The sequence below is a fragment of the Phenylobacterium parvum genome (assembly GCF_003150835.1).
In the GTDB taxonomy this organism is placed as follows: domain Bacteria; phylum Pseudomonadota; class Alphaproteobacteria; order Caulobacterales; family Caulobacteraceae; genus Phenylobacterium; species Phenylobacterium parvum.
Window position 1 is genome coordinate 994,036 of record NZ_CP029479.1, and the last position, 55,714, is coordinate 1,049,749.

At 68.9% G+C, this 55,714-nt stretch carries 50 protein-coding genes, 2 tRNA genes and 1 pseudogene (2 of these 53 running past the window's edge); 21 read left to right on the top strand and 32 right to left on the bottom strand.

Features of this window, described 5'->3' with window-relative positions:
- Nucleotides 1-54 carry the 5' end (the start) of a spinster family MFS transporter gene (locus tag HYN04_RS04790; RefSeq protein WP_110449706.1) on the bottom strand. 1,446 nt of this gene lie to the left of the window's left edge, so the window shows 54 of its 1,500 coding nt (coding positions 1-54); its start codon is at nt 52-54; the stop codon falls past the left edge of the window.
- Nucleotides 55-165: 111 nt separating this feature from the next.
- Here HYN04_RS04790 and HYN04_RS04795 point away from each other — a divergent pair, with 111 nt between their 5' ends.
- The 4 genes from HYN04_RS04795 to gatA all read left to right on the top strand — a co-directional run bounded on the left by HYN04_RS04795 (nt 166) and on the right by gatA (nt 4,102).
- Complete coding sequence (locus HYN04_RS04795) at nt 166-984, top strand: TrmH family RNA methyltransferase (protein WP_110449707.1); 819 nt, start codon at nt 166-168, stop codon at nt 982-984.
- A 7-nt stretch (nt 985-991) separates the two neighbouring features.
- On the top strand, nt 992-2,197 hold the full coding sequence (locus tag HYN04_RS04800) for an MgtC/SapB family protein (RefSeq protein WP_241962712.1): 1,206 nt from the start codon (nt 992-994) through the stop codon (nt 2,195-2,197).
- 145 nt (nt 2,198-2,342) lie between these two features.
- Entirely contained in the window at nt 2,343-2,630 is a 288-nt protein-coding gene (gatC, locus tag HYN04_RS04805; RefSeq protein ID WP_110449709.1) for an Asp-tRNA(Asn)/Glu-tRNA(Gln) amidotransferase subunit GatC, read from the top strand.
- Entirely contained in the window at nt 2,630-4,102 is a 1,473-nt protein-coding gene (gene gatA / locus HYN04_RS04810) for an Asp-tRNA(Asn)/Glu-tRNA(Gln) amidotransferase subunit GatA (RefSeq protein WP_110449710.1), read from the top strand. Before gatC ends, gatA begins: the two co-directional genes overlap by 1 nt.
- Before the next feature lie 11 nt (nt 4,103-4,113).
- On the opposite strand, the gene HYN04_RS04815 is transcribed toward gatA, so the two are convergent.
- A complete protein-coding gene (locus HYN04_RS04815) occupies nt 4,114-4,443 on the bottom strand; it encodes a hypothetical protein (protein ID WP_199285994.1) in 330 nt (109 codons plus the stop codon).
- 115 nt (nt 4,444-4,558) lie between these two features.
- Here HYN04_RS04815 and gatB point away from each other — a divergent pair, with 115 nt between their 5' ends.
- Nucleotides 4,559-6,019: an Asp-tRNA(Asn)/Glu-tRNA(Gln) amidotransferase subunit GatB gene (gatB, locus tag HYN04_RS04820; protein WP_110449711.1), complete on the top strand. Its 1,461-nt coding sequence runs from the start codon at nt 4,559-4,561 to the stop codon at nt 6,017-6,019.
- A 25-nt stretch (nt 6,020-6,044) separates the two neighbouring features.
- Nucleotides 6,045-6,905, top strand: coding sequence for a crotonase/enoyl-CoA hydratase family protein (locus HYN04_RS04825; RefSeq protein WP_110449712.1), 861 nt, complete (start codon nt 6,045-6,047; stop codon nt 6,903-6,905).
- A 7-nt stretch (nt 6,906-6,912) separates the two neighbouring features.
- Here the strand turns inward: HYN04_RS04825 and HYN04_RS04830 are convergent, their stop codons facing one another.
- Nucleotides 6,913-8,991, bottom strand: coding sequence for an alpha/beta hydrolase family protein (locus HYN04_RS04830; protein ID WP_110449713.1), 2,079 nt, complete (start codon nt 8,989-8,991; stop codon nt 6,913-6,915).
- Between the two features lie 111 nt (nt 8,992-9,102).
- Between HYN04_RS04830 and HYN04_RS04835 the strand changes: the two genes are divergently transcribed.
- Nucleotides 9,103-9,192: transfer RNA gene (locus HYN04_RS04835), tRNA-Ser, on the top strand.
- Between the two features lie 216 nt (nt 9,193-9,408).
- Here the strand turns inward: HYN04_RS04835 and HYN04_RS04840 are convergent.
- Complete coding sequence (locus HYN04_RS04840) at nt 9,409-9,711, bottom strand: HigA family addiction module antitoxin (RefSeq protein WP_199285995.1); 303 nt, start codon at nt 9,709-9,711, stop codon at nt 9,409-9,411.
- A complete protein-coding gene (locus tag HYN04_RS04845) occupies nt 9,711-9,995 on the bottom strand; it encodes a type II toxin-antitoxin system RelE/ParE family toxin (RefSeq protein WP_110449714.1) in 285 nt (94 codons plus the stop codon). The genes HYN04_RS04840 and HYN04_RS04845 overlap by 1 nt, the downstream gene beginning before the upstream one ends.
- A 149-nt stretch (nt 9,996-10,144) precedes the next feature.
- Between HYN04_RS04845 and HYN04_RS04850 the strand changes: the two genes are divergently transcribed.
- Together HYN04_RS04850 and HYN04_RS04860 are read left to right on the top strand one after the other, a co-directional pair.
- Entirely contained in the window at nt 10,145-10,612 is a 468-nt protein-coding gene (locus HYN04_RS04850) for a hypothetical protein (RefSeq protein ID WP_110449715.1), read from the top strand.
- A 554-nt stretch (nt 10,613-11,166) separates the two neighbouring features.
- Complete coding sequence (locus tag HYN04_RS04860) at nt 11,167-12,000, top strand: SDR family oxidoreductase (RefSeq protein ID WP_110449717.1); 834 nt, start codon at nt 11,167-11,169, stop codon at nt 11,998-12,000.
- A 680-nt stretch (nt 12,001-12,680) separates the two neighbouring features.
- Here the strand turns inward: HYN04_RS04860 and HYN04_RS04865 are convergent.
- Nucleotides 12,681-13,688: an aldo/keto reductase gene (locus HYN04_RS04865; RefSeq protein ID WP_110449718.1), complete on the bottom strand. Its 1,008-nt coding sequence runs from the start codon at nt 13,686-13,688 to the stop codon at nt 12,681-12,683.
- A 131-nt stretch (nt 13,689-13,819) separates the two neighbouring features.
- Between HYN04_RS04865 and HYN04_RS04870 the strand changes: the two genes are divergently transcribed.
- A complete protein-coding gene (locus HYN04_RS04870; RefSeq protein WP_110449719.1) occupies nt 13,820-14,722 on the top strand; it encodes a LysR family transcriptional regulator in 903 nt (300 codons plus the stop codon).
- Between the two features lie 97 nt (nt 14,723-14,819).
- On the opposite strand, the pseudogene HYN04_RS13815 reads toward HYN04_RS04870, so the two are convergent.
- From HYN04_RS13815 to HYN04_RS04885, 3 genes and pseudogenes are all read right to left on the bottom strand, one after another.
- A pseudogene (locus HYN04_RS13815) lies at nt 14,820-14,918 on the bottom strand (hypothetical protein); the annotation flags it as partial.
- Between the two features lie 84 nt (nt 14,919-15,002).
- Complete coding sequence (locus HYN04_RS04880; RefSeq protein WP_110449720.1) at nt 15,003-15,866, bottom strand: SDR family NAD(P)-dependent oxidoreductase; 864 nt, start codon at nt 15,864-15,866, stop codon at nt 15,003-15,005.
- 73 nt (nt 15,867-15,939) lie between these two features.
- Nucleotides 15,940-16,482, bottom strand: a complete 543-nt coding sequence (locus tag HYN04_RS04885) for a DUF3833 family protein (RefSeq protein WP_162599547.1) — start codon at nt 16,480-16,482, stop codon at nt 15,940-15,942.
- Between the two features lie 356 nt (nt 16,483-16,838).
- Between HYN04_RS04885 and HYN04_RS04890 the strand changes: the two genes are divergently transcribed.
- The 3 genes from HYN04_RS04890 to ggt all read left to right on the top strand — a co-directional run bounded on the left by HYN04_RS04890 (nt 16,839) and on the right by ggt (nt 23,120).
- On the top strand, nt 16,839-19,877 hold the full coding sequence (locus HYN04_RS04890; RefSeq protein WP_110449722.1) for a TonB-dependent receptor domain-containing protein: 3,039 nt from the start codon (nt 16,839-16,841) through the stop codon (nt 19,875-19,877).
- Between the two features lie 204 nt (nt 19,878-20,081).
- Nucleotides 20,082-21,386, top strand: a complete 1,305-nt coding sequence (locus HYN04_RS04895) for a dicarboxylate/amino acid:cation symporter (RefSeq protein ID WP_110449723.1) — start codon at nt 20,082-20,084, stop codon at nt 21,384-21,386.
- A 3-nt stretch (nt 21,387-21,389) separates the two neighbouring features.
- Nucleotides 21,390-23,120 (top strand): gamma-glutamyltransferase, encoded by a 1,731-nt coding sequence (gene ggt / locus HYN04_RS04900; protein WP_110449724.1) that lies wholly within the window; start codon nt 21,390-21,392, stop codon nt 23,118-23,120.
- 159 nt (nt 23,121-23,279) lie between these two features.
- Here the strand turns inward: ggt and HYN04_RS04905 are convergent, their stop codons facing one another.
- The gene (locus tag HYN04_RS04905; RefSeq protein WP_110449725.1) at nt 23,280-24,926 is read right to left on the bottom strand and encodes an ATP-binding protein; all 1,647 of its coding nucleotides are present in this window, start codon (nt 24,924-24,926) and stop codon (nt 23,280-23,282) included.
- A 12-nt stretch (nt 24,927-24,938) separates the two neighbouring features.
- Nucleotides 24,939-25,478 (bottom strand): heme NO-binding domain-containing protein, encoded by a 540-nt coding sequence (locus HYN04_RS04910; protein ID WP_162599548.1) that lies wholly within the window; start codon nt 25,476-25,478, stop codon nt 24,939-24,941.
- 248 nt (nt 25,479-25,726) lie between these two features.
- Here HYN04_RS04910 and HYN04_RS04915 point away from each other — a divergent pair, with 248 nt between their 5' ends.
- The 3 genes from HYN04_RS04915 (at nt 25,727) to HYN04_RS04925 (ending at nt 28,023) form a co-directional block, all read left to right on the top strand.
- Nucleotides 25,727-26,542 (top strand): alpha/beta fold hydrolase, encoded by an 816-nt coding sequence (locus HYN04_RS04915; RefSeq protein WP_110449727.1) that lies wholly within the window; start codon nt 25,727-25,729, stop codon nt 26,540-26,542.
- A 94-nt stretch (nt 26,543-26,636) separates the two neighbouring features.
- Nucleotides 26,637-27,608, top strand: a complete 972-nt coding sequence (locus HYN04_RS04920) for an aldo/keto reductase (RefSeq protein ID WP_110449728.1) — start codon at nt 26,637-26,639, stop codon at nt 27,606-27,608.
- A gap of 13 nt (nt 27,609-27,621) precedes the next feature.
- Nucleotides 27,622-28,023: a DUF1801 domain-containing protein gene (locus tag HYN04_RS04925; RefSeq protein ID WP_110449729.1), complete on the top strand. Its 402-nt coding sequence runs from the start codon at nt 27,622-27,624 to the stop codon at nt 28,021-28,023.
- 161 nt (nt 28,024-28,184) lie between these two features.
- On the opposite strand, the gene HYN04_RS04930 is transcribed toward HYN04_RS04925, so the two are convergent.
- On the bottom strand, nt 28,185-29,144 hold the full coding sequence (locus tag HYN04_RS04930; RefSeq protein WP_110449730.1) for an NAD(P)/FAD-dependent oxidoreductase: 960 nt from the start codon (nt 29,142-29,144) through the stop codon (nt 28,185-28,187).
- Nucleotides 29,145-29,356: 212 nt separating this feature from the next.
- On the opposite strand from HYN04_RS04930, the gene HYN04_RS04935 reads away from it, so the two are divergent.
- Complete coding sequence (locus tag HYN04_RS04935) at nt 29,357-31,342, top strand: DEAD/DEAH box helicase (RefSeq protein ID WP_110449731.1); 1,986 nt, start codon at nt 29,357-29,359, stop codon at nt 31,340-31,342.
- A 5-nt stretch (nt 31,343-31,347) separates the two neighbouring features.
- On the opposite strand, the gene HYN04_RS04940 is transcribed toward HYN04_RS04935, so the two are convergent.
- The 4 genes from HYN04_RS04940 to HYN04_RS13420 form a co-directional block, all read right to left on the bottom strand.
- Nucleotides 31,348-31,641 carry a 2TM domain-containing protein gene (locus HYN04_RS04940; RefSeq protein ID WP_110449732.1) on the bottom strand — a complete coding sequence of 98 codons (294 nt, stop codon included), beginning with the start codon at nt 31,639-31,641 and terminating at the stop codon, nt 31,348-31,350.
- A 20-nt stretch (nt 31,642-31,661) separates the two neighbouring features.
- Nucleotides 31,662-32,492 (bottom strand): aminotransferase class IV, encoded by an 831-nt coding sequence (locus HYN04_RS04945; RefSeq protein ID WP_110449733.1) that lies wholly within the window; start codon nt 32,490-32,492, stop codon nt 31,662-31,664.
- Complete coding sequence (locus HYN04_RS04950) at nt 32,489-33,796, bottom strand: anthranilate synthase component I family protein (RefSeq protein WP_110449734.1); 1,308 nt, start codon at nt 33,794-33,796, stop codon at nt 32,489-32,491. The genes HYN04_RS04945 and HYN04_RS04950 overlap by 4 nt, the downstream gene beginning before the upstream one ends.
- Before the next feature lie 217 nt (nt 33,797-34,013).
- Entirely contained in the window at nt 34,014-35,063 is a 1,050-nt protein-coding gene (locus HYN04_RS13420) for an alpha/beta hydrolase family protein (RefSeq protein ID WP_162599549.1), read from the bottom strand.
- A gap of 438 nt (nt 35,064-35,501) precedes the next feature.
- Between HYN04_RS13420 and HYN04_RS04960 the strand changes: the two genes are divergently transcribed.
- The gene (locus tag HYN04_RS04960; RefSeq protein WP_110449736.1) at nt 35,502-37,625 is read left to right on the top strand and encodes a TonB-dependent receptor; all 2,124 of its coding nucleotides are present in this window, start codon (nt 35,502-35,504) and stop codon (nt 37,623-37,625) included.
- 3 nt (nt 37,626-37,628) lie between these two features.
- On the opposite strand, the gene HYN04_RS04965 is transcribed toward HYN04_RS04960, so the two are convergent.
- The 5 genes from HYN04_RS04965 to HYN04_RS04985 form a co-directional block, all read right to left on the bottom strand.
- A complete protein-coding gene (locus tag HYN04_RS04965; protein WP_110449737.1) occupies nt 37,629-38,999 on the bottom strand; it encodes an amidase family protein in 1,371 nt (456 codons plus the stop codon).
- 4 nt (nt 39,000-39,003) lie between these two features.
- Nucleotides 39,004-39,885 (bottom strand): lysozyme inhibitor LprI family protein, encoded by an 882-nt coding sequence (locus tag HYN04_RS04970; protein WP_110449738.1) that lies wholly within the window; start codon nt 39,883-39,885, stop codon nt 39,004-39,006.
- 72 nt (nt 39,886-39,957) lie between these two features.
- A complete protein-coding gene (locus HYN04_RS04975; RefSeq protein WP_110449739.1) occupies nt 39,958-40,545 on the bottom strand; it encodes a TetR/AcrR family transcriptional regulator in 588 nt (195 codons plus the stop codon).
- A complete protein-coding gene (locus tag HYN04_RS04980) occupies nt 40,542-41,567 on the bottom strand; it encodes a glutathione S-transferase N-terminal domain-containing protein (RefSeq protein WP_110449740.1) in 1,026 nt (341 codons plus the stop codon). Before HYN04_RS04980 ends, HYN04_RS04975 begins: the two co-directional genes overlap by 4 nt.
- Nucleotides 41,568-41,581: 14 nt before the next feature.
- Complete coding sequence (locus HYN04_RS04985; protein WP_110449741.1) at nt 41,582-42,661, bottom strand: MBL fold metallo-hydrolase; 1,080 nt, start codon at nt 42,659-42,661, stop codon at nt 41,582-41,584.
- Between the two features lie 131 nt (nt 42,662-42,792).
- Between HYN04_RS04985 and HYN04_RS04990 the strand changes: the two genes are divergently transcribed.
- Entirely contained in the window at nt 42,793-43,695 is a 903-nt protein-coding gene (locus tag HYN04_RS04990) for a haloalkane dehalogenase (protein WP_110449742.1), read from the top strand.
- Nucleotides 43,696-43,715: 20 nt separating this feature from the next.
- Entirely contained in the window at nt 43,716-44,135 is a 420-nt protein-coding gene (locus HYN04_RS04995) for a DUF1330 domain-containing protein (RefSeq protein ID WP_110449743.1), read from the top strand.
- On the opposite strand, the gene HYN04_RS05000 is transcribed toward HYN04_RS04995, so the two are convergent.
- The 10 genes from HYN04_RS05000 to HYN04_RS05045 form a co-directional block, all read right to left on the bottom strand.
- Complete coding sequence (locus tag HYN04_RS05000) at nt 44,136-44,999, bottom strand: crotonase/enoyl-CoA hydratase family protein (protein ID WP_110449744.1); 864 nt, start codon at nt 44,997-44,999, stop codon at nt 44,136-44,138. It lies immediately after the preceding gene.
- 20 nt (nt 45,000-45,019) lie between these two features.
- Nucleotides 45,020-45,784: an SDR family NAD(P)-dependent oxidoreductase gene (locus tag HYN04_RS05005; RefSeq protein ID WP_110449745.1), complete on the bottom strand. Its 765-nt coding sequence runs from the start codon at nt 45,782-45,784 to the stop codon at nt 45,020-45,022.
- A 74-nt stretch (nt 45,785-45,858) separates the two neighbouring features.
- Nucleotides 45,859-47,472 (bottom strand): peptide ABC transporter substrate-binding protein, encoded by a 1,614-nt coding sequence (locus HYN04_RS05010; RefSeq protein ID WP_162599550.1) that lies wholly within the window; start codon nt 47,470-47,472, stop codon nt 45,859-45,861.
- Nucleotides 47,473-47,486: 14 nt separating this feature from the next.
- Complete coding sequence (locus HYN04_RS05015; RefSeq protein WP_110449747.1) at nt 47,487-48,728, bottom strand: ABC transporter permease; 1,242 nt, start codon at nt 48,726-48,728, stop codon at nt 47,487-47,489.
- Entirely contained in the window at nt 48,725-49,414 is a 690-nt protein-coding gene (locus HYN04_RS05020; RefSeq protein WP_241962694.1) for an ABC transporter ATP-binding protein, read from the bottom strand. Before HYN04_RS05020 ends, HYN04_RS05015 begins: the two co-directional genes overlap by 4 nt.
- A gap of 6 nt (nt 49,415-49,420) precedes the next feature.
- Nucleotides 49,421-50,902: an efflux RND transporter periplasmic adaptor subunit gene (locus HYN04_RS05025; RefSeq protein WP_110449748.1), complete on the bottom strand. Its 1,482-nt coding sequence runs from the start codon at nt 50,900-50,902 to the stop codon at nt 49,421-49,423.
- A 40-nt stretch (nt 50,903-50,942) separates the two neighbouring features.
- Nucleotides 50,943-51,722: a pseudouridine synthase gene (locus HYN04_RS05030; protein WP_110449749.1), complete on the bottom strand. Its 780-nt coding sequence runs from the start codon at nt 51,720-51,722 to the stop codon at nt 50,943-50,945.
- Between the two features lie 118 nt (nt 51,723-51,840).
- Nucleotides 51,841-52,575: a class I SAM-dependent methyltransferase gene (locus tag HYN04_RS05035; protein WP_162599551.1), complete on the bottom strand. Its 735-nt coding sequence runs from the start codon at nt 52,573-52,575 to the stop codon at nt 51,841-51,843.
- Nucleotides 52,576-52,625: 50 nt separating this feature from the next.
- Nucleotides 52,626-52,701, bottom strand: a tRNA-Asn gene (locus tag HYN04_RS05040).
- 95 nt (nt 52,702-52,796) lie between these two features.
- A complete protein-coding gene (locus HYN04_RS05045) occupies nt 52,797-53,837 on the bottom strand; it encodes a DUF7064 domain-containing protein (protein ID WP_110449751.1) in 1,041 nt (346 codons plus the stop codon).
- Nucleotides 53,838-54,026: 189 nt separating this feature from the next.
- Between HYN04_RS05045 and HYN04_RS05050 the strand changes: the two genes are divergently transcribed.
- On the top strand, nt 54,027-55,424 hold the full coding sequence (locus tag HYN04_RS05050; protein ID WP_110449752.1) for a Mur ligase family protein: 1,398 nt from the start codon (nt 54,027-54,029) through the stop codon (nt 55,422-55,424).
- A gap of 133 nt (nt 55,425-55,557) precedes the next feature.
- Here HYN04_RS05050 and HYN04_RS05055 read toward each other — a convergent pair whose 3' ends face one another.
- A protein-coding gene (locus HYN04_RS05055; RefSeq protein ID WP_110449753.1) for an acyl-CoA dehydrogenase family protein crosses the window boundary here: on the bottom strand, nt 55,558-55,714 show its 3' end. It continues 1,169 nt past the right edge of the window; only the last 157 of its 1,326 coding nucleotides appear in the window; the start codon falls outside the window, past its right edge; its stop codon occupies nt 55,558-55,560.

Here is a 55,714-nt window from a genome sequence, read left to right on the forward strand (position 1 = left end):
GTTGGTGTAAACTGGTCGGTCCGCAGCCTGCGGCTGCGCATCAAGCGTCGACATGAACTCGTTTCCCCCACGGCGCACGGCCGTTTCCCGGAGGTGACTGTAGCGACTGTCGGCGGGAGGGGAAGGGGGCGGACGCACTTCCTCAGGGCCGCCGGCTCCGGCTAGATGCAGCGCATGGTCGAATGGATCACCGACGACGAGGACCCGCGGATCGCCGACTACCGCGATGTGCGCGAGCGCGACCTTGTGGGCCGCCGGGGCCTCTTCGTCGCGGAGGGCGCCGTGGTCCTGCGCGGCCTCCTCGACAGTCCGTTCGCCCTCACCAGGTCCATCCTGGTGGCGGAGGCCAGGCTGCCCGGCCTGTCGGAACTGCTCGCCAGGGTCCCTCCGGGAACGCCTGTCTTCGCCGCCTCCCAGGCGGTGATGGACACGATTGTCGGCTTCCCGATCCACAGGGGAATTCTCGCCCTGGGCGAGACGCCCCCACCCCGGGACCCGGCCTCCATGCTGTCGGACGTGGGGGCGGGGGGGCTGGTCCTGGCCCTTTCGTGCATCGCCAACCACGACAACATGGGCGGCCTGTTCCGCAACGCCGCCGCCTTCGGTGTCGACGCCGTCGTCCTGGACGCCGGCTGCTGCGACCCCTTCTACCGCAAGGCCCTGAGGGTGTCGGTGGGCGCGGTGCTGCAGGTTCCCCAGGTCCGGCTCCTCCCCGGGGCGGACATGGTCTCGGGGCTCCAGGCCGCCGGCTTCCATGTCCTGGCCCTCAGTCCTTCTGGAACTGAGGACCTGGCCTCCATTGGCGGGGGCGGACGGGTCGCGGTGATCCTGGGCGCCGAGGGGCCGGGGCTGGCCCCGGAGGTCCTGGCGCGTTGTGAGACCGTGCGCATTCCCATGGCGGCCGGATTTGATTCCCTGAATGTCGCCACCACCTCGGGTATCGTGCTCCATCACCTCCGGAGCCGTTCCGGAGACGCAGGATGATCCCGTGATGAACGCCCTCGTGGACCGGCCGGAACTTCGGCTCCTGCTCGCCGTCGGGATCGGCCTGCTGGTGGGCGTTGAGCGGGAGCGCAGCAAGGGCGCCGGGCCGAACCGCGGCGCGGCGGGGCTGCGGACCTTCGCCCTGATCGGCCTGGTCGGCGGCGCCTGCGGCCTCTTCGGCCAGCCCCTGCTCACCGCGGTGGCGGGCCTGTTCGTCGCCGCCGCCGCAGTGGCTTCCTATCGACGCTCGCGCCCCGACGATCCGGGCCTGACCACCGAGGTGGCCATGTTCGCCACCTTCCTGCTGGGGCTCATGACCGCCGACCAGCCCCAGGCGGCGGTGGCGTCGGGGGTGGTCATGGCCGTCCTGCTCGCCGCCCGGGCGCCGCTCCAGGCCCTGGTCCGCGACGTCCTCACGCAAAGGGAGCTGATGGACGGCCTCGCCTTCGCCATCGCCGCCCTGGTCGTCCTGCCCCTCCTGCCAGACCGCGCGGTCGATCCCCTCGGGGTCCTGAACCCGTTCGCGCTCTGGCGCCTGGCGGTGGTCATGATGGGGCTGAGCGCCCTCGGCTACATTGCCCAGCGGCTGGAGGGAGGCCGGCGCGGCCTGCTCCTTGCGGGCCTCGCCGGGGGCTTCGTGTCCTCGACCGCCACGATCGCCGGCATGGCCCGGCGTGCGCGCGAGACGCCTGCGATCACGGCGGCGGCGGCGGCGGCGGGCGTGGCCTCCATGCTTTCGTCCATGGTCTATCTCTCCGTCCTGCTGGCGACCCTCAGGCCGCAGGTCCTGGCCCACCTGGCCCTGCCGCTCCTGGCAGGGGGCGGCGTCATCCTGGTCCTTTCGCTCCTGATGGCGCGACATGGGGCGGATCCGCCTCCGGGCGACGGCGTCACGGGCCGGGCCTTCGACCTGTCCTCCACCGCCTTCTTCGTGGCGCTGGTCGCCGGCTGCACGCTCCTGAGTCGCCTGCTCGAGCTCTGGCTGGGCGAGCGGGGGGTGCTGGCGGGCGCCGCCGCCACGGGCCTGGCCGACGCCCACGCCGCGGCCCTCTCGGTGACCGGCCTGGCCGCCGCCGGGAAGCTGACGGACTCGGTCGCCGCCCTAGGCGTCCTGGTCGCGCTCATCGCCAACATGCTGGTCAAGGCGCCCACCGCCTGGGTCCTGGGCGGGGGGGATATGGCCTGCGGGTCAGCCTGGGCGCCATCCTCCTGACCGTCGGGGTCCTGGGGGGCGCCCTGGCGGCTGGCCTCCTGGGCGGATGAAGCGCGGCGCTTGTCAAAGGCCGCGCCGGACGGCTAGAGCCTGTCCAAACCCGGCGTCCCCGCCGGCGTGATTTCAGAGCTTTACGGAGGCCCCCATGGCCATTGACGCGGCGACCGTCCGCAAGGTCGCCAGACTGGCGCGCATCGCCGAGCCAGAGGCTCGGATCGAGCCCCTGGCCCGTGAGCTCAGCGGGATCATGGACTGGATCGAGCAGCTGGCCGAGGTCGACATCGAGGGCGTCGAGCCCATGACGTCGGCCGTATCCCAGCCCGCGCCCCTGCGCGACGATGTTGTGACCGAGGGCGGTGATCCTGAGCGCGTCCTCGCCAACGCCCCGCGCCGGGCCGGCGACTTCTTCGTGGTTCCCAAGGTGGTTGAGTGATGTCCGCCCTGACCGACCTGACCCTCCGCGGCGCCCTCGACGGCCTGGCCGCCGGCGAATTCTCCTCCGAGGAGCTCACCCGCGCCCACATCGACGCGGTCGAGGCCGCCCGTCCGCTCAACGCCTACATCCTGGAGACGCCCGAGAAGGCCCTCGACATGGCCCGGGCCTCCGACGCCCGGCGCAAGGCCGGCGAGGCCGGCGCCCTGGATGGCGCGCCCCTGGGGATCAAGGACCTGTTCTGCACGAACGGGGTGACCACCACGGCCGGCAGCCGGATCCTGGGCGGGTTCACCCCCACCTACGAATCCACCGTCACCTCCCAGCTCTGGCGCGACGGGGCCGTCATGCTGGGCAAGCTGAACCTGGACGAGTTCGCCATGGGCTCCTCCAACGAGACCTCGGCCTACGGGCCGGTCGTCAGCCCCTGGCGGCGGAACGGCGACGCCTCGCCCCTGACGCCGGGCGGGTCCTCGGGCGGCTCAGCGGCGGCGGTCGCCGCGGGCCTCTGCCTCGGCGCCACCGCCACCGACACCGGCGGCTCCATCCGCCAGCCCGCCGCCTTCACCGGAACGGTCGGCATAAAACCCACCTATGGCCGCTGCTCGCGCTGGGGCGTGGTCGCCTTCGCCTCGTCCCTCGACCAGGCCGGGCCGATCGCCAGGACCGTCGAGGACGCCGCCCTCCTGCTGCAGTCCATGTCCGGCCATGACCCGAAGGACTCCACCAGCCTGGACGTCGAAGTCCCCGACTTCGCCGCCTTCGTGGGCCGCTCGGTGAAGGGCCTGCGGATCGGCGTGCCGAAGGAGTACCGGGTCGACGGCATGCCGGCAGAGATCGAGGCGCTCTGGGAACAGGGCATCGCCTGGCTGCGCGAGGCGGGCTGCGAGATCGTCGAGGTCTCCCTGCCGCACACCCGCTACGCCCTGCCGGCCTACTACATCGTCGCGCCTGCCGAGGCCTCCTCGAACCTCGCCCGCTACGACGGCATGCGCTACGGCCTGCGCGCTGACGCGACCAGCCTGACCGACACCTACGAGAAGTCCCGCGCCGAGGGTTTCGGAGAGGAGGTCAAGCGCCGCATCCTGATCGGCACCTACGTCCTGTCGGCGGGCTATTACGACGCCTACTATCTGCGGGCCCTGAAGGTGCGCCGGCGGATCGCCGACGACTTCACCGAGGCCTTCGGCAAGGTGGACGCCCTGCTCACGCCCACGGCGCCCTCGGCGGCCTTCGCCCTGGGCGAGAACGCGGACGATCCGGTCGCCATGTACCTGAACGACATCTTCACGGTGACGGTGAACTTGGCGGGCCTGCCCGGCATGAGCGTGCCGGCGGGCCTGGACGCCCGGGGCCTGCCCCTGGGCCTGCAGCTGATCGGCCGCCCGCTGGACGAGGGCCTGCTGTTCTCGCTGGGCGGCGCCATCGAGAAAGCGGCGGGCTTCTCGACGAAGCCCGCGCGCTGGTGGTGACCGGCTAGACCTTACTTGGAAGCCGGCTTGGCCGCGGGGGCTGCACCCGAGGCAGGGGCGGCCGAGTCGAGTCCGGCCTGGATCGCGGTGAGCTTTTCCTCGGTCAGCATGCCGCCAGCCATGGGCTGCAGTTGGCGCAGGGTCATGCCCTTGAACTGCTCGTAGGCCGGATGCTGGGTCACGCCCGGCAGTTCCTTGTCGAGAACGGCCTTGGCTGCGGGGTCCGCCGCCAGTTCACCGATCGGGGTCGCGTCCACCGACTTCTTGCCATCCGCCAGGGCGGGAATGGCGGCAAAGGCGAGGGACAGGCCGGCGAGGCCGGCGATCAGGGTCTTCTTCATGACAGTCTCCAGGCGCGCGGGGTCCTTCCCGGGCTCAGGGCCGGGAGGTTGAAGACAGACAGGCCGACAGCGCAAGAGGCTTTCGCCGGAAAGGCGCCCGCACTAAACAGGGGCCATGAGCGAGACATCCAAACTGATCCAGGGCCGGACCGGTCCGTGGGAAATCGTGCTGGGCCTGGAGGTCCACGCCCAGGTCGCCTCCAACGCCAAGCTCTTCTCGGGCGCGGCCGTCGGCTTCGGCGCAGGCCCCAACGCCCAGGTCAGCCTGGTGGACGCCGCCATGCCCGGCATGCTGCCGGTCCTGAACCGCTACTGCGTCGAGCAGGCGGTGCGCACCGGCCTGGGCCTGAAGGCCAAGATCAACCTGACCAGCCGCTTCGACCGGAAGAACTATTTCTATCCGGACCTGCCCCAGGGCTACCAGATCAGCCAGTTCAAGGACCCCATCGTCGGCGAGGGCGAGGTGCTGGTCGAGCGCGACGACGGCTCGACCTTCACGGTCGGCATCGAGCGCCTTCACCTGGAGCAGGACGCGGGCAAGAGCCTGCACGATCAGGATCCCAACGCCACCTACGTGGACCTGAACCGCGCCGGCACGGCCCTGATGGAGATCGTCTCCCGCCCGGACATGCGTTCGTCCGAGGAGGCCGCCGCCTACGTCAAGAAGCTGCGGACCATCCTGGTCTACCTGGGCAGCTGCGACGGCGACATGGAGAAGGGCAACCTGCGGGCGGACGTGAACGTCTCGGTGCGCCGCCCGGGCGAGGGCCTGGGGACGCGCTGCGAGATCAAGAACGTCAACTCCTACCGCTTCATCCAGCAGGCCATCGAGTACGAGGCCCGCCGGCAGATTGAGATCCTTGAGGACGGCGGGAAGATCGACCAGGAGACCCGCCTGTTCGACCCGGTGAAGGGTGAGACCCGGTCCATGCGCTCCAAGGAGGACGCGCACGACTACCGCTACTTCCCCGACCCCGACCTCCTGCCCCTTGAGCTGGACCCGGCCTGGGTCAAGTCCATCGAGGACAGCCTTCCGGAACTGCCGGACGCCAAGAAGGCCCGGTTCCAGAGCCAGTACGGCCTGACCGCCTACGATGCCGGCGTGCTGATCAGCGAGCAGGCGAGGGCGGACTACTATGAGGCCGCCGCCGCGGGCCGTGACGCCAAGCTGGTGGCCAACTGGGTGACCAACGACCTGGCCGCCCGCCTGACGGCCGCCGGCACGCCCATCTCCGAAAGCCCCATCGCCCCGGACGAGATTTCCGAGCTGGTCGCCCTTATCGAGGAGGGGGTCATCTCCTCCAAGATCGCCAAGGACGTCTTCGAGCGCATGTGGGCGGGCGAGGGCCGGCCGCGCGCCGTCGTCGAGGCGCAGGGGCTGCAGCAGGTGTCCGACACCGGCGCCCTCGAGGCCCTGGTGGACCAGCTGATCGCGGACAATCCCGGCCAGGCCGCCGCCGTGCGCGACAAGCCCCAGGCCATCGGCTGGTTCGTCGGCCAGGTGATGAAGGCCACGGGCGGCAAGGCCAATCCCGGGTCGGTCAACCAGATCCTGAAGGCGAAGCTCGGGCTCTGAGGCCCCGGCGTTGGGAGGAAGCGGCATGGCTTCGGCGTTCGAGACGGACTGGACCTGCTTCCAGGTCACCCTGGAGGACCGGGTCGCTCACATCCGGCTGAACCGGCCCGAGGCCTTCAACTCCATGAACCGGGCGTTCTGGAACGAGCTGCCGGCGATTGTCGATGATATCAGCGACAACGCCCGGGCCCGGGTGATCGTCATCTCCTCCACCGGACGGCACTTCACCGCCGGCATGGACCTGCAGAACTTCGCCGGGGTCGGCGGCGGGACCGCTGAGGGCCCCCGGCGCCCGGACATCGCCGGAGAGGCCTCCCGGGCCCACCTGGAGTCCCTTCAGGACGCCTTCTCCTGCCTGGACCGCGCGCGCATGCCGGTGATCGCCGCCATCCAGGGCGGCTGCGTCGGCGGGGGCGTCGACCTGACCGCCGCCTGCGACATGCGCTACGCCAGCGCAGACGCCTTCTTCTGCATCCAGGAGATCAACATCGGCATGACGGCAGACGCCGGCACCTTCCCGCGCCTCTGCCGGCTGATCCCCCAGGGCTGGGTGCGCGAGCTGGCCTATACCGGCCGGCGCCTGCCCGCCGAGGCCGCCCGCGAGATCGGCCTGGTCAACGCCGTCCTGCCGGACGCCGACGCGGTGGTCGCCCACGCCCTGGCCGTCGCCAGGGAGATCGCCGCCAAGTCGCCCCTGGCGGTGGCCGGCTCCAAGGTCATGATCAACTACGCCCGCGAGCACGACACCGAGACGGCCCTGGACTATCTCCGGGTCTGGCAGGCGGGCATGTTCCCCGCCGCCGACATGGCCGAGACCTTCAAGGCCCGCCAGGAGGGACGCGAGCCGGACTTCCCCGACCTTCGCCCCGTCCACCGGGGGATGTAGGCGCCCCTCAGCGCGGCGGCGCCGTCCAGCGGTCCAGCCAGCCCATGACCTCGTCGTGCCACTGCACCGAGTTGCGCGGCTTCAGGATCCAGTGGTTCTCTTCCGGATAGGTGACCAGCCGGCTTTCGATCCCCTGGCGCTGCAGGGCGGTGAAGGTGGCGAGGCCCTGCTCCAGCGGCACCCGGTAGTCGCGGTCGCCGTGCAGGACCAGCATGGGCCGGTTCCACTTGCCGACATGGAGGACGGGATTGAAGGCCTCGTAGCCGGCCGGATTGTCGTGCGGCATGCCTCCGTTCTCCCACTCGGTGAACCAGAGCTCCTCGGTGGAGTAGGCCATGGCCCGGGTGTCGAAGAGGCCGGCGTGGTTCACCAGGCACTTCCACGGTTCCTTCCAGGTCCCGGCGATCCAGTTGACCATGTAGCCGCCGTAGGAGCCGCCCAGGGCGCAGGCCCGGTCGCCGTCCAGGAAGGGATAGCGCGCCAGCGCCGCCGCCCAGCCCTTCTGCAGGTCTTCCAGGGGCCGGTCGCCCCAGTGCCGGGAGATCGAGTCCGTGAAAGCCTGCCCGTATCCGGTGGACCCGTGGAAATCGATCATCACGACGGCGTAGCCCCGGCCCGTGTAGGTCTGGGCGTTCCACCGGTAGTGCCAGAGGTTGCCGAAGGAGCCCTGGGGGCCTCCATGGATCAGGAAGGCCACGGGGAACTTCTGACCCGGCCGGGCGCCCGCCGGCTTGACCACATAGCCGTGGACCGTCTCGCCATTCCAGCCGGCGAAGGTGAACTGTTCCGGCTCACCCATCGTCACCTGGGCGAGGCGCTCGGCATTGTGCCAGGTCAGCTGGACGGGGGCGGAGCCGTCCAGGCGCGCCTTCCAGACCTGGGCGGGGAACTTCAGGGTGTCGTGCAGGAAGACCAGCCCGCGGGCGCCCACGTCGTAGCCGCTGGCGTGGCCCTCGCCGGTCAGCGGGCGGGGCAGGCCGCCCCGCGCGGCGTCGAAGACGAACAGCCGCTGCTGGCCCACATCCTGGGCCAGGGCGTAGAGCCGCTTGCCGTCGGGCGACCACTTCAGGCCCTCCGTAGACCGGTCCCAGCCCGGCGCAAGCTCGCGGGTGCGCCCCGAGGCGAGGTCGCGCACCTGGATCCCGTAGCGGTCGGCCTCGAACCCGGGCCGCTTCATCGCCAGCCAGGCCAGGGTGCGGCCGTCCGGCGACAGGGTCGGGGCGGCGTCGACGGCGGGATTGCCCGGCGTCAGGTTCACCGGCGCGGCGCCGCCGGTCAGGGGAACCTGGAAGAGGTCGAAGTTGGTGCTCCAGGCTTCGGACTTCCCAGCGATCTTCGCCGAAAAGATCACGGACTTGCCGTCCGGGGTGATGACGAAGTCGTCCTCGCCGCCAAAGGGCTTGCCGGGGACGTCGCCGTCGAAGCCTGGGGTGAGGGGCGTAGGCGCCCCACCCGCCAGGGCCGCCTCCACCCCCAGGGCGTAGAGGTGGTTGCGGGTCCCGTCGGCCCAGGTATCCCAGTGGCGGGCGAAGAGGCGGTCATGGACCCGTCCCGAGGGCGATTTCGGCGCCGCGCGCCGCTCGGTGGTGCACTTGAGGTCCGGGCAGTCCGGATAGACGGAGAGACCGACCACCAGGGTCCCGCCATCGGCCGACAGCCGATAGGCCTCCACGTCCAGGGGCAGGCGCGTCACCGCCTCGGGCGCGCCGCCGGCGGCCGGGGCCCGCCAGACCTGGCTCGAGCCTGACCGGCCCGAAAGGAAATAGATCCAGCGCCCGTCCGCGCTAAAGCGGGGCGAACTGACATCATCGCCGATTGCGGCGAGGGGCCGGGCCTCGGCGCCCCGCGTCTCCAGGTCGATGGACCACAGGGCTGTGCGACCCCGGTTGGCCTCCCAGTCTGTGCGGCGCAGGACGTAGAGGGCCGATCGCCCGTCAGGCGCGAGGCGCACCTCCGACACCCGGTCCAGCATGACCAGGTCACGAGCCGTCAGGCCCCGTGGCGCATCGGCGCGGGCGGCTCCGCCGCTCCCGATGACAAGGCCAGCGACGGCCGCGAGGACAATGCGGGTGAGGGCAGGGCGCATGGGGGTCTCCCTTGTGATCCGCCTGCCCGTTAGCACATCCGTGCCCGGGACAGGAGGCCGTTGCGCCGCCCCGCCGCCTTCGGCTAAGAGAGGCGCTCCCCGCCGGGGACTGGTGACGTGGCCGAGTGGCTGAAGGCAACGGTTTGCTAAATCGTCATACCCGAAAGGGTATCCAGGGTTCGAATCCCTGCGTCACCGCCACCCACCCTCCCGACATCCCTGCCTGAGCAGAGCGGTTCCGACATGTCGCGGAACCTGCGGGCCTATTCGCGCCCGAACCGTCTGTGGAGACGTCCCTGGTGGCGGGGTTCGAGGGGCGGTTCGGGCGCGAAAGGGGGCGCGTCTCCGGGGCGGCTCAAGTCTGAACCCACTTGTAGTGATGCCAGCCGGCGTCGAGGTCGAAGCGCCCCGAACGTCTCAGGCGTCGATGAAAACCCGATCGACGACGATGTCGTCGGCCCGGGCCCTGGCCTGCGCCATGTCATAGGCGGTCTGCATGCGCATCAAGGTATCGGCCCTGACGCCGAACGCCTTCTCGAACCGGATCGCCATGTCGGCGGACAGCGCGGTGTGGCCATTGAAGAGGTTGCTGAGGGTCTGGCGGGTCACATGGAAGGCGGCGGCGAGGCGGTTGATGCTCACGCCGTGAGGTTCGACGATCTCGCTCTTCAGCCAGTCGCCTGGGTGAACCGCGAGCGAGGGATGCAGGGTCACGGCCATCAGTGATAATCCTCCAGGTCCAGGTCGGCGATTGTCGTTCCATCGATCCTGATGAAGGTCAGGCGCCAGTTCTTCGTCACAGTCATCGCCCAGCGTCCCGCCCTGTCGCCGACCAGCTCGTGCAGCCCGTAATTCGGCGGCGCGGCCAGCTCGTCAAAGCTGCCGACGGCATCGATGTAGGCCAGCATCTTGCGGATCCGGTTGGCGTCTCCCACAAGGCCCTTTGCGTTCCCGGTCTCGACGAACCGGCGCAGACCCTTGTGGGTGATGCTTTCGATATCCATGCCCTCCCATATGTCAAACATGACTTTACATGTCAAACGATGTTTGACGATCGCTCAATGGCCAAGCGGCGGCGCAGGGCCCCCAATCCCCGTTGGAAACCGGGCGATCCCATCGTCATATGAGCCCGCCATAACTCGGGCCGACCCTCATGAGCGCACGCATTGACACCTCACGCTTCCCGGCTGGGAAGGACCTCGACTATGAAGGCGAGGAGGAGCGTCGGCGTCTAGCGGCGCTGACGGACGAAGCCTGGAGCTTTGTCAGGGGGTGGCGTTGGGATCCGCCGGTGGCCGAACTCGTGCTGGCCTTCGCCGTGGCGCCTATCCTCGGCCTCTTCCTGATGCGGTTTGCGCCGGGGGGACGGCCTGAGGACGCCGAACGCTGGGTCGTCGTCGGTGACCTTCCTGCGATGCATTTCGAGACCGATGAGGCGCGTACGCCGGCCAGGGCCCTAGAGCTCTGTTGCGCCATCGCCCAGGACTGGGCGAACGGGGTGCTGGCGGGACGGGACCTTTCGGACAGCTATCCCTTCCCGATCGACCCGACCCGGGCGAATGCGGAAAGACTCCTGGATCGGGTGGAGTTCATTCGGGAAAACCTGATTCCGCTGGCTTAGCGGCTCGGGGGCGGAACGCTACACAGCGCCAGGACGGGAAGAAGCGGAGACGAGCTGGCGTTCGCCTGCCCCCACCGCCACCCACCCTCCCGACATCCCTGCCTGAGCAGATGGGTCAGGCCGCTGATCACGGTCTGCCGGTTGTGCAGTTGTCAGCCTGGGGCCAAGAGGGCTTTGCTGGCGGGGCGCCGTTCGGTCGGCAGGGGAGTGTGACGACGAGGTCGGACGTGGCGGGATTGGCGACCTGGCGAACGCGCATTGCTCTTGGCTGAATTCCCGTGGCCGCCTTACCGGCAGGCTCCGATGCGGTGACGCCATGTCGGCTGTTCTCCGTGGGCATGGGTGGCTTTCCATCGGCCCGGGTAAAGCTGCGAGCCTCGGCGAGGGTGAGAAACACAGCGAGGCCGCCAAGCTCCTCCCGCCAAATTGATAAGCTATAGATATAGCCGTAAGCAGAATTTAGCGCCTAATCGCCATAAATGCCGAGGTCTATAGGATCTCCATGAGACCCTTGTCGGCGGTACACGTCCGATGGGTTTCAACGGAGAGCGGACATGAGCCAGGACGTGATCGTGGTCATCGGCGCGGGTGGCATAGGCGAGGCCATCGCCCGACGACAGGGGTTCGGCAAGACGGTCCTGCTCGCAGACTGGAACGAAGATACCCTCGCTGCTGCCGCCGCCGGATTGAGCGAGGCCAGCTATTCTGTCGTACAGCATCCGGTCGATGTCAGCGTGCGGGCGTCGGTCCAGGCCCTGGCGGAGGCGGCGGCTACCCTCGGCAGGGTCGTGCAGGTGGTCAACACGGCCGGCCTGTCCCCAAACATGGCCCCGGTCAGGAAGCTGCTCGAAGTCGATCTCTACGGTTCGGCTGTCGTCTTCGAGGAGTTCGGGAAGGTCATCGCCTCGGGCGGCGCCGGCCTGATCATCTCAAGTATGGCAGGCCACATGATGCGTCCGCTTCCCGCGGACGATGAACAGCAGCTTGCTCATCTGCCCGCCGACGAGTTGCTGTCCTTGCCCTGCCTTCAGGCCGAGGCCGTTCCCAACAGCATGGTGGCTTACATGGTCGCGAAGCGCGCCAATTTCCTTCGCGTCCAGGCTGAGGCGGTGAAGTGGGGCGAGCGCGGCGCCCGGGTCAATGCGATAAGCCCCGGCATTGTCGTTACGCCCCTCGCGGCCCATGAGCTGAATTCGCAGATCGGCCACGTTTATCGCGGCATGGTCGCGGCCTCACCGTCCAAGCGCATGGCGCCGCCCGAAGAGATCGCCGTGGCGGCGAGCTTCCTGCTCGGACCCGACGCCGGTTTCATCACGGGCAGCGACCTGCTCATCGATGGCGGCGTCACCGCCGCCATGCGCGCCGGCAATCTGCCGACCCCGGCCTGACCGCCGCAGGCGCCGCTAGCTTCAGCAGACGGCAGCATCGTCGCCGGCATTCTCCCTGCCGCTTCCATCCGTGGGTCGAGGGCGCCGGGGACCCACGCCATCGCGGCCGGCATCACCCTCATCAGGGGTGTAGTCCTCTTCGCAGCCCTTTCATGGGCATTCTCATCCTGGACCGGTTAATTCGATGGGCTTGGCCCGATGCCTGTCCCGGAGCCCTAGGCTCCGACCAGGATCAACGCCCCTCGGGGGTCCGCCCGCCTGCTGCAGGACGCAGCCCGACGGCGGCTTCGAGGTTGGTCGGCTGGACTAGGCGGGGCGGAGCGCCTCAGGGCCGGCGCCCGCAGGGCCGGATCCTGGCGATGACGCGCCGGGTGGCTGACGCTCCGGGCGGAATGAGCGCCTATCGCAAGAGGGCGCAGGACGCCGGGCGGTGAAGGGCTGGCAGGGGCGACGGCCTTGCAGGACGGTCGCTTCCGGGGCGCCGTAGGGCGCGATCGGCCTGACGCCGGGGCGGAGTGGAAGTGGCGTGTGCGGCAGGGCGGTCAGGCTGAATGCGAAGTCACCCAGCTGGAGACCCCTTCGCTCCCGACTGCCCTCACCCCCGCCCGTTTCGCGCCTCTCGCCAATCCCAAACTCATGGCATCGGTCTCAGCCTGAGCGCGGAAACCGCCAGCGACCCGTCACAGCTTCGGAGGCGCCTCCACGCCGGTCATCGCCATTGAGGCGGCGTTGTACCGGTCGCCTTCGGCGTCCAGGCTTGAGAGTGCGGCCGTGATCGCCAGGGTCTCTTCAGGGGTCAGTTGAAGCTCGGCAGCGCCCAGGTTCTCCTCCAGGCGGTGCAGCTTCGTCGTGCCCGGGATCGGGACGACGTAGGGTCGTTGGGCCAGGAGCCAGGCCAGGGCGACCTGGGCCGGCGTGGCGCCGCGGGCCTCACCGACCTGCTTCAGAAGTTCGACGAAGGCCAGGTTCTTGGCCAGGGCCTCGGGCTGGAACCGCGGGATCGTCGCACGGAAATCGGTCTTTTCGAGCTTGGTTTCCGCGCTGATCGCACCCGTCAGGAAGCCCTTGCCGAGCGGGCTGTATGGCACGAAGCCGATGCCGAGTTCGTCGCAGGCAGCGAGGATCCCATTCGTCTCAGGCGCGCGCCACCAGAGGGAATATTCGTTCTGAACGGCTGAGACAGGTTGCACTGCATGTGCTCGCCGCAGCGTGTTCACGCCCGGCTCGGAAAGCCCGAAGTGGCGCGCCTTGCCTTCCTTGATCAGGTCCTGGACGACGCCTGCGACATCCTCGATGGGTACTTTGGGGTCGACCCGATGTTGGTACAGCAGGTCTATGGTCTCGACGCCGAGCCGTTTCAGCGACCGCTCCACCACCTCCCGGATCTTCTCCGGCCGGCTGGAGATCCCCCGGGGACGACGTGTTTCCGGATCGACATCGAAGCCGAACTTGGTGGCGATGACGACCTGGTCGCGGATCGGCCGAAGCGCTGCGCCGACCATCTCCTCATTGCTGAACGGCCCATAGATTTCGGCGGTGTCGAAGAGGGTCACGCCACGATCCGCGGAGGCGCGAATGAGGGTGACGCCCTCATCATGACTGATCCGGTGGCCGTAGCTGAAGTCGAGGCCCATGCAGCCAAAGCCGATTTCGCTGACGGTCAGGCCGCCAAGGCTTCGCATTTTCATGATGTTCTCCGGGGTTCGTTCTCGAGGTCATCGACCGCTGGCCGTCCGGCCAGCACCGGCTGAACCTAGAGGATCGCCATTTCAGCGATTAGTCGCTAAATCATGCATGAGGCTATCAGTGGAGCTTATGAATGCGGCGGGAGGATCTCAGTGATCTGGCGGTCTTCCTCGCCGTTGCCGAGGCGCGCAGTTTCACCCGGGCGGCGGCCCAGCTTGGCGCCTCGCAATCCGCAATCAGCCAGATCGTGCGACGCCTCGAAGCGTCGATTGGCATCAAGCTGCTGACGCGCAACACGCGCAATGTGGCGCCGACGGAAGCCGGCGAGCAATTGATCGCAACCCTGAGGCCGGCCTTGGGTGAGATTGACGCGCGTCTCGCGGCGCTGAGCGCCTTTCGGGAGCGCCCGGCGGGCACGGTGCGGATTACCTCCAGTCGCCATGCTGCAGAGACGATCCTCTGGCCAGCCGTCAGCCAGATGCTCAGGGAAAACCCTGAAGTGGACGTCGAGATTTCCGTCGATGGGCACCTGACCGAGATCGTCGCCGAACGTTTCGACGCAGGTGTTCGACTGGGGGAACAGGTCGCGAAGGATATGATCGCCGCGCCGATCGGGCCGGAACTCCGGATGGCCGTCGTGGGGTCGCCGGACTATCTGGCGGCCCGTGGTGTCCCAGGTTCACCCCAGGAGTTGACCTCCCACGCCTGCATCAACATCCGCATGCCCTCGAGCGGCGGACTTTATGCGTGGGAATTCAGCAGGGGTGGGCGTGATCTCAATGTTCGCGTCGATGGACCGCTGGTCCTCAATGACGTCGGGATCATACTGCAGGCGTCCGCAGAGGGTTTGGGACTGGCCTGCGTCCTGGAGGATCAGGCCTCTAGCCTGCTCGCGTCAGGACGCCTGGTCCGGGTCCTTGAAGACTGGTGTCCACCATTCCCAGGTTACCACCTGTACTATCCCGACCGGCGCCAACTGACGCCCGCCTTTTCCTTGTTTCTTGCAACCCTGCGGCAGCGCAGGCGTTCGGTCTGAACCTCACGTCCGCCTCACCCCCCGCCGACCTGAGCCTCAGGCCGTCGATCTCCGCCATCTCCGCGTCGGAATAGGGACCGTCGGCCTCCGCCTTCAGGCACAGGTCAAGTTCCGCGCGGTTCTTGACGCCCAGGACCACCAGATCGAAGTCGGGCAGGGAGAGGGCGTAGCGGTGGGCCGCGTAGGCGGGGTCCACGCCCCAGAGGGCGCAAAGGGCCCGGAAGGGCGCCGCGCGCTTGAAGTCGCGGCGTTACCCGGACCGCAAGCCTGTGGATGCCGATCAGGACTGCGGTCTGAGGCCGAGCCGATCGGCGATCACGCCGTCGATGAGGCGCTTCGGCAACAGCCGCGGCAGCCACCAGTTCAGGAGGGGATTCGGGACCGGCGCGTAGCGCACCCTGGGACGCGCGGCGGTGAGCGCTTCCAGCACCACCTCGGCGACGACGGAGGACTCCAGCCCTTCCTCGTCCATGGCCGCGAGGCTTTCCTCCAGCCGGGCCAGGGGGGCGGCCCAGCCCGTGCCGGCGTAGCGCGACCGGTCGATGGCGGCGCCCTTGCCCCAGATCGGCGTCTTCACCGCGCCGGGCCCGACCACGATGACATCGACGCCCGTCAGGATGAGTTCCCGGCGCAGGCTTTCGGAGTAGCCCTCTAGCCCATGCTTGGACGCGGCGTAGGCGGCGGTGAAGGGATAGCCGAACTTGCCCGAAACCGAAGTGATGTTGACGATGCGGCCCTTGGGGCCTGTCGCGCCCGGCACGGCGCCGAGCAGGGGCCCAAAGGCCTGCACGGCTCGCATGGCGCCGACCAGATTGGTGTCGATCACCTGCTCGATCTCGTCGAGGGGCTGGGTCATGGCGGGCCCGGGCCATGCGACGCCGGCGTTGTTCACAAGGCCGCCGAGCCGCTCGCCGCCGAGCCGGCCGTGGATCTCGGCGGCGGCCCGGGCCAGGCTCCCGGCATCCGTTACATCGGCCAGCACAGGCTCCACCAGCGGACCGCAGTCCTGCGCCAATGCGAGCGCATCGGCGTCCCGTCGCACCGTCGGGAAGGTCCGCACGCCGGCCTTTGCAAGTCGCTCGACGCACGCCCGTCCAATGCCGCTCGAGGCGCCTGTCACCACCACGGGTCCCGTCACGCTCATGCTCCTTCGCCGCAACGGGCCGGATATGGGGATAGGGGTTGGCCGTTCCACCCGCACGCGTCGGGAGGGATCCTCAGGCTCGCCGGATCTCGAACCGCACCGAGCCGAGCGGCAGCCCGCGCCAGGAGACGACCGCCTCGTTCAGGATCACGCCCGGGTCTGTCCGATAGATCAGGTCACTGAAGCCAAGACGGGTAACGCTGCCGCGCGACCGCACGTCGGCCAGGTATTCCAGCCGGATGACGCCGTTCTCTTCCGTCACCTCGGCCACGCCGACCGTGTCTTCGCGCTTGCCCTTCCAGCGGCCGGGCCCCGCGCGATCAAACACCCAGGTCAGCCGGTCGGTCTCGCCATCGTCATAGATGAAGTCTTCCACCACGGTCAGGCGGTCGCCCTCCAGGCGCCCGTCGAGGTCGGCGCGGAAGCGGCGCGTGACGCCCGCGATGGGGAAGCTGAACACGCCTTCGCCCCGGGTCCGCCCCAGGAACGCCTCTTCCAGGGTCAGGCCGGCCGGCCTCGTGCGCGGCGCGGGCGGGCGCGTCGCACACCCCGCAAACATAGCGCCCGCTGTCAAGACAAGCGCACCCCGACGCGTGACACCCGGAATCTCGATCATGGGCCTACTCCTTGGCCACAAGCCTAGAGGGAATTTCCCGAACAAGACAGGGAAAAGGCCCCGCCGGAGGGAGCCCGGCCGCGAGCCTCTACCGCCCCTTCCGGACCCCGCCGCCCGGCCTGCGCCGTCCAACGTCCCGACATCCCTGCCTACCCGTTTGTTGCCGTCATGTGACCTGAACGGGTCAGTCATTCGCGCCCAAACTGTGCAGGGAAACGCCCAGGATCCCGTTTCTGTCCTTCCCATGTATTGGAAAGCTGTTGGAATCGGCGGGGGTCGGCCCTATTGCGGTCACAATTGACACAGCGACGGACGGCTGCCGAGCCCGAATTCCGCGCAAAGAGGGGTTACCGGGGATGTCCGACAAGATGATGACGACCTTCAAGCTCGCCCTGCTCGCCGGGGTGTCCCTGGCGGCGGCGGCGCCGGCCTTCGCCCAGGACTCCGGCGCCGGTGGGACCGAGGTCGAGGCCATCACAGTCATCGGGAGCCAGATCAAGGGCGCCAAGGTCGACACCTCCCTGCCGGTGACCGTGGTCAGCGAGAACGAAATCATCGCCACCGGCGCCGTCTCGGGTGACGAGCTGTTCCGCTCCATCCCTCAGGCCGGCGACGTGCAGTTTCAGGAAGCCCGGACCACCGGAAACCTGAACGACGCGCGGGGCGATGTGGCCTCGCTCAACCTCCGCAGCCTGGGCACCGGCAACACGCTGATGCTGCTGAATGGTCGCCGATCCGTGCTGCATCCCGGGACCCAGACCGAAAACTTCGTGCCGGTCACGACGCCCAACACCAACGCGATCCCCGTGTCCGGCGTGAAGCGCGTTGAGGTGCTGCGGGACGGCGCGGCCGCCATCTACGGTACCGACGCGGTGGCCGGCGTGGTCAACACTGTCCTGGACACCCGCTTCCAGGGCCTCCGCGTTGAACTGCAGGGCGGTGGATCCGAAGGCACCGACTACCAGGAAGGGCTGTTCACGGTGAAGGCCGGGACCAAGCTCGAAAGCGGCGCGCGCCTGACCTTCTTTGGCAGCTATACCGGCCGCACGCGGCTGAATGCGACCGAGCGCGATTATTCCGCCAGTGAAGACCACCGCCCCGGCGTGGTCGGGACCCCCTGGGAAGGCAGCACCGCATTCGACAACAGGTCGACCTCCAGCCCCTGGGGCTCGTTCAGCGTGGTCGGCCTGACCTCCAGCAGCACCGCGCTCCAGGTCAAGCAGAGCGGCGTCAACCTGACGGCCAGCGGCGTGTTCCACATCGAGCCGGTCGCCAACGCCATCACCCAGACCGGCGGGTGCAACAGCACCCTGTTCGGCGCTGGCGACATCTGCATCCGCAATGGCGTCACCACGGGCACGGCCCAGCGTCCGCTGCGCTATGACGAGAACCCGGACCGGACCCTGCGGGGCAGCGTCGAGCGGATCAACCTGTTCAGCACGATCGAGCACGACCTGACGGATGACATCCAGTTCTACGGCGAGGTCGGTTACTACCACTCGCTGTTCAAGGGCAGCCGTGAGCAGTCGGCTCCGCTCTCCTCGGCGCCGATCAGCATCGCCGCCAACGCCTACTGGAACCCCTTTGGCCCCACCGGCAGCCCCAATCGCCTTGCCAACCTCACCAATGTCCCGACCGGCGGCCTCGCGCTGAACATGACGTCCTACCGGCCGGTCGACACGGGGCCTCGCAGCTACACCGTGACCGACGACAGCATCCGCCTGCTCGGCGGCCTGCGCGGGAACTGGCGCGGCTGGGACTGGGACTCGGCCCTCCTGTATTCGGAGGCCCGGACCCGCGACCGGACCTACAACGCCGTCAGCAACACGCTCTTCCAGAGGGCGGTGTCGCTTTCCACGCCGGACGCCTACAACCCCTTCAATGGCGGCACGCAGGGAACCTTCTCTCTCGGCGACGCGACGCCCAACAGCCGGGCCGCAATCGAGCCCTTCCTCATCAACGTCGACCGGATCAGCGAGACGTCCCTGGCGCTGGCGGACTTCAAGGTCTCCAATCCGGATGTGTTCACGCTTCCGGCCGGCCCTGTCGGAGCCGCCGCCGGCGTTGAGTTCCGGCGTGAGACCTTCGTCGACGACCGGGACAAGAGGCTGGACGGGACGGTCAAGTACACCAACCCCATCTCCGGCCTCGTCTATGGCACGGACGTCATGGGTGCGAGCGGCTCCCCCGACGTGAAAGGCCAGCGCGACGTCACCTCGGCCTACATCGAGCTGGCGATCCCGGTGGTCTCGCCTGACATGGCGATCCCCCTGGTCGAGGAGATCAGCGTCCAGCTGGCGGCCCGCGACGAGTACTATTCGGACTTCGGTAACGTCCTGAAGCCGAAGGCTGCCGTCCTCTGGAAGGTCGGCGCCGGTTTCGCCCTGCGCGGCTCGATCTCCCAAAGCTTCCGGGCGCCGAACCTGCCGCAGTTCTACTCAGATGGAACGACGGTCGCGAACACCCGGACCGACTGGGCCGCCTGCCGGATCAACACGCCGCCGGCTCCGCCGCCGGCGACCCCTCCGACCTGCACCTCCTCGAGCACCCTGGAAGTGCGGAGCGGGAACGAGGACCTGACGCCGGATGAGGCTGACAACACCTCGTTCGGCTTCGTCTATACGCCGACCTTCATTCCGCCCGAGTATGGCCGTCTGATGGTCACGGCCGACTACTGGCAGATCCGCCAGACGGACGTCATCGGCGTCCTCGGCGCGGCGAACCAGATCGCCTACGACTACCTCCTGCGCCTGCGCGGAAGCTCGAACCCGAACGTGGTCCGCAACCCGCCCACCAGCGCCGGCCCCGTCGGGACGATCGACTACGTGAACGACGTCTACACCAACCTTCAGCCCCGCACGGTCGAGGGCCTGGACGTGACCGTGGAGTACGATCTCGACGATACGTCCCTGGGTGACTTCAACCTGAAGTTCAACGTCGCCCAACTGCTGGCCTACGACCAGGAACCCGGCGAGGTCGAGAAGATCCTGATCGCGGCGATCGCCGACGGCACCCTGATCGGTCCGACGGTCGCCAGCGCCGGTAGCCGGGTCAAGATCGACGGCTATCCGGAGTTCCGGGCGACCGCGAGCCTGACCTGGCGCAAGGATGGCTGGGGCGCCGGCCTCTTCGTCAACCATGTGGGTTCGGTCTATGACACCGGCCCGGCTCAGGTGAATGGCAGGTACTACGAACTCGAGGCGTGGACGACAGCCAACGTCTACGGACAATACGCCTTCAAGGATGGCCCTCTGGACGGCTCCACCGTTCGGGTCGGCGTCCGGAACATCGAGGACAAGGATCCGCCCCTGGCGTCGAACAACTTCGGCTATCTGGGATCGCTGCACAACGCCACGGGCCGCTACTGGTACGCCTCGTTGAGCAAGCGCTTCTAAGCCGCGCAGGAGGTCGGGGAGAGGGACGTCCAGCAGGGCCGCGAGATGCGGCCCTGCGCCGTGGCGGCCATTGGGGGAGAACTTTACGCGCCCGACGCGGGGCCTCGCCAACGGCCGCGCGGCGATGGAAGATGGAGGTCCGATCCCCGGACTTGAGGGGAGGGGCCCGCCCCGTCCCGATCCTACCGAGTGTAAACCTGCTGCATGACCGACGGTTCCAGTCTCCCCGCCGCTCCGCCGAAAACACCGGGTCTCCTGGGCCGCATTGCGGGCCTCTGGTTTGCGGTTCCGCTTTGGAAACGCATCATCGCCGCCCTGCTGGCCGGCGCCCTGGTCGGCCTGGTCTGGGGGCCTGGCGCCGTCTCGATCAAGTGGATCGGCGACCTGTTCGTGCAGCTGATCCGTATGGCGGTGATCCCGCTGGTGCTGGTGACAATCGTCTCCGGCGTCGCCGCCCTCGGCGACCCTCGGCGCCTCGGCTCCATCGGCGTCAAGACCCTGCTGCTCTACCTGTTCACGACATCGATCGCCGTGGGGGTCGGCCTGTCGCTGGGCGTCATCGCACAGCCCGGCCTGGGTGCAGACTTCTCGGCGGCGGCGCCGCAGGCGCTGAACGCGAACGGGTCGGTCGGCCTCGGGATCAACGACATCGTGCCCGCCAACATCTTCAAGGCCCTGGCCGATGGCGCGCTGTTGCCGACCATCTTCTTCGCCCTTCTGCTGGGATCGGCGATCCTCGCCACAGGCGAGAAGGGCAGGCCTATGGCCGCGGTGTTCGAGTCCGCCTCCGAGGTCATGCTGAAGGTCGTGGCCATCATCATGGAGTTCTCCCCCTTCGGCGTCTTCGCCCTGATCGCCACGGTCATGGGAACGACGGGGGTGAGCGTCTTCGCCAGCATAGGTGTCCTCGCCCTCTGCGTTCTCAGCGGCTCGCTCATCCAGAGCTTCGTCGTTCACGGCCTGGTGGTTCGGCTGATGGCCTGGCTGCCAGTGATCCCCTTCTTCCGGGGCATCACAGACGCCATGCTGGTGGCCTTCTCGACCTCGTCCAGCATGGCCACCCTTCCGGTGGCGATGCGGGTTGCGGAGGAGAACCTGGGCATCAAGCCGGCGGTGGTCTCCACCGCCTTGCCCCTCGGCGCCACGGTCAGCATGGACGGAACGGCGCTCTACATCGCCCTCCTCGCCACCTTCGCCGCCCAGGCCTTCGGCGTACAGCTCAGTCCTGAGCAGTACCTTCTGATCGGCGTGACCACGGTGATGGTCGCCGTCGGCACCGCGCCGGTGCCTTCGGCGTCGCTGTTCATGCTGGCCGGGGTGCTGACGACCTTCGGCGTCTCGCCCGAGCAGACCGCCATCCTGGTCGGGTTCATCCTGCCCTTCGACCGCGTCCTCGACATGATCCGGACGGTGCCCAACAACACCAGCGACCTGGCGGTCGCGACCGTGGTGGCCCGCTGGGAGAACGAGATCGACGTCGAGATCTTCAAGTCCTCCAGGGATGTCTGACCCATGATCCTGTTCCGGTTCTGCCTGGCCGCCCTCGCGGTCCTCTCCCTGGCGTTCGCCCCTGTGGCGCAGGCCCAGGCGCAACGTCGTCAACTGCTCGAATACCCTTCCATCCACCATCCGGTGGTCGGTGAGCGGGGCATGGTGGTCACCCAGAACGCGATCGCCTCCGAGGTCGGGGCCGAGATCCTGCGCAAGGGCGGAAACGCCGTCGACGCCGCCGTCGCCGTGGGCTTCGCCCTCGCGGTCACCCTGCCGCGGGCAGGCAATATCGGTGGCGACGGCTTCATGCTGGTCCACACCGCCGGGACCAGGGAAACGGTGGTCATCGATTTCCGGTCGGTCGCGCCGGCGGCGGCCAGGCTGGAGATGTTCGTCGACAAGAAGGGCGAGGAGTCGCCCCTGGCCTCGCGGGGGTATCGGGCCTCCGCCGTGCCCGGAACGGTCGCCGGCCTTGAGCTGGCCCACAGGCGCTACGGCAAGCTGCCCTGGAAGGACGTGGTGACGCCCGCCCGGCGCCTGGCGGCTGAGGGGATTGTCCTGACCCCTGACGAGGCCTTTGTCTTCAGCTGGGCGCGGGAGCGGATGACGGAAAGCGTCGCAGGCCAGCGCACCTTCTACAAGCCGGGCGGCGAGCTCTACAGGGCGGGAGAGGTGCTGAAGCAGCCTGACCTCGCGTGGTCCCTGGGGCAGATCGCCGACAATGGCGCCGACGCCTTCTACAAGGGCGAGATCGCCCGCCGCTTCGCCGCGGACATGAAGGCCCACAAGGGCCTGATCACCCTGGAGGACTTGGCGGCCTACAAGCCTGTCGTGCGGGAGCCGCTGCTGGGGACCTACCGCGGATATACGGTTGCGACGACCCCGCCGGCGAGCTCGGGCGGCGCCACCCTGTTGCAGATGCTGAACATCCTGGAGTCGTTCGACCTCAAGGCGCTGGGCGGATCGGGCTCCTCCGGCGCGCTGCATGTGATGGCCGAGGCGATGAAGCTGGCCTACGCTGACCGCTACCGCCATCTTGGCGACACGGACTTCGTGAAGGTTCCGCTGAAGGGGTTCACGTCCAAGGCCTATGGCGCCCAGCAGGCCAGCCGGATCGACGTCAACCAGGCCAAGTCCGCAAAGGCGCTCGGCGCCGGCGATCCCTGGAAGTACGAGAGCCCCAGTACCACCCACTTCAGCATCGCCGACAGCGCCGGGAATGCGGTGAGTACGACCTACACCCTCGGCGCCGACTTCGGTTCTGGCGTGATGGTCGAGGGAACCGGGTTCGTCCTCAACAACCAGATGAACAACTACAGCCACGAGCAGGCGGTCGAGGCGGCCCGGAAGGGCAGGACGTCGCCGCCCAACGCCATGGCCCCCGGCAAGCGCATGCTTTCGACCATGATGCCGACCCTTGTCTTCAGGGACGGCAAGCCCTGGCTGGTCACCGGCACGCCAGGCGGCAGCACCATCATCGACACGGTGCTTCAGGTGATCGTCAACGTCATCGATTTCGACCTTAACGTCGCCGAGGCGACCCACCAGCCGCGCATCTTCCAGGCGGCGACGGATACACTGGAGGTCGAGCCCAACTTCAATCCGGACACGGTCGCGGCGGTTCGGGCGAAGGGGCACTCCGTCAAGGCGGCCGAGACCATGGGCAGCGCCCAGTCCATCATGATCGACAAGGGCCTCTTCCTCGGCGCCGCCGATCCTCGCCGTCCTGGCGCGTTGGCCGTGGCGCCCTGAGGGGCATCAGTCCCACAATCACCGGGCGAGGGCGCCTCCAACGGGCCGTAACCAGCGACGGGGTCAGCCGCCCCGGCCGCCTGACATGCCGGCGCGCCCACACGCCTCCGGACCCTGCGGCCAACGCAACCCTTCGCTGGTTGAAGTGAAGGGCGTCCGCTAGCGGCCGGCGCTCGCCCGCTTGTCATCCCGGGCGGCCTTCAGTGCGGCCTCCACACCCCGGATCAGGGCATCTGGCGTCACCGGCTTGGCGATCAGGAGGTCGGCTCCCGCTTCACGCGCCGCCCTGACGTGTTCGGCCATGCAGTTCGCCGAAAGCATCGCGATCGGGACCCGCGCCAGGGCCTCCGCCTCCTCCCGCGCCCGGATCCTTCGGGTGGCGGTCAGGCCGTCCATGACCGGCATCTGCATGTCCATCAGGATAATGTCGAAGGCGGCGGGCTCGAACCGGGCCAGGGCTTCCTCCCCATCATTCGCCACCGCGATCTCGGCCCCTTCGTACTCCAGGATCACACTGGCCACCCGCTGGTTGATCGGCTGGTCCTCGACCAGGAGGACCTTGAGGGGGCGGCCCGCCCCTTCGCCTCCCAGGCGCCATCCGCCCGGTCCGGCCCTGGCTGGCGCCGCCCGCGCCGGGTCAGCCTCCCGGGGGAGGTCGAGCCTCAGGGTGAAGCGGCTGCCCTTACCGGGTTCTGACCGGGCCTCGATCTCCCCTCCCATCGCGGCGGCGAGACCCTGGGAGATCACCAGGCCCAGGCCTGTCCCGCCAAACCGCCGCGTAATCGTGCCGTCAGCCTGCGCGAACCTCTGGAACATGCGCTCCGCGGCGGCGGCGTCAAAGCCGATGCCCGTGTCGCGGACCTCGATGGCCACGCCAAGTCGCTCGTCGCCCGCCTCCGTCACCCGCAAGGTCACGTCCACGCGCCCCTGCGGGGTGAACTTGATGGCGTTGGAGACGAGGTTGGCGACGATCTGGCGGATCCTGACCATGTCGCCCAGGGCCCAGGCCTGGCTCCCGGGACCAAGGTCCAGGCCAAAGGCCAGCCCCTTGTCATCCGCCCTCACGCGCATGAGGCGCACGGCGTCCTCGACCGCTTCACCCAGCTGGAACGGCGCCGCTTCCAGCGCCAGCTGGCCCGCCTCCACCTTGGTCAGGTCCAGGATGTCCGACAGAAGGCGCTCCAGGGTCTGGCCGGAGGTCATGATCAGCTGGACCATCTCCTCCTGGGCCTCGGTGAGAGGCGTACGGTTGAGCGCTCCCACCAGACCCAGGACGCCGTTGAGAGGGGTCCGGATCTCGTGGCTCATGTTCGCCAGGAAGACGGTCTTGGCCTCGCTCGCCGCGAGGGCCGCATCCCGCGCTCCGGAGAGGGCGCGCATCAACTCCTGGGACTCGGCGACCATGGAGGCCTGGACCCCGGCCGCGAGGATGGCGCTGAGCGAGGAGTCGACCTCCGAGAAGTCCGACATGCGCAGGCCCGAGTCCTGCAGGCTGGAGACCTGGCTGACCACGTGGCTGACACAGAAGAGAAAGTCCGTCTCGAGGGAAAGGACAAGGCCCCTGAGGAAGACAGAGCCTTTGGTCGCCCTGAGCTGGACAGGGGTCTTGTTGCGGACCCAGGCCTCGAGGTCCAGGAGCCCCCTGGGCCGCTCAATCTGGAAACTGTCCTCCAGCCGCGTTCCCGGCGCGCACCAGGGCGTCAGGCGACGCAGGGACTGGCCCGTCGACAGGATGGTCAGGTCGGGGCTGACGCGGATATGCGCAGGCAGGATCAGGTCGAGCTGAGACGGGTCGAGCCGCACCATCACCGTGAAGTCCTAGCCTTCGATGGCGATGAGGAATTCGACGCCGGGGTCCTGGGGCCCCACAAGATGGACCTCCCCCCGGTGGCCGAACCGCTGGAGCAGGCCCTCGAGGAGACCAGTCACGAAGGACTCAAGCCCACTTCGATTTGAGATGTAGGCGATCCGGATGAAGGTCTCGCCGATCTCAAGGACACGAAACGAGGGCACGTCGACATCTGTCAGGCTGACCTGGATGCTGGCGTGCATGCGGTCGAGGTTTCGGCAGAAGTCGAAGATGTCGTCCCCCGCCATGGTCATCAGCGGGGCGTAGGCGCTTGCGTCCGCGAAGCCGATCCAGAACCGGCCGAAACGCACCAGGGTTTCCTCGAGGCTGAGGTTCATCTCCTGGGCGACCGCGCCGATCAGCCCGAAGGTGACGTCATCGGGGTAGGACAGGCCGCTGATGAAGGCCTCATCCTTAAGTCCTGATGTCTTGAGAATACTGTTCCAGAGAGGCTCGCCGCCGGAACTTTGCACCATTTCCCGCGCAGCGCGGTGGATCATTCCGTACATGTAGGCCCGGGACCCGGTCTGATTGCGCGATGCGCACGACCCTGAGGGTAAGGAGTTAACGTTTTCTGGAGGCCTGGGAGTTTCCAGTCCACTTTCGACCCATCCGTCCTGTCTGCAGGGCTCTAGACTGCATCGCCCTTCCGGGCGGCGGTCCTCGACTTGTGATGAAGCTGTGTTTAACCTTGCGACCGCTGGGTGGGCCATGACCCGACTCTAGGGATCCGGGCCGCGGTGGGGCAGATTCGCGTATGGTGAACCTTAATCCCCAAGACTGGACGACCGGCGAGGTCGAGGTTTCGGGCGGTAGACTGGCCTATCACCGCACCGGCGGCCTGGGCCCGCCCTTGGTCCTGTCCCACGGCCTGACGGACAACGGGCTTTGCTGGAGCCGCCTTGCGGAGGCCCTGGCCCCCGACTTCGACATCATCATGCTGGACGCCCGCGGGCATGGCGCCAGCTCTCCGCCCGGAGTTGACGGCGTTACGCCCGACATGCCTGGCCGGGATCTGGCGGAAGCGATCCGGGGCCTCGGCCTGTCGAAAGTCGTCGCCATGGGTCACTCCATGGGCGGTCGGGCAACGGCCGCCTGTGCTGCGGACCACCCGGACCTGATCCGGGCCGTTATTCTGGAAGATCCGCCGTTCATCCCACCCATGGACGCCAAGGCGGCCACCCAACGCGTGGAGAGGTTCCGCAAGCAGGTCGGCCAGTTGCGGGGCATGACCGACGCCGAGCTCATGGCGCTCGTCCGGAAGCAGTCGCCCTCATGGCAACCGCCGGAGCTGCCCGCCTGGATCGCCTCGAAGCGCCAGGTGGACCCGGGCGCACTGCCCATCCTGCCGAAGCCCTGGCAGGACGATATCCGTCGGCTCCGCGCGCCGACTCTCTTGATCCACGGCGATGTCGCGCTGGGCAGCATGGTCTCGCCCGAGGCGGCCCTGGAGGCGCGCCGCCTGAATCCCCAGCTGCGGGCCCTGAGGGTCAGCGGGGCCGGCCACAATGTCCGCCGCGAGCAGTTCGCCGAAGTGCTTCTCGCGGTCCGCAGCTTCCTGGCCGAGGCCTGACCCGCCGCCCCTCCCAGAGGCCCGGGCTTGACCGCCCGCAGCCGCGGCCGAGAATGCCCCGAGCCTGGGTCCGGTCTGCCCAAAGGAGGGACACATGAAGTCGAGAAGGCTTGGCGCGGACGGTCCTGAGGTTTCCGCCCTCGGCTTGGGATGCATGACCATGAGCCCGGTCTACGGGCAGTCGCCGGACGAGGCGGAGTCTCTGGCCACCCTCGGACGCGCCCTTGAGCTGGGGATCACCTTCTGGGACACCGCCGATGTCTATGGCATGGGCCACAACGAGGCCCTGATCGGGGGATTCCTGGCGGGGCGGCGCGACCAGGTCTTCCTGGCGACCAAGTTCGGGATCACCCGTGCGGGGGTCAACGGCGACCCCGGATACGTCGCCGAGGCCTGCGAGGCCAGCCTGAAGCGGCTGGGCGTCGACCACATCGACCTCTTCTACCTGCACCGCGCCCAGCCGGGCCGTCCCATCGAGGAGACAGTCGGCGCCATGGCGGACCTCGTCCATGCGGGAAAGGTTCGCTTCCTTGGGCTTTCCGAGGTTTCGCCGGCCACCCTGGAGCGCGCCTGCGCCGTCCATCCCATCACAGCCGTCCAGAGCGAGTACTCCCTATGGACCCGGAATCCTGAGGACGGAATCCTGGCGGCCTGCGAGCGGCTCGGCGTGGGTTTCGTCCCCTACAGCCCCCTCGGACGGGGGTTCCTGACGGGCGGGATCGGCAGCCCGGAGGATCTTGACGCCGGTGACTGGCGGCGCGGCAATCCGCGCTTCCAGGGCGAGGCCTTCGCCCGCAACCTCACCCTGGTGGACAAGGTGCGGGAGCTTGCCGCGGCCCGCGGCGTTACGCCGTCGCAATTCGCCCTCGCCTGGGTGCTTGGCCGGGGGCCCCATGTCGTTCCCATTCCCGGAACCCGCCGTCGCAGCTTCCTTGAGGACAACGCCGGAGCCCTCGACGTAACCCTGTCGTCCACTGACCTCGCCGCCATCGACGCCGCCTTCCCGCGCGACCTCGATGCCGGCCAGCGCTATGCCGACGCGATGATGGCCTCGCTCAACGGCTAGGGTGGAGCAAGACTTGGAGCCACTGTTCCGCCTGTCCGGGGCGATGTCCAAGGATCCGGCCGTCGCCGCCTGGTTTGCCGACGGGGCGGACGAACTGCGGCGCCTGGCGCGGCGCGCCTTCGAGCGGGCGCGCGCCTGCGGGCCCGACGTCCTGGAGTTGATGCACGACCACCAGCCGACAGCCTGCGTCGGAGACGCCGCCTTCCTCTATGTCGCCGCCTACAAGGCGCACGCCGCCGTGGGTTTCTTCCATGGCGCGGACCTGCCGGATCCGACGGGCGTGCTTGAGGGAACCGGCCGCCGGATGCGCCATGTCAAGCTGAGGTGGGGTGCGCCAATCCCCGACGCCGCCCTTGAGGCCCTGATCGCGGCGGCCTACGCCGACATCTGGGTGCGACTTCACTCTTCGGGCTAGGGACAGGCCTGCCAGGGTCGGACGACGGGCTTCAGGGGTCTTCCGCGGGGCCCCCAAAGCTTCGGCCCGAGGCCCGAAGCAACCCGAAACGGACTTTCCAAGCCACGCGCAGGTCGCCGCCTAAGGTTTGAAGACGGCCTGGCTTGCGATCCGCCGCCCTGTCATGCCCCCTGGGCGCCGGTCATGAGCCGGGCCAGGGCCTCGCCGGAGTCCCAGGCGCACTCGACCCGGGGTCCGGCCAGCCAGTCGCCGCAGCAGCCAAGCCGGGCCGTTTCCGACCACAGGGCCTGTTCAGAGCCAGCAGAGGACCGCGCGTAGCGCCAGCGGTGAGCCTGGACGAGCAGGGGGGATGGCAAGGAGATTCCGGCCCTGTCGGAGAGGGCGGATAGCAGGGCCTTGATGACGGTTTCGGGCGCGTCCTCCAGGTGGTCCCGCGACCATCCGGGGGCGGCCTGGACCACCCAGGCCTCCACGCCGGCCCGCCCCGGCTTGGCGCTGTTCCGCGCCGCCCAGCCGAGGACCGCGTCCTCGCCGAGGGTATCGGCGGTGATGGGGAGGCGTTCGGAATAGGCGGCCATGACCGTCCAGCAGGGATCGGTGCGTGAGGCCGATGCGCGGGCCGCGAGGCCGGCTTCATGTCCTGCGACCAGGGCGGCGGCCTGCTCGGCCGGCAGGGCCAGGACGACGGCGTCGAAAGACTCCGACACCTCGCCGGCGATCCGGAGGCGCCAGCCTGCCCCGTCGCGGACAAGCTCCTCCACCTGCTGGCCCCAGGCGACGTGCATTCCCTCGGCGAGGGCTCGCACCGGGGCGTTCATGCCGGGGACGCCCACCCAGGCCTCGGGCCCGGCCGCGGGCCAGGGGGCGGCGAGGCCCTCGGCGGTCCAGCGGGCGACTTCCGCGCGGAAGCTCGCGCCCCGTGCGGTGAAGTACTGGGCGCCGTGGTCGAAGGCGACCGTGCCAAGCGGGGTCTCCACCCGCCGGGTCGACATCCGCCCGCCCGGCCCCCGGGCCTTGTCGAACAGCCGGACCTCATGGCCAGAGCCTATGAGTTTGGCGGCGCAGGCAAGGCCGGAAAGGCCGGCGCCCACGATGGCGATACGGTTCAGGGTCTTAGACATCACAACGACTTGGACCCTGCGCCCGGGACCGGGTCAACAGCCGTCCCGCTCACGGGCGCCTGCAATCTCGCCCCCATGGGCCGCGGCTCAGAAGCGGGCGAGCAGCTTGATGACCAGTCGGAGGTCTCCCGCCTGGGTATAGGGGCCCTCGCTGAGGGCTGTCGACGGAAGCTTGATCCTTTTCCATCCCGGGCGTGCTATAGGCGCCCGCCATGCCTTTCCCCACAAGTCACCCGGCGCTTGACCGCGCGCTTTCCGAACGCGGCTATGCCGAGCCTACGCCTGTCCAGGCCCAGGTCCTTGAAGCCTCCTACGACCGCGACCTCCTGGTCTCGGCCCAGACCGGGTCGGGCAAGACGGTCGCCTTCGGGCTTGCCCTGGCGCCCACCCTGCTGGGCCTTTCCGAACGTTTCGGGGAGGCCGGGGCGCCCGCCGCCCTGGTCATCGCCCCCACGCGGGAGCTGGCGCTCCAGGTGAACGCCGAGCTGACCTGGCTCTACGCCGGGGCCAGCGCGACCATTCTGTCCTGCGTCGGGGGAATGGACCCCCGCGCCGAGCGCCGCGCCCTGCAGAGGGGCGGCCACATCGTCGTCGGCACTCCAGGTCGCCTTCGCGACCACCTGGAGCGCGGGGCGCTGGACCTCTCGGCCCTTCGGGCCGTGGTGCTCGACGAGGCCGACGAGATGCTGGACATGGGCTTCCAGGAGGACCTGACCGTCCTGCTCGAGGCCGCGCCCGCCGACCGGCGCACCCTCATGTTCTCGGCCACCCTGCCGAGGGAAATCGTCCGCCTGGCCTCGGCCTACCAGCGCGACGCCCTGCGCATCGACACTGTCGACCGGGACTCCCCGCACGGCGACATCGAATACCGCGCCGTCCGTGTCCTGCCGAACCAGGTCGACCTGGCGGTCGTGAACCTCCTTCGCTTCTACGAGGCCCCCGGGGCCCTGGTCTTCGCCAACACCCGCGAGCGGGTGAAGCACCTGACCGCCACCCTGCGCGAGCGCGGATTCTCGGTGGTCGGCCTGTCGGGCGAACTGACCCAGGACCTCCGTTCCGAGGCCCTCCAGGCCCTGCGCGGCGGGCATGCCCGGGTCTGCGTCGCCACCGATGTGGCCGCCCGCGGCCTCGACCTGCCCGACCTCGGCCTGGTCATCCACGCCGAGGTCCCCGCCAATGTCGAGGGGATGCTTCACAGGTCTGGCCGGACGGGGCGGGCGGGGCGCAAGGGCGTTTCGGTCCTGCTGGTGCCCCGGGCCCGGCGCCGCAAGGCCGAACTCCTCTTCCAGTCAGCCTCGATCCGCGCCGAATGGGTGGGTCCGCCCACCGCCGAGGAGATCCGCGAGAAGGACCGCCAGCGCATGCTGGAGGACCCCCTGCTGGTCTCGCCCCCCGATGAGGACTGCCTGGCCGAGGGCCGCCGCCTGCTGGAGCGCCTGTCGCCCGAGCAGGTCGCCGGCGCCCTCATGCGGCTCTACCGCGAGAAGCTGCCGCCGCCCGAGGACGTCCAGGACGACGCGCCCTCCCGCTGGAAGCCCGAAGCGGCCGGCGAGCCGCGCCCCCGGCGCGAGCCCGGCGACATGGACTGGTTCCGCATCGACATCGGCCGGATGGACCGGGCGGACCCCAAGTGGCTGATCCCCAAGATCTGCCGTGCGGGCGGGGTGACCAAGCGCGACATCGGCAACATCCGCATCCTGGACGGCGAGACCCGATTCGAGATCGCCCGGGAGGTCTCGCCCGCCTTCGCCGCCGCCATTGCCGCTCCGCTTCCGGACGGGACGCGGATCGCGCCGTCGGAGGCGCCGGGCGCCGACGTCCGCCCCCCCCGTCCGCCTCGACCCCGCCGGGAGTTCGAACCTGCAGGTGAGGGCGTCTCCGCCCCGCCGCGCCCCAGGCGGGCGCCCCGTCCCGATGCGGGGGAAGCCCCGGCGGCAAGCCCGCCCCAACCCTTCCAGAAGCCGCCGTTCGAGAAACCGCCTTTCGAGAAACCGCCCTTCAAGAAGAAGCCGTTCAAGAAGGCGCCCTTTCCGAAGGGTGACCGCCCCGCGGTCTCCCCGGGCGATCGTCCCTGGAAGGGAAAGCCCCGGCCGGCGGGCCCGGGCCCGGTCGCGCGGACGGGACCGAAGCGCAAGCCGAACGACGGCCCCACGCCCCGGGGCGCGCCATTTCGGGGCAAGCCGAAGCGCGAGTCCTGAGGGCCCTAGCGGCCCCGGTTCAGCCGGTCGATTTCCTGCTTCAGCATCCGGTCGCGCATGCCGTCGCCATTCAGGGAGAACCAGGTCGCCAGGCCGTGGGCGGCAAGGCCGATCCCCCAGCCCGCCAGCGGCCAGAATGACCAGAGCGGACCGCCCTGGAAGATGTTGAGCGCGAACAGGCCGGCGTTCACCGCCACATAGACCAGGGCGTGGCTGAAAAGGCCCATCCGTAGGGCCACGCGCCTCTGCGCCTTTCGGAGCAGGTCGGGGTCGATCGGGGCGGGGGTTTCCGTGGACATGGCGGCCTCTGTGGCGGATGTCAGCCGAGACTATCAGTATCTTCCCTAAGGGAAAGCCCAGCTTCCAGTCGGGCTTTCAGCTCGCCGCTCCCCGGCAGGTCCCGGCCATCCCAGGACACGGCCGGGCGGATGCCGCGCAGGGCGTTGGTCAGGACCAGGGCGTCGGCCCTCTGCGCCTCTGCCCGGGTCAGGCGCCGCTCCGCCATTTCTGGCAGGGCCTCCAGCAGGCGGGTCCGGGTGGTCCCGGCCAGGACGCCTTCGGAGAGGGGCGGCGTGACCATCTCGCCTTCGATCCGGAAGACGAGGTTGGCGGCGGCCGCGCAGGCCGGGCGTCCGCGCGTGTTGAACATTACGGCTTCGTCGGCGCCGGCCTGATGCGCCTGCCTGAGGGCCATGATGCTGTCGATGTAGGACAGGGTCTTGTGGCGCGAGGCGGGGGAGGCGGGATTGCGGCGCACCGAGGCCGTGGCGAGGCGGACGGGCGTCCCGGCCTCCGGCGCCGGGCTTGCGGTGACCAGAAGGCGGGCGGTGGCGGACGGGTCCCGCGCCAGCCCCCGGGCGGAACGCCCAGCTGTCAGGGTCAGGCGGATGGCGGCTCTTCCCCGGTCCAGGCGGTTCCGGGCGAGGGTTTCCCGGGCGACGGCTTCCAGCCGGTTGGCCTCGGTCGGCGGCGGCAGGCCGAGGGCGGCGGCGGATGCTGCCAGGCGCCTGAAGTGAAGCGCTGCGTGCGCCAGCCCGCCCTCCACCGCCAGGAGGGTCTCGAACAGGCCGTCGCCGAGGGTGAGCCCCCGGTCGTCCGCCGGCAGGACATCGCCGTCCTCGATCCATTCGCCATCCCGCCAGGCGATCATGTCGCCGCCCCGCAGATGGCCTGCAGGAGGCGCTGGGCCTTGGCCTCGGTTTCCAGGGTTTCCGCCTCGGGATCGGAGTCCGAGGTGATCCCGCAACCGACCCTGAAGGCGGCGGACCAGCCCTCCGTCATCTCCCGGCAGGTGGCGGTTCGGATCAGGACGCTGGCATCGAGTTCCCCGTCCCCGCCGGCCCAGAAGATCGAGCCATAGTCCGCCCCGCGTGGCGACCCTTCGATTTCTCGGATGGCGGTCATGGCCTGGCGCTTGGGGGCCCCAGTGATGGACCCGGCCGGAAAGCAGGCCTCCAGGAGGTCCAGGGCGGACCTGTCGTCCCGGAGGCGGCCTTCCACGTGGGAAACCAGGTGGTGGACGTTGGGCAAGGTCGAGAGCTCGAAGAGGCGGGGCGTGCGCACCGTGCCCGGCGCGCAGGCGGTCGACAGGTCGTTGCGCATGAGGTCGACGATCATCAGGTTCTCCGCCCGGTCCTTCTCGCTGGACAGCAGGGCCTCGGCGTTGCGGGCGTCCTTGAGCGGATCTTCACCCCGCGGCGAGGTGCCCTTGATGGGGCTTGCCAGCGCCATCCGCCCCGCATCCGTCCTCTGGACCCGGACCAGGCGTTCGGGGGAGTTGGAAACAATGGCGCAGCCGGGAAGTCGGACATAGGCGGCGAAGGCGGCGGGGCTGGAGCGCGCCAGCCGCCGGAACAGGTCGAAGGGATGATCCCCGGGCCCCAGCCGGCCCTCGAACCGGCGGGAGATGTTGGCCTGGTAGAACTCACCGCAGGCGATCCGCGCCCGTACGGCCTCGACCTTGCGCCCAAAGTTCGGGCGCGGCTCCACATCTGCCACCCGGCCATTCGGGCCTACGGGCGGTGGCGAGGGCGCCGCCAGGCCTGACAGCAGGGCCGCGCGGCGGTCTGGACAGGCGCCGGGAGCCGCCTGAAGCCAAGCGGTCCGGGTCTGGTGATCGAAGGCGAGGACGAGGTCGTAGAGCGCCACCGCTGATGGCGGCCCGGCCGTGGGACATCCTGGATCATAGCCCAGCAAGCCAGCCACCCCCGTCCGGAGCGGAGGCGCTTCCGGGGCTGAGGCCCCGGTCTCGAAGGTCTCCAGCTGCACTTGCGCCCAGTGCAGGGCCTCCTCGGCCGCCAAATGCAAGGACGCCCTGCGGGGATGGGCGAGGATGTAGCTCCATCGGCCTTGTGCGCCATCTCCCAGCAGCAGCAGGGAATAGGGCGTGTCCCGAAGGCTGGCGAAGGCCTCCAGCGGATGTCGCCAGGGCAGGGAGTGAGCCGAAGAGTCCATCAGCGCCTTAGAGCATCAGAGGTGGCGAAACCGCCCTGGGGCCAGTTCCCCGGGTCCGCCGAGACGTGGGTTTCCTTGAGGCCTGCCGAAGCTGCCTACACTCCCAACCCAGGCGGTCCCCATCAATTGGTGGCGATCATCCCTGACCGCCAGTGTCTGCGGCCGTTTGCCCCTTGCTCCCCCGATCCTCGTGTCCAGATGACCCGCCACAGAGCGACTAGGCGGTGGCGCCAAGCTCATCGAACCACTTTCGGATGAGGGGAACAGCGTGAAGCACCGACTGTCCATGGTCGAAGGGCCCCACAGCCACCGCCGTAGCGTTCCCTCCACGCCTGGCTGAGGTCTCAGCGAAGACAATCGATTCCTGCGGCGAGACATCCACGTCCCGGGTTCCGAAATAGGCCCGGAAGGGGGCCTTTGGCGTCCAGTTCCAGGCTTCGTTGGCGCGGGCTGCCTCAAGAAACCAGTGATTGCCGCCCTTCGCCTGCGCGTCCAGGAAGTCTGATCTGAACATTTCGCGCGGATCGCGTGGCAAGAGCTTCAGAACGTTCGCTCCTTGGGATCCGTCCAGGGCCTCCCTTACAAGTTTGGTGGCGGGAGCTGTCATGAGCGTTTCCAAGGGGTGTCCGTAGTAGGTCGCCCAGGACTGGGCCGCCAACCCCAGGTAAGTCGAGGAACCTTCGGATCGCCCCTTGAGTGCGAAGGGAATTGAGATCCCGGCAAGGTCATAGGCGCCCGCAATCGCCGCCGTCGCCCTGACCCGCATCGAAGGGTGCTCTGCAGATTCCAGCGCACGTTGGATAACGGCCGCGTCGTGCCCCCCCTGGGAGAAGCCGGCGATGAAGACCTCTCCAACGTCCGCTGGAAGCCGTCCGCCAAGACCACTTGCTACAATTTCAAGAAGGTCGAGCGTGACCGACAGTGTGCTCGGATTGTACAGGTAGGCCTGTGGCGAATGAGAGACCCCGAGCCCGATCAGGTCCGGCGCGATCAGGGCATAGCCACCGCCTGTGAAGGCCGCTGAAACGGCGACGCCCTCCTGAAGGCTCGGGCTTGAAATCGATGCTGAACGTGCGGGATTGGTTCCGTGCATCCAGAGAACAAGGCCGCGCGGAGGCTTCCCGTTGGGGACGCTGACGAGCGCCGAGACGAGCACCGGCGCTCCGTTTGTCTCCGACCAGTAGGTCAGGCGGTAGGGTGTGAAGCCAGACTGGACCGGAATTTCAGGCGAGACGCCTGCAAGCCCAAGAACGACGCGGCCGACCAAGGCGGGATACCAACCAAGCCGCTCAAGGGAGGCGATCGTTCCGGGGGGCTGGGGATGCGCTGCAAGTCGGGTGACGTCTGGTCGCACTGAACATCCGCCTCCGGCCGCCAATCCCATGGTTCCCAGGAGCGCGCCTACCACCGCGCGACGCCCGACGGTACCGCCAACGGTCCCTTGTGACCTTCCACTCACCGGCGATTCCCCTCCAGGCGCATTGAGAAACCCGAGTTGGAGGGATTCGCTTACGAAACCCGCCAAGCTTCGGGACCGTGTCCGGATTCCCAATGCAGAGAGATCCGTTTCGTACCTGGGATCCGATCGGGGAACTGGAAAGGCAGGGCCAAGGCAACGAAAGCCTGTTTATGAGACTAATTCGCATTTACGCCGCCTGGGGGTCCTGTTAGGAACGATTATCAGTTTCATTCGCGTCAGGCGTTCATGTCCCCCCGGGCTTCCCTCCTGCTTCTCGCCACGCTGCTCTCGGGCGGCGCCGCCCAGGCGGCGGAGGATGAGCTCGCCCAGGTCTCTCCCCTGATCATCACGGCGCAGGTGGGGGACGGCTATCTTCCTGGACGGCTCGATACCGCCCTTCGCGTCGCCGCCGACCTGAGGGACACGCCCCAGTCGATAGGCGTGGTGTCCGCCCAGCTGATCCGCGACCAGGCCATGCAGTCCATGGCCGATGTCCTGCGCTATGTCCCGGGCGCCACCATCGGCCAGGGAGAAGGACACCGGGACGCACCCAGCCTGCGCGGCAACGCCTCCACGGCCGACTTCTTCGTCGATGGCGTCCGCGACGATGTCCAGTACTACCGCGACCTCTACAACACCGAGCGGGTCGAGGTGCTGCTGGGGCCGAACGCCATGATCTTCGGGCGCGGCGGCGGCGGCGGGGTCATCAATCGCGTGACCCGGGTGGCGGATGGTCGTCGGCATGTGGGCCTGAGCCTCGAGGGCGGTGACTTCGAGCACCGCCGCATGGTCGGCGACCTTGGTGCGGCGATGAACGAGACGGTCTCGGCGCGGGTCAACCTGATGCACGAACGCTCGGGCAGCTATCGTGACTTCGTCAACCTGGAGCGCTGGGGGGTGAATCCCTCGGTGACCTACCAGGGCGCCAGCGGCTTCACCGCCACCCTGACTTTCGAGCGCTTCGTGGATGACAGGACCACTGACAGGGGCGCTCCGTCCTTCCAGGGTCGCCCTCTCGCCATCCCGGTCAACGCCTACTTTGGTGATCCCACACAGAGCTGGTCCCGCGTCGAGGCCGACTCCGCGCGCCTGGCCTTCGACCTGCCGCTCAATGCAGACCTGACCCTTCGCCACCGCACGGTCTGGGGGGCCTATGACAAGGGCTACGGCAACGTCTACGCCTCGGGCGCCGCGGTGGCCGACGCCCAGGGCCGCCCGGCGGTCTACCCCCTCCAGGCCTATCGGAGCTTCACGGAACGGACCAACGTCTTCAGCCAGTCCGACCTCGTCTGGACGCACGGGACGGACGGCGCGCGGCGCACGATCGTCGCCGGGCTTGAGGTCGGCCGGCAGGACACCCGCAACCTGCGCGAGACGGGTCGCTTCGGCGGCCCTGCAGGATCGACGACCCTGACCGGAGTCCTGGTCTCCGAGCCGACCCGCCGGAACCTCCCCGTCGCTTATGCCAATTCGGGATCGGACGCCCAAAACACCGGCGTGGCGGATGTCGCCGCCCTCTTCGCCCAGGCGCAGGCCGACCTGGGCCCGCGGGTCCAGCTGATCGCCGGCCTGCGCTACGATGTCTTCAGCCTGGACCTGCGCGACGAGCGGGCTTCGGTCACTGGCCGGCGGGACTTCTCGCGCACCGACCGGATCTGGTCGCCGCGGCTTGGCCTGGTGGTCCGGCCCGTTGAACCGCTTTCGATCTACGCCAGCTATTCGGTGTCCAGCCTCCCGGCGTCGGGCGACCAGTTCGCCAGCCTGTCGATTTCCACGGAAAGCCTGAAGCCGGAATCCTTCCGCAACCTCGAGGCCGGCTTCAAGGTCGATCTGACCCCCCGCCTGATGGCCACCGGCGCAGTCTACCAACTCGATCGCGAGAACACCCAGGCCCCGGATCCCCTGGTCCCGGGGCGCGTCGTCCAGACGGGCGCCCAGCGCAGCACGGGTCTTGAGCTCGGGCTTGGCGGCAAGGTCACGGACCGCTGGGAAACCGTGGCCACGATGGCGGTCCAGTCCGCCCGCATCACCCGCCAGACCGCCGCCGCGCCGGTGGGGCGCCACGCCGCCCTGACCCCCGAGTTCACCGCCTCGCTCTGGAACAAGGTGGAGGTGACGCCCCGCCTCTCCCTGGGTCTCGGCGTCATCCATCAGGGCGACATGTTCGCCTCGATCTCCAACACGGTGACCCTGCCGGGCTTCACGCGGGTCGACGGCGCGGTCTTCCTGCGGGTGGGCGAGGACTACCGCCTCCAGCTCAATGTCGAGAACCTGGGCGACATCACCTGGTCGCCGACCAGCCATGGCGACAACAACATCCAGCCCGGCGCCCCGCGCACTGTGCGGATCTCCATTTCCCGGGGCTTTTGAGGGTCAGTAGCCTGGGGGCGGACGGAACCCGCCGTTCAGGGTCTCGATGAGGCCGGCCGCCGCCAGGGTCGTCATGTCGCCCCAGAGAGGCCCGATCACCTGCAGTCCGATGGGCAGTCCCTCGTCCGACAGGGCGACGGGAACCGCCGTCGCCGGCAGCCCCGGAAGAGTCGCCAGGCCCGCCCAGACGAGGTGACGCAGGTAGGCGACCTCGACCCCATCCACGTTGAGCTTCCGGCCCCCCATGGCTCCCTCGGTCAGGTGCGGGAAGGCAGGGGTAGGGGCGATGGGCGCCAGCAGGACATCGTGGTCCTGGAAGAAGCGCGAATAGTCCGCGCGGAGCCTGTGGCGACGCTCGTCCGCAGCCTTCCAGTCCTGGTGGCTGGCGGCGTAGTCCGGGGACATGGCTGCGCTCAGCAACTCGCGGTAGAGGCCGTTCTGCTCGCCCAGGTCGGGACCTGGAAGGCCGGGCTCGGAGACGATAGCCCCCGCCGCGGCCAGCCGGGCGCCGACCGTGCGCACCGCGGCCTTGCACGCCGCCGAGGTCGGGGCGGCGGGGTTCTCCACATGGATGGCGACCCTCAGGCCCCGGGCGGAGTGGGCGCGCGGGGAGGCGGGCGGAAGGCGGGCGCCTGGGATGCCGCCGGTGGTCAGGGCGGTCAGGACGTCTAGCCCCAGGCGGATATCGGCCACGGACCGGCCCATGGGTCCGGCGACCACCAAATCCATCAGGGCGTGGGCCCAGACCGGCGGGCGCGGCCCCTCGCCAAAGCGGTCCACGGCGTTCCAGGTGGGCTTATGCCCGAACACGCCGTTGTAGTGGCAGGGGACGCGGATCGATCCGCCGATGTCGCTGCCGAGCTCGAGGAGGGTCATGCCGGACGCCAGGGCGGCCCCCGAGCCCCCCGACGACCCGCCCGCAGTCCGCTCGGGGTTCCAGGGATTGCGGCACAGGCCATGGATGTCGTTGTAGCTCTGGATGTCGCCCCCGAACTCCGGGAGGTTGGTCTTTCCAAAGACGATGGCGCCAGCCGAGCGAAGCGCCGCCACGGCGGGGGCGTCCGCCTCGGGCGTGTAGCCCGCAAGGGGCGCGTGGCCGGAGGTGGTGACCAGCCCCCGGGTCGCGAAGATGTCCTTGATGGTCATCGGCAGGCCGTGCAGCGGCCCGGTCAGCCGGCCCTGACGGCGGGTCTCGTCGGCGGTCCGGGCGTCCGCCATGGCCCGGTCGACATCCAGGGCCACCACGGCGTTCAGCACCGGATTGAACCTCTCGACCCGCTCCAGCTGGGCGGTCAGCAGTCCCACGCTCGTGACGTCGCCACGGGCTAAGGCGGCGAGGGCGTCCGTCGCCGTCGCGGTCGAGAGGTCGATCATGCCGTCACTCCATCAGGGATTGCAGTTCGGAGATCCGCTCCATCGTCAGGCGCGTATCGCAGCGCAGCCGGGCGGCCTCCTTGGGCATGGCCTCGGTGGAGACCCCGGACGCCTCGATGTTGCAGTCGGCCGTCTTCTTGCGGACCCAGGCCCTCTGCAGTTCCAGGAGCTGGCTGCGCGCCGCCTCGGGGAGGTTCTTCCAAAGGGTGTTGATCTGCTGGTTGGCGAGCTTGTTCTCGGCCGTCGCAAGATCCAGGTCCGCCTTCTGTGCGGCCTCGGTCTGCTTGGCGGTCTCGGCCTCGGCGGCGGCCATCTCGGCCGCCTGGGCCTGGCTCGCGCCCTCGATCTCGCGGCGGGCCAGATGGGCTCCGACGACCTCGCCGAGGGCGGTGAACATGGGTGCAGCGCCTTCGACCTCGCCGTAGATCTTGTCCCGCTTGTCGGTCGGCTGGACGCTGAACTCGAGGTCAAAGGTCACGGAATCCGCCGACCGCTTGAGGCCGGCCTGCTCAAGCAGGTTGTCGACGGTGGACATGTCCAGCAGCTTCCGGGTCTGGTCGGCGTCCTGGATCATCGACAGGGGGACAACCACCCGCGCCGTCCCGGCGCAGAACCGCTTGGTGCTGTCCGGATCCTTCTTTGTCGTCCGGATGTCCTCGATCAGAACCTTGAGCTCGGCGACCGTGGCCCGGATCTTCGAGGCCGAGGCCAGCTTGGTCCCGTCCTCGGCGGCAAGCCCGGCCTCGGCCGCCTTTTCCACCTGTTCCCGGACGATGGAGGTGATGACGTCCCGCGAAGCCTGGCTCGCACAGTCCGTGGCGGCGGCGCCGCAGCCCGAAAGCAGGGCCCCGATCGCGAGTACGGGAAGGATTGTTGCGGACTTCATGTGATTGTTCTCCCAGCCATTTTTCCCGGGAAGACCCTAGGCTCCAGTCGTTAACCGGAGGGAAAAGCCCACTCAGCCGCCCTTTGGGGCCCTCAGGCGTTCTGCCGCCGCAACCAGTACCGTCAGGGCTTCATCCCGGGGAAGACCCTGTTCCCTTCGAAGGCGGGACCAGGCCTCGTAGCTGAGAACAAGGTCCAGGGCCTCCCGTCGCGCCGGGTCGGAACAGGCGTCTGGCAGCGCCCTGATGAGCATGTCGCGGAGCTGTGCGACCATCCTCGCGTGCTCCCTCTCCAGGAAGGCGGAGCGGTGACGGTGGGCTCCCGAGGCGTGCTTGAACGGAAAGATCCGTTCGAAGAACTCCGCCCGTTGTCGCGCGATCTCCACGAGCCGGCCGCCCTCGTCCGAAGCGGTCATGGGCCGGCCGATCAGGTCGGACATCTCGCCTTCAATGGTGCGCGCCATTTCTGCGTAGAGGCTGTCCATGTCCCGGAAGTGCCGGAACACGGTCCGCAGCCCCACCTCAGCCCGGGCGGCGACTCGCTCGGCGCCAGGCGTCACCTCGCCTTCGCGCACGAGGTCGAGCATGGCCGAGACGATGCGGTCGCGGCTGTCCTGGCCACGCCGTCTCCGGCCATCCGTCTCCTGTGACTCGCGGGTCATCCCGCCAAAAGAGCCTCGCAGCCGGTTCCGTCAAGGGTTGCGTCCACCAGGGCCCGGTCAGCCGCCGGCAGGGCGGCGTGGGCGTCCCGGAGCGCCTTCAGGCACTTGGCCTGGTAGGGGAAGGGCTGCTGGGTCCAGGCCTGGCCATCGACCTCTGCGCGGACCTCGGCGTCGCCGCCGACCACCGCCCGGGCGTTGGCCAGCATCACGGGCGCATAGACCCTCCCAACCTCACCCAGCAGGGCCTTCAGCGTGGGCGGGGGGCTGGCCAGGTCGATCCAGTCCCCCTCCGACGGCTCGACGCCCGACTGGTCCTCCATCATGCCCGTCCAGGCCGTGACCCGGGGCGCGACGGAAAGGGTCAGGGCCGTGGGAGTCGGGTCGAACTCCGCCAGCTGCGTCAGCTGGCCATAGGTGGCGAAGTCGCTGGCGCCCGGCCGGCGCCCCATCAGGTAGGGCAGGACCCGCAGGTGGTCCTCGAAGGCTTCCAGGAAGCGCCTGTAGCTGGCCTCGATGATCGGGCCGGTAACGGGGTTGGAGCCAACATAACGAAGCCGGCCGATCTGCCGGTCAGCAAAGCCCTGTCCGCGCTCCGCCAGCACCTCGTCCGGGACCGCCATGCCCCGCCAGCAGGGCAGGATGGCAGAGGCCTTGTCGATGTCGGCCTGGTAGGCCCAGCGGTAGTGGAACATGGCCTTGGTCAGCCACTCGTCGGCATAGTCCTCGAGCAGGGCGTCCAGGAAGGCCAGGGCCGGGTTGCCCGGGATCAGGCTGCGTCCGGCGTACTCGCCCTCGAACCGGCGGATCAGGGGCGTGGAGTCGGTCACCGCCTCCAGTGCGCCGTCCGTTCCCGGCAGGTAGAAGGTCGGCAGCAGCGGCACCTTGGCCTGCGGCAGGCCGGCGATGGCGGTGTTGGAGACGATCAGGAACCGATAGGGAATACGCCGGTACCGCAGCACCGCCAGCATCTTGCGGGTGTAGGGCGATCCGGGGGCGCCGGAGAGGGCTACGGGTTCGGTCATGGGGGGGCTCCAGGTCAGGGAAGGCGGCGGCTCACGCGGATGTCCTCGGACCCCGCGGGAAGGGAGATCATGTCGCCGTCACGCCCCACGCGGATGGGTCCGGAAAAGGCCTTCCGGCTGTCACCCAGGAAGGGGCCTTCCAGCGCCCGGACGGGCAGGGGCGGCACGATGTGGGTCAGGAGCAGGTACCGGACCTTGGCTCGCGAGGCGAGGGTGGCGATGGCTTCCGGATCGGCATGATAGTCGGTGATGTCGGCGAAGATCTTCACCAGGTTGGCGCGGCCGGTGCGCTCCGCGGCCGCTTTCTGGAGCCCGACCATGCGCAGGGAAAGGGCTTCGTGGACCAGCAGGTCCGCGCCCCGCGCGGCGTTCTCGACGCGGGGGGAGATGTCCGTGTCGCCGCTGATCACGGCCTTTCGGCCCTTGTACTCCACTATGTAGCCGACAGCCGGCGAAACCGGCTTGTGATCAACGGAGAAGGCGCGGATCTTCAGGTCGGGCTCGTCCACCAGGGTGACCGGGGTCCCGTCCGGCGCCGGTGCAAAGGTCAGGGCCTGTCCGCCAAAACCCGAGGGTGGGACGACCGCCTCGCCGTGATGGGCGATCCGGTAGCCGCGGTCCGGTCCGTAGGCGGTCATGAGCCCGGAGACCACGGTCTCCACCCCGGTCGGCCCCTGGACCGGCAGTGGCGTACGGGCGGCGCCTCCCGCCCAGTGCTGGAGAAGCAACTCGCCCAGCCCGTCGATATGGTCCGAGTGGAAATGGGTCAGGAAGGCCCTCTCCACCTGGGCCGGAGGCAGGCCCATCAGGGTCAGGTTGCGGACGGAGCCGGCGCCTGCGTCGAAGACAAAGAGGCGCTGGCCGGCGATCACGGCGGTGCAGGGCCCGGCCCGGTTGGGATCCGGCATGGGCGATCCGGAGCCGCAGAGGACCACGTGCAGTCCATCCGGCAGTCCGCTCCCCGGCGTGGCCGCGAGGTTGCGGTCCATGACCCTCGCCATGGCCTTCAGGGCGATATCGCCGCGGAAAACCCAGGCGCCGCCAGCGACCAGGACCAGCAGGGCCGCCAGGCCCAGGGCGATGCGCTTGAACATTGTCCGCCTCCCTTGCGCCTCCCGGGGCGCTTGACCGGCCAGACTGATAATGGCACGGCTATTGCCATTAGTTTCCCGCCCCGGCGGGCCTGTCAACCTCAACCGGGCCGTTCGCCCGCGGGAGATGCCGAATGAAGGTCCTGAGAACCCCTGACACGCGTTTCGAGGGCCTGGCCGACTGGCCCTTCGCCCCCTGCTACGCCGAGATCAAGGGACCCGATGGCGAACCCCTCCGGATCGCCTACGTGGATGAGGGGCCGCGCGACGGCGCACCGGTCCTGCTCATGCACGGCGAACCGTCCTGGTCCTACCTCTACCGCCACATCATCCCAAGGTTGGTGGCCAAGGGTCACAGGGTCCTTGCGCCGGACCTCATCGGCTTCGGCCGGTCCGATAAGCCCGCCGTCCGCACCGATTACACCTACGAGCGCCACGTCGACTGGATGAGCCAGTGGTTCGTGGGTCTCGACATGAAGGGCGTGGTCCTTTTCTGCCAGGACTGGGGCGGCCTGATCGGCCTGCGGCTGGTCGCCGCCTTCCCTGAGCGCTTCGCCGGCGTGATCGTCGGGAACACCGGCCTGCCCGTCGGCGGCGGCTCCGGCCCCGGCTTCGACGCCTGGCTAACCATGTCCCAGACCATCCCGGTCATGCCGATCGGCGGCATCGTGAACATGGGGACGACCCGCGAACTCAAGCCTGAAGAGGTCGCGGCCTACGATGCGCCCTTCCCGGATGAGAGCTTCAAGGAGGGCGCCCGCCAGTTCCCCACCCTGGTGCCCATCACGGCGGAGCACGGCTCGGTGGCTGAGAACCTGGCGGCCTGGAAGGTGCTGGAAGCCTTCGACAAGCCCTTCCTGACCGCCTTCAGCGACAATGATCCCGTCACAAAGGGCGGGGAGGCGGCCTTCAAGGCCCGCGTCCCCGGAGCCCAGGGCGAGGCGCATACGATCCTTCCCGGCGGACACTTCCTGCAGGAAGACTGCCCCGCCGCCATCGCCGACCTGCTGGACGATATGGTCCGGCGCACCCGCTGATCGAAACCGGAGAGTTCCCCATGAAGGTCGTCAACGCCGTCTATCCGCCCCCCGAACAGGCCATGGCCTTCTTCTCCGCCGAGGAGGACGGGCCCTTCGTCATGGTCAACCTGCTGAAATTCAAGCCGAAGGCTGAGTACGAGGACGGCTCCAACCCCCACCTCACCGGGGCCGAGGCCTACGCCCTCTACGGCGAGGGCGTGCGCCAACTGGTCGAGGCCCTGGGCGGGCGCATCCGTTATTCCGGCCAGGTCACAAGCCTGATGATCGGCGAGGTCGAGGACCTTTGGGACGCCGTGGCCCTGGCCGAATATCCCTCTCTGGCGGCCTTCCGCGCCATGGCCATGTCTGAGGACATGGGCAAGATCGACCACCACCGGAAGGCCGGCCTGGCGGGACAGCTGAATATCCGCACCAAGGCCGGCGCCGGCTTCGAGTGATCAGAACTCGGGGTCGACCCAGTCGGGGAAGACATCCGGGAGGCTGGAGACGCGGTCGGTGAAGTTGGCCGGCCGCTTTTCGAAGAAGCTCTTCACGCCCTCCACCGCATCTTCGGAACCGCCGCGGGCCATCAGGGCGCGGCTCTCGGCCCTGTGCGCCTCCATGGGGTGGCTCGCGCCGAGCATGCGCCAGCAGAGCTGCCGGGTGAGGGCGCTCGAGACGGGGGCGGTGTTGTCCGCGTACTCGTGGGCCAGGGCGCGGGCGGCGTCCATCAGCGACTCCGGCGGGTGCAGGGCGCTCACCAGGCCCTTCTCAAGGGCCTCCGAGGCCGGGAAGACCCGCCCCGAGTAGATCCAGTCCAGGGTCGCCGGCATGCCCACCAGGCGCGGCAGGAAGAAGGACGAGGCGCCTTCCATGATAATGCCGCGACGGTTGAAGACCAGACCGAAGCGGGCCTCGGTGGAGGCGATCCGCACGTCCATGGGCAGGATCATGGTGACACCCACGCCCACCGCCGCACCATTGATGGCGCCGATCACCGGCTTCAGGCTGTCGAAGATCCGCAGGGTGACAAGGCCCGCCGTGTCGCGTCGGACCGGCGTGTCCTTGTCCGGCTTGGCGGCGCCGAAGGTCTGGCTGCCCCCGGACAGGTCGGCGCCCGCGCAGAATGCCCTGCCGGACCCGGTGACGATCACGGCCCGGACATCGTCGTCCCGGTCGGTCAGGTCGAAGGCGGCGCGCAGGTCGTTGCACATCTGCAGGGTCCAGGCGTTCATGCGCTCGGGCCGGTGCAGGGTGATGGTCGCGATGTGGTCCTCGACCGAATAGAGGATCGTCTCGAAGGTGGGCGTGGGGCTGGACATGGAACTCTGGCCTTTCAGGATCAGGGGCGGAGACGCGCGCGGGCAGGGCCGCCGTCGATGCGGATGAGGGCGCCGTTGGTGAAACTGGACGTATCGCTGGCCAGCCAGAGGGCGGCGGGGACCATCTCCTTGGGCAGGCCGACGCGCATGCCGCCCTTCGTCCAGCCGGGATTGTCGTGGTCCGGCGGGTCGGCCCAGTGCTCGGCCACGTCGGTGGCGAAGGGGCCCACGCAGATGGTGTTGACCCGCACGTTCGGGCTGTAGGCGGCGGCGAAGCCGGTGGTCAGGACGTTCAGCGCCGCCTTGGCCCCGGCATAGGGCAGGGCGTAGGGCGAGGCCTCCAGGGAGGCGATGCTGGAGATGTTGATGATCGAGCCGCCGTCGCCCCGGTGCATCCGGGCCCCGACCAGGGCCGAGAGCCGGAATGGTCCCTTGAAGTTGACCCCGATGACCTTGTCGAAATTGTCCTCGGTGACCTCCTCCAGGGAGGGATAGAGGGGCGACATGCCGGCGTTGTTGATCAGGACATCGATGCGGCCAAAGCGCTGGTAGACGGCGTCCACCATGGGTTCGATCTCGTCCCAGTTGGCCACGTGGCAGCGGTGGGCGAAGGTCTCGACCCCCAGCTTCGCAAGTTCAGCGGCGGTCTCCTCGCAGGCGGGCAGCTTGCGCGAGACAATGGCGAGGTTGGCGCCCGCCTCGGCGAAGGCCTGGGCCATGGCGCGCCCAAGGCCCCGCGACCCGCCGGTGATCAGCACCACCTTACCCTGCAGGTTGAAGTCCATGCTCCCCGCCTCCCATGTTGTCCTGAAGGGGAAGCAAGGCGACCCCGGGGCCGCCTGTCAATGCTGACCGGGCGTCACCCGGCGGCGGCCGGCTTCACGCAGACCCAGCGGGCGCGGTGGAAGTTCTCGATATTGTCGGTCCAGCCTGTGACCCGGGGTGAGACCAGGGCCCTGCTGACCACCTGGAAGACCGGGATCACGCCCTCCTCGTCCAGCATCAACTGCTCGGCCTCAGCCAGGGTCCGGGCTCGCCGGGTGGCGTCGGGTTCGCGGTCGGCCTGGTCCAGCAGGGCGTCGTACCGGGGATTGGCGTATCCGGAATAGTTCTGCTGGCCAGTGTCTGACCGGAACAGGCCGAGGAAGGTCAGGGGGTCGTTGAAGTCGGCGTACCAGCTCATCATGCCGATCTGGAAGTCCTTGCGCTTGTAGGCGGAGAAGGCGATCTGGCCTTCGTTCTGGACGGTCGAGACCTTCAGGCCCAGGGCGGTCCAATCGGCGGCCACGGCCTGTGACAGGAGCAGGTTGTCGGGCGAGTTGCCGACCTTGATTTCCACGGACAGGGGGTCGCCGGGCCCATACCCGGCCTCGGCCAGCAGTCGCCGCGCCTCCGCCTGTCGGGCGTCGAAGGGCATGTCCGCCCACTTCAGGCGGACGCCGTCTCCATGGCCGGCGGTGGCCGGCGGCACGAAGCTGTAGGCCGGCTTCTGTCCCGCCCGCATGAGCTTGCCGGTGATGAAGTCGCGGTCCACTCCCATGGACAGGGCGCGCCGGACCCTCAGGTCCCGGAAGGCGGGCACGCTCACCGTATTCAGGGCGATGTAGGAGGTGGCGAGGGCGGGATAGGTGCGCACATACCCCGGCAGGTTATCGCGCAGCCTCTGCACCCGGCTGGACTGGAAGTTGGTGTTCAGGTCCAGCTCCCCCCGGGCGACCCGCCGCTCGGCCATGACCGAGTCCGGCGTCGGGAAGTAGTCGATCTGGTCCACGCAGACCGACCCGGGGTCGAAGAAATCCGGGTTCTTCACGACCCGGATGTGATCGCCCAGCTTCCACTCCACCAGGGTGAAGGCGCCGTTGCCGACGAAGTTCTCCGGTCGGGTCCAGGCGTCGCCGTGCGCCGTCACCACATGCGCCGGGACCGGGAAGAAGCTGTGGTGCTTGAGCAGGGCGGGAAGGTAGGGCGCCGGGTGCTCCAACCGCAGTTCCAGGGTCAGGGGATCCACCGCCCGCACGCCCAGCGTCTCAGGGCCGGCCTTTCCCTCGTTCACCGCCTGGCCGTTCTCCAGCAGGTAGAGAAGGAAGGCGTAGCTCGAGGCCGTGTTCGGATCGAGGAGCCGACGGAAGGCGAAGACAAAGTCCCCCGATGTGACGGGGCGTCCGTCTGTCCACTTCGAGGGGCGCAGGCGGAAGGTCCAGGTGAGGCCGTCGGGCGAGGTGGTCCAGCTTTCCGCGAGGGCCGGCGTCGGTGAGGCGTCCGGGCCGTCGGTGAAGAGACCGGTGTAGAGGTCGCCGATGATGGCGAACTCGTCGACCAGGGAGGCCTTCTGAGGATCGAGCGTCCCGGCCTCGGTGTTGTTTCCCCACGCCAGGCAGGTCTTTCCAGCCGGGCAGGGCGGGCGGCTGACCTGGGGCTGGCATCCTGCGAGGACGAGGGTGCAGGCCAGGGCGAGGAGAAGGGGAAGCTTCACGTGCGGTTCCGGGGCTACTCGCGCCTCAGGGCCTCGATGGGGTCGAGACGCGCGGCGCGCCAGGCAGGATAGGCGCCGAAGACCAGTCCGACCAGACTCGAGAAGCCCAGGGCGACGGGAATGGACCATGCGGGCAGGGCGAAGGGCCAATTCGCCACGGCGGAGATGCCGGCCGCGCCGAGGAGGCCGATGGCCAGGCCGATGAGGCCCCCGACCAGGGACAGGGCCACGGATTCCAGGGCGAACTGGGTGAGGACGTCGCGGCGCCGGGCGCCCAGGGCCATGCGAAGGCCGATCTCCCGGGTCCGCTCGGTCACGGCCACCAGCATGATGTTCATGATCCCGACCCCGCCCACCACAAGGGAGATCCCGGCGATGGCCGCAAGCAGGACGGTGAAGGCGCCGATGGCCGCCTTCGAGGCGTCGAGGATGGAGGCCAGGTTCTGGGTCTCGAAGTCGTCGTCCTCGCCCTGAGGGATCCTGTGCTCGGTCCTGAGGAGGGTGTCGATGTTCTCCTGGACGGCGCTCACGGCTTCCTCGGACTCCGCCTTTACGAAGATGGTCTGGACGCTGTCTGCCTTGATCCGGCGCCCGATTACCCGAGAGCGCACGCTCTCCAGGGGGGATAGGATCAGGTCGTCCTGGTCGCGGCCGAAGCTGGACTGTCCCTTGGAGCCCAGCACGCCGATCACCTCGAAGGGCGCGCCGCGGATCCGGATCCGCTTGCCGATGGGGTCGGCCTCGCCCCAAAGCTGGGTGACCACCGTCGGACCCAGCACGGCCACCTTCCGGCCCTGCCGCGCGTCGCGGTCGTCGAACATCCTGCCCGAAGCGACCGTCAGGTCCCGCGCCTCCAGGTATTCGGGGGAGACCCCGTAGATGGTGGTGCTCCAGTTGGCGCCGTCCGCCGTGACCTGGGCCATGCCGCCGACCGAGGGCGCCACCGCCACGGCGCCATCTACCTGGCGGCGGATGGCCTCGGCATCGCCATCGGTGAGGCCCTCTCCGGCCCCCGCCCCGCCCATCACCCCGCCCGAGTTCCTTGGCTGCTTGGGGCTCACGATGATGAGGTTGGAACCCAGGCCGGAGATGGTGTCCGTGACCTGCCGCTGCGCGCCCATGCCGATGGAGGTCATCATGACCACGGAGGCGACCCCGATGACGACGCCCAGCGAGGTCAGGCCCGAACGCAGGGGGTGGGCGATGATCGCCCCGGTCGCGAACCGAATGATCTCTGCCGGTGAGACGCCGCTCATGACCGTTCATCCTCGGTCACGCGCCCGTCGCGGAAGGCGATCCTGCGGCGGGCGGCGTTGGCGACGCCCCGGTCATGGGTGACCAGCACGATGGTCAGGCCCTCGGTGTTGAGCTTCTGGAAGAGGGACAGGACCTCCACGCCGGTGGCGCTGTCCAGGGCGCCCGTAGGCTCGTCAGCGAGGAGAAGGTCAGGGCGGTTGGCCAGCGAACGGGCGATGGCCACCCTCTGTTGCTGCCCGCCAGACAGCTGGTTGGGCCGGTGACCCATGCGCGAGCCCAGGCCGACCCGCTCAAGCAGCTCTGCGGCGCGCTCCCGCCGGATACGCGGCGGCTGGCCGCCATAGATCATCGGCAACTCGACATTCTGCAGGGCCGAGAGCCGGGGCAGGAGCTGGAAGGACTGGAAGACGAAGCCGATCCGCCGGTTACGGAAGTCGGCCAGCTGATCGTCGGAGAACCGGGCGACTTCCTCGCCCTCGAAGCGATACCGCCCGCCGCTGGGACGGTCGAGGCCACCCAGCAGGTTCATCAGGGTCGACTTGCCCGAGCCTGACGGTCCGATGATCGCGATGCTTTCTCCCCGCGCGATCGTCAGGCTGACCGAGTCGAGGGCCGTGACGGTTTCCTCTCCCATGACATAGGTCTTGGTCAGATCCTCGATCTGGATCATCGCCGCCTCGCCCATGACCGGTCAGTCCGCGCCGACGCGCATCTTGGGCTTGGGGCCTCCGCCCACGATCAGGGTCTCGCCGGCCTTCAGGGGGCCGCGCACCTCCGTCATGGCGCCGTCGGTCGGCCCGACCTGGACAACCACCGGCTGGGGCCCATCCGGCGTCTGGCGGTAGACCGAGCCGGCGATGAAGCCCGCCGGGTCCGGGCCGAGTTCGAAGGCCAGGGGACGGAGCACCTTCAGGCGCGTCTTCTGACGCTCATCAAGGCGGGCCTCCAATTGGGAGAGGCTCTTGTTGACCACCTCAGCCACCGCTTTGCGGCCCGCCTCACCGCCCGGTGCGGCGGCGGCCGTAGCCTGGACGCGGAGCTCGGTCTGGATGTCCGCCCAGGCCTTCTTTTGCCGGGGGTCGAGCCCAAGCTGGCCGACCACCTTCTGTACCGCGACAGAGCCCGGGAATGCCGGGCCGAAGTCGCTGCGGGTCGGCGTTCCCGGCGGTCCCCGGGGCGCGGCCTGAACCTGGGGCGGCGGCGTCCAGCGCAGGGCGGCGACCGGAACCTTGAGTACGCCCTCGCGGCGCTGGATCACGATATCGGCGTTGGCCGTCATGCCGGGCAAAAGCTTTCCGCCCGTGTTCGCGGCCTCCGCCATGACTGTGTAGGCGACCACGTTCTGTTCGGTGACGGGCTGCTTGCGGACCTGGGTGACGATGCCCTCGAAGACCTGGTCCGGATAGGCGTCCACCGAGAAGGTCACGGCCTGGCCTTCCTTCACGCCGCCGATGTCGGCTTCGTCCACCGAGATCTTCACCTTCACGCGGTCGAAGTCCCGGGCGATGCGGAAGAGGACCGGGGCCTGAAAGCTGGCCGCGACGGTCTGTCCGGGCTCGATGGCGCGAAGTACCACGATCCCGTCGATCGGCGCGATGATACGGGTGCGCGACAGGTCCACCTCGGTGGTCCTCAGGCTGGCGCGGCTCTGCTGGACCCGCGCCTTGGCGGCCTCGAGGGCGGCGGCGCTGGTCCGGGCCTGTGCCTCCACGGCCTCCAGGGCGGCCTGGGAGAGGTAGCCCTGGGCGGCGAGCGACTTGCGTCGAGAGAGTTCCTGGCGGGCCTGCTGGGCCTGGGCCTCAGCCTGGCGGACAGCGGCCTCGCCAGCGGCGACATCCGCCTGTCCGAGGCGGAGGCGGGACTCGTAGGTCTGGGGATCCAGTTCCGCCAGCACCTGCCCGGCCTTCACCCGGTCATTGAAGTCCGCCGTGATGGACTTGATCTGGCCTGAGATCTGCGAGCCGACCTCCACCGTGACGAGGGCCTCGATCACGCCTGAGGCCGATACGGTCTGCACCAGGGCCCCGGACTCCACCTGGGCGGTCCGGTAGGGCGGGGCCTCCGGCTCGGAACGGCAGCTTCGCAGGCCTGCGCCGGCCAGCGCCAGCACGGCGAGACCGCCAAGAACGTAGAGGGCGCGCCGGCGCCAGTTCGGTCGGGCGGCTGAAGTCATGGCGCTGTGTCCCCGGTCGGTCGTTCCGACGATATGGGCCTCATCCCGAGGCTTGGGAAGGGCCTGCCTCCGCCAGGAGGGCGCGGCGCTCCTCAGGCGCCAGGAACCGCCAGCGCCCCTCTGGAAGTCCGTCGAGGGCCAGGGGGCCGATCCGCGTCCGATGAAGGTCGATCACCCTGAGGCCGACGAGTTCGCACATCCGGCGGATTTGTCGGTTCCGGCCCTCCGACAGGACGAAGCGGAGCCGGTCCTCGCCCTTCCGGAAGACCCCGGCGGGCTTGAGGGCCCGGCCGTCCAGGGACAGGCCATGCCTCAGGCGCGCGATGCGGTCCGGGGTCAGGGCGCCGGCCACCCGCACCTGGTACTCCTTGGTCAGGGGCGAGTCCGGCGAGATGATGGCCCGCGCCACGACCCCATCCGAGGTCAGGACCAGGAGGCCGCGGGAATCCCGGTCCAGCCGGCCAGCGGGCGGCAGGCTCAGGGCCGCCGGTGGCGGCGGTTCCCCGGCGAAGGCGCAGGCAGCCGTCAACAGGCTGCGCGCCTCTTCCTGGCCGGGGGCGGGGTGAGCGCTGACCAGGCCCACCGGCTTGTTCACCAGCACAGTGACCGGGCCCTCGCCGGGGGCGGCCTCGTCGATCACCTCAAGGGTCTGGCCGGGCAGGATCTTGCGCCCGGGGTCGGCCACAGTCTCGCCCTCGATCCGGACGCGGCCTGCAGCAATCAGGGCCTCGGCCTCACGACGCGAGCAGACGCCCTGGTGCGCCAGCCAGCGGTTCACCCGTTCGGGCGCATCGCCGCCAAACCTTCCGGACCAGGACATGTCGGCAGTTTTCCTCCGCGGGCGGCCTTCCGGTTCCCCGAGTAGACCGGAAGGTCGGGGCCCGGCCAGACCTCCCGAGAAAAAGGGTCGAGAGGAGATCGATCAGCCTGGCGGGGTTTCAGTCCCGCGGACGGGTCCCGAGAAAGAAGAACCTGGGCGTCCGGTCCTCATCTGTGCGTTCCTGGACGGTCTCGACGGCGAAGCCTTCCTCCGCCAGCCAAAGCTCCCAATCCTTCCTGGCGAAGACCCCGACCCGATGGCTCTCGGCCATCGAGGACATCCGTCCATCAGCCTCGCGAAGCAGGAAGGCGTAATGGACCATGGCCGTTCCGTCGGTCTCAAGTTCGCCGACCCAATCCATCGCTCGCGCCGACCGGCCGTCGGGGGAGTCCCCGCCGAAGGCGTCGGCCTCTCCGGGCTCGAAGGTTTCCAGCACATCGTCGGGAATGAAGAGGGCAAGGCCGCCGGGCTTCAGGTGTCGATAGGCGGTGGCGAAGGCCGCCCGCAGATCGGCCTCAGTGGTCATGTACGCGATGGCGTCATGCGCCAGGACGAGGTCGAATCGGCGATCGAGGTCCAGGGTCCGCATGTCGGCGGCCAGATGCCCGCACTCGGGGTTGAGCCGACGGGAGACCTCCAGCATGTCCGGGCTGAGATCGGTCAGCAAACAGTCGAGGCCCGCCTTGAGATGGAAGGCCACATGCCCGCCGCCACTGCCAAGCTCCAGAAGGCTGCGCGCAGCCGGGCGAGCCTCGTGGAGGACCCGGCGGATCTCTGCGCCTTCACTGGCATATTCCTCCAGCGGGGAGATTACCGGCCACCATTCCGCGATCCGGCCGTAGAAGATGTCCATGATCCCTCCCGCCCACATCCGGCGGATGACACTGAGAGGCTGGGAAAGGATGGCTCCCCGAGCAGGACTCGAACCTGCGACAAGTCGGTTAACAGCCGACTGCTCTACCAGCTGAGCTATCGGGGATCACCTGGAAGGACCGGGGCTATAGACCGCGCCGCCCAGCCGCGCAAGCGGGTCTGCAACCCCCGCTGCGCAAGCCGGTCCGTGGCCCCGGCGCCTCAGTAGCCGGCGGCCTTGCCGTTCGGCTGGCCGTCGACGATCTGGTCCAGGTATTCCGACAGGCCGTAGCCGACCAGGTCGCCGCACCGATACTCGGTCATGCCCTCGGTGATGCGGGTCTGCAGCTCCACGCCGTCCGGCGTCGTCCGCCGGTTGCGGAGGGGAATCAACGACATCACCCGGCCGGTCACGGAATAGGCCATTCCGCCCTCGGTCTTCACCTCTGCGCGGAGATGGGTCTGGTAGCCGTGCGCGTCCCAGTCGCTTTCGATCCGGCACTCGGTGATCAGGTCGTAGATCCCGTCGCGGAAGACCATTCCGCCCTGCCGGGCGCCGCCCTTCCCGTCGCCGATGACCGAAAGCATCATGCCGAAGTCGCGGCCGAAGTTCATCGGGCACCAGCGGTACCAGTCGATGGCCTGCCAGTGCCTCGGCCCCCAGGACTTGTCCCTCAGGCCGTGGCCGTTGATCTCGAAGACCTCATCGCCGACGGTGAATCGGCCCTTGGCCCCGCAGTGCTGCTCGTAGTGGGCCTTGGCGAAGGACTTCTCGGGGTCAATCTCGATCGGCGTCCCGTCCTCGCGAACGGTCTCGCCGCCGTACATGGGCGAGACACCCTCGTAGTCGAGCTCCACCGTACAGGGCACCGAGGGATTCTCTCGGAAGGCGCGCTTGGGATCGGCCATCTCATGGGGGCGGGCCAGCAGCAGGGCCTTGCCGGAATAGGTCACCCGCAGGCGCTTGAAGGGCTCGACCACCTCGACCTTCAGGCCGCCGGCGTTCATCTCGGTGTTCCCCTCTATGGTCGGCCGCCCGAACATGAAGGCCACCCGGCCGTCCGGCAGGTAGAGGCAGACGGTCATCTCGGCATAGTGCTCGTTGGGGCGGTTGCCGATCCGGAACCAGCCCCCGGCCTTCTGGGCCGGATCGAACACGTTGAAGTACATGCTTTCGTTGTAGTTCTTGAAGGTCCCCGGATCGTGCGGGAACTCGTCCTGCGGCTCCAGGCGGGTCTTGTAGCCGGCTGCGGCCCTGGCCATGCGCTGTCCTCCCTAGGTTTGGAGGCACTACACCACTGGGGCGCGGACCCGCCAAGGCCCGAAAAAGGACGCCCGGCCGAAGCCGGGCGCAAGGTGATGGTGATGGTGGGATGTCTTCGAAGAAGACGAGGGCAGGCTGGCCCGGTATGGTTAATCCGACATTAAAGCCCGGACGGCAGGAAGGGGCCCATGAGGATCCATTTCACCGGAATCGCCGGGGCGGGCATGGCCGCCGTCGCCCAGATGATGCAGGACGCCGGCCACCAGGTGTCCGGCTCGGACCAGGACGTCTTCCCCCCCATGTCGACCTTCGTCGAGGGGCTGGGCCTGCCGGTTTCCTGGCGGCTCGACCCGGCCAACCTGCCCGGGGACCTTGACGTGCTGGTGCAGGGGGCGAGCGCCAAGCTGGGGGGCGACGACAATGTCGAGGCCGCCGAGGCGCGCCGGCGCGGCGTGCGGGTCACCACCTTCCCTGAACTGGTTGGCGACCTGACCCGGGACCGGATCAACACCGTTGTGGCCGGGTCCTTCGGCAAGTCCACCTGCGCGGCCCTGGCGGCCCATATCCTGAGGACCTGCGGCGTCGACGCCGGCTGGCTGGTGGGCGCCATCTCGCCCTCGCTTCCAGCGACGGGCCGCTGGGGCGGATCGCCGGAAATGATCCTCGAGGGCGACGAGTACATCGTCGGGCCCAATGACCGGCGGTCCAAGTTCGCCCTTTACCATCCCCAGAGGCTGCTGCTGACCTCCCTCGTCCACGACCACGTCAACGTCTTCCCGACCTTCACCGAGTACGAGGCGCCCTTCCGTACGCTCCTGCGCGGCCTGCCGGCGGACGGACTGGCGGTCCTGCGCGATCATCCTGCGGTGCGCGAGGTCGCTGGCGAGACCCGCGCGCCCATCGTCTGGTACGGCGGAGGGGAGGGCGGCTGGCGGGCGCAGGACGAGGTCTTCGGCGACATCACCCGGTTCGACCTGCTCGCCCCCGATGGCGCCCGGACTCCCATGACCACCGGCCTCCTTGGCGCCCACAACATCGAGAACATCGTCGGGGTCTCGGCCCTTCTGCTCGAGACCGGGTTGGTCGACCGAGAGGGCCTGGTCCGCGCCGTCGCCGGCTTCGAGGGCATCCGCCGGCGCCTGGACCGGCTGACGCGGACCTCGCCGATCCCGGTGATCGAGGGCTTTGGGTCGTCCTGGGAAAAGGCGCGCTCGGCCATCGAGGCGATGCGCCTGCACTTCCCCGACCGACGGCTCATCGTGGTCTTCGAGCCGCACACCTTTTCCTGGCGCTCCCGGGACGCCCTGTCCTGGTACGACGCGGTCTTCGAGGGGGCGGACCGGGTGTTGATCCTGCCGCCGCCCGGCCATGGCGCGGAGAGCCATCACCAGTCGACCCTTGAGGAGATCGTGGATCGGACGCGCGCCGCCGGGTTGGACGCCCGGCCCGTTCTCGACGCCGCCGAGGCGCAGGCCGCCCTGTCCGCCCTGTCAGGGGACGAGGTGGTCCTGCTCCTGTCCTCGGGGCCGCTTCTGGGCCTGCCCGACAGCCTGCCGCCGGTGTTCGACCGGCTCTACAGGGCCTGAACCGCCGTTGACCCCCTCAGCCGGCTTCGCCGACAGCTCCCCCTGGGGGGAGCAATTGACTCTGTCATTCCTCCCCCCAGGGGGAGGTGGACCGCCAGACGGGCCGGAGGGGGTCTACTGAATCGCCGCCGCCCTACCTTTGATTACGGTAGTCGACGTCGTCCCAGGTCAGGTCGGCGAACTCCTTCCGGCGTGGCCCCATGTAGCCGAACAGGAAGGCCGCGACCTTGCGCATCTGGATCTCCTCCGAGCCCTCGGTGATCCGGTAGCGGCGGTGGTGGCGGTAGATG

Excerpts from the sequence above, each read along its gene's own strand:
- HYN04_RS04800 (WP_241962712.1), top strand. The coding sequence starts at position 992 with ATGAACGCCCTCGTGGACCGGCCGGAACTTCGGCTCCTGCTCGCCGTC.
- HYN04_RS04980 (WP_110449740.1), bottom strand. The coding sequence starts at position 41,567 with ATGACCGAACCCGTAGCCCTCTCCGGCGCCCCCGGATCGCCCTACACC.
- gatA (WP_110449710.1), top strand. The coding sequence starts at position 2,630 with ATGTCCGCCCTGACCGACCTGACCCTCCGCGGCGCCCTCGACGGCCTG.
- HYN04_RS04845 (WP_110449714.1), bottom strand. The coding sequence starts at position 9,995 with ATGGATATCGAAAGCATCACCCACAAGGGTCTGCGCCGGTTCGTCGAG.
- HYN04_RS04815 (WP_199285994.1), bottom strand. The coding sequence starts at position 4,443 with ATGAAGAAGACCCTGATCGCCGGCCTCGCCGGCCTGTCCCTCGCCTTT.
- HYN04_RS04960 (WP_110449736.1), top strand. The coding sequence starts at position 35,502 with ATGTCCCCCCGGGCTTCCCTCCTGCTTCTCGCCACGCTGCTCTCGGGC.
- HYN04_RS05015 (WP_110449747.1), bottom strand. The coding sequence starts at position 48,728 with ATGAGCGGCGTCTCACCGGCAGAGATCATTCGGTTCGCGACCGGGGCG.
- HYN04_RS04970 (WP_110449738.1), bottom strand. The coding sequence starts at position 39,885 with ATGAAGTCCGCAACAATCCTTCCCGTACTCGCGATCGGGGCCCTGCTT.
- HYN04_RS04965 (WP_110449737.1), bottom strand. The coding sequence starts at position 38,999 with ATGATCGACCTCTCGACCGCGACGGCGACGGACGCCCTCGCCGCCTTA.
- HYN04_RS04880 (WP_110449720.1), bottom strand. The coding sequence starts at position 15,866 with ATGAGCGTGACGGGACCCGTGGTGGTGACAGGCGCCTCGAGCGGCATT.
- HYN04_RS04840 (WP_199285995.1), bottom strand. The coding sequence starts at position 9,711 with ATGGCCGTGACCCTGCATCCCTCGCTCGCGGTTCACCCAGGCGACTGG.
- HYN04_RS04860 (WP_110449717.1), top strand. The coding sequence starts at position 11,167 with ATGAGCCAGGACGTGATCGTGGTCATCGGCGCGGGTGGCATAGGCGAG.
- HYN04_RS04940 (WP_110449732.1), bottom strand. The coding sequence starts at position 31,641 with ATGTCCACGGAAACCCCCGCCCCGATCGACCCCGACCTGCTCCGAAAG.
- HYN04_RS04825 (WP_110449712.1), top strand. The coding sequence starts at position 6,045 with ATGGCTTCGGCGTTCGAGACGGACTGGACCTGCTTCCAGGTCACCCTG.
- HYN04_RS04905 (WP_110449725.1), bottom strand. The coding sequence starts at position 24,926 with ATGGTGCGGCTCGACCCGTCTCAGCTCGACCTGATCCTGCCTGCGCAT.
- HYN04_RS04885 (WP_162599547.1), bottom strand. The coding sequence starts at position 16,482 with ATGATCGAGATTCCGGGTGTCACGCGTCGGGGTGCGCTTGTCTTGACA.
- HYN04_RS04850 (WP_110449715.1), top strand. The coding sequence starts at position 10,145 with ATGAGCGCACGCATTGACACCTCACGCTTCCCGGCTGGGAAGGACCTC.
- HYN04_RS05045 (WP_110449751.1), bottom strand. The coding sequence starts at position 53,837 with ATGGCCAGGGCCGCAGCCGGCTACAAGACCCGCCTGGAGCCGCAGGAC.
- HYN04_RS04930 (WP_110449730.1), bottom strand. The coding sequence starts at position 29,144 with ATGTCTAAGACCCTGAACCGTATCGCCATCGTGGGCGCCGGCCTTTCC.
- HYN04_RS04830 (WP_110449713.1), bottom strand. The coding sequence starts at position 8,991 with ATGCGCCCTGCCCTCACCCGCATTGTCCTCGCGGCCGTCGCTGGCCTT.
- HYN04_RS04995 (WP_110449743.1), top strand. The coding sequence starts at position 43,716 with ATGAAGGTCGTCAACGCCGTCTATCCGCCCCCCGAACAGGCCATGGCC.
- gatB (WP_110449711.1), top strand. The coding sequence starts at position 4,559 with ATGAGCGAGACATCCAAACTGATCCAGGGCCGGACCGGTCCGTGGGAA.
- HYN04_RS04920 (WP_110449728.1), top strand. The coding sequence starts at position 26,637 with ATGAAGTCGAGAAGGCTTGGCGCGGACGGTCCTGAGGTTTCCGCCCTC.
- HYN04_RS04990 (WP_110449742.1), top strand. The coding sequence starts at position 42,793 with ATGAAGGTCCTGAGAACCCCTGACACGCGTTTCGAGGGCCTGGCCGAC.
- HYN04_RS04795 (WP_110449707.1), top strand. The coding sequence starts at position 166 with ATGCAGCGCATGGTCGAATGGATCACCGACGACGAGGACCCGCGGATC.
- HYN04_RS05020 (WP_241962694.1), bottom strand. The coding sequence starts at position 49,414 with ATGGGCGAGGCGGCGATGATCCAGATCGAGGATCTGACCAAGACCTAT.
- HYN04_RS04890 (WP_110449722.1), top strand. The coding sequence starts at position 16,839 with ATGTCCGACAAGATGATGACGACCTTCAAGCTCGCCCTGCTCGCCGGG.
- HYN04_RS05005 (WP_110449745.1), bottom strand. The coding sequence starts at position 45,784 with ATGGACTTCAACCTGCAGGGTAAGGTGGTGCTGATCACCGGCGGGTCG.
- HYN04_RS04985 (WP_110449741.1), bottom strand. The coding sequence starts at position 42,661 with ATGTTCAAGCGCATCGCCCTGGGCCTGGCGGCCCTGCTGGTCCTGGTC.
- HYN04_RS05035 (WP_162599551.1), bottom strand. The coding sequence starts at position 52,575 with ATGGACATCTTCTACGGCCGGATCGCGGAATGGTGGCCGGTAATCTCC.
- HYN04_RS05030 (WP_110449749.1), bottom strand. The coding sequence starts at position 51,722 with ATGTCCTGGTCCGGAAGGTTTGGCGGCGATGCGCCCGAACGGGTGAAC.
- HYN04_RS04870 (WP_110449719.1), top strand. The coding sequence starts at position 13,820 with ATGCGGCGGGAGGATCTCAGTGATCTGGCGGTCTTCCTCGCCGTTGCC.
- HYN04_RS04895 (WP_110449723.1), top strand. The coding sequence starts at position 20,082 with ATGACCGACGGTTCCAGTCTCCCCGCCGCTCCGCCGAAAACACCGGGT.
- HYN04_RS05025 (WP_110449748.1), bottom strand. The coding sequence starts at position 50,902 with ATGACTTCAGCCGCCCGACCGAACTGGCGCCGGCGCGCCCTCTACGTT.
- HYN04_RS04950 (WP_110449734.1), bottom strand. The coding sequence starts at position 33,796 with ATGGACTCTTCGGCTCACTCCCTGCCCTGGCGACATCCGCTGGAGGCC.
- HYN04_RS04945 (WP_110449733.1), bottom strand. The coding sequence starts at position 32,492 with ATGATCGCCTGGCGGGATGGCGAATGGATCGAGGACGGCGATGTCCTG.
- HYN04_RS05050 (WP_110449752.1), top strand. The coding sequence starts at position 54,027 with ATGAGGATCCATTTCACCGGAATCGCCGGGGCGGGCATGGCCGCCGTC.
- HYN04_RS04915 (WP_110449727.1), top strand. The coding sequence starts at position 25,727 with ATGGTGAACCTTAATCCCCAAGACTGGACGACCGGCGAGGTCGAGGTT.
- HYN04_RS04935 (WP_110449731.1), top strand. The coding sequence starts at position 29,357 with ATGCCTTTCCCCACAAGTCACCCGGCGCTTGACCGCGCGCTTTCCGAA.
- HYN04_RS04975 (WP_110449739.1), bottom strand. The coding sequence starts at position 40,545 with ATGACCCGCGAGTCACAGGAGACGGATGGCCGGAGACGGCGTGGCCAG.
- ggt (WP_110449724.1), top strand. The coding sequence starts at position 21,390 with ATGATCCTGTTCCGGTTCTGCCTGGCCGCCCTCGCGGTCCTCTCCCTG.
- HYN04_RS05000 (WP_110449744.1), bottom strand. The coding sequence starts at position 44,999 with ATGTCCAGCCCCACGCCCACCTTCGAGACGATCCTCTATTCGGTCGAG.
- HYN04_RS04865 (WP_110449718.1), bottom strand. The coding sequence starts at position 13,688 with ATGAAAATGCGAAGCCTTGGCGGCCTGACCGTCAGCGAAATCGGCTTT.
- HYN04_RS04910 (WP_162599548.1), bottom strand. The coding sequence starts at position 25,478 with ATGTACGGAATGATCCACCGCGCTGCGCGGGAAATGGTGCAAAGTTCC.
- gatC (WP_110449709.1), top strand. The coding sequence starts at position 2,343 with ATGGCCATTGACGCGGCGACCGTCCGCAAGGTCGCCAGACTGGCGCGC.